The organism is Actinomadura roseirufa (assembly GCF_900659635.1).
Classification (GTDB): domain Bacteria; phylum Actinomycetota; class Actinomycetes; order Streptosporangiales; family Streptosporangiaceae; genus Spirillospora; species Spirillospora roseirufa.
Genome location: NZ_CAACVB010000036.1, coordinates 1 through 47,791, shown reverse-complemented (window position 1 = coordinate 47,791; position 47,791 = coordinate 1). Strand labels below are relative to the sequence as shown.

Annotated in this window: 48 protein-coding genes, 1 tRNA gene and 1 pseudogene; 23 read left to right on the top strand and 27 right to left on the bottom strand. The window is 72.4% G+C overall.

The window, feature by feature from the left end; genetic code table 11:
- The 4 genes from E1291_RS11125 to E1291_RS11110 form a co-directional block, all read right to left on the bottom strand.
- A partial coding sequence (locus E1291_RS11125) for a hypothetical protein (RefSeq protein WP_207400674.1) occupies positions 1-292 on the bottom strand: 292 nt, incomplete at its 3' end.
- A gap of 65 nt (positions 293-357) precedes the next feature.
- Positions 358-792 (bottom strand): SRPBCC family protein, encoded by a 435-nt coding sequence (locus tag E1291_RS11120; RefSeq protein ID WP_131737671.1) that lies wholly within the window; start codon positions 790-792, stop codon positions 358-360.
- A 63-nt stretch (positions 793-855) separates the two neighbouring features.
- Positions 856-1,623, bottom strand: coding sequence for a metallophosphoesterase family protein (locus tag E1291_RS11115; protein ID WP_131737670.1), 768 nt, complete (start codon positions 1,621-1,623; stop codon positions 856-858).
- A gap of 50 nt (positions 1,624-1,673) precedes the next feature.
- Complete coding sequence (locus E1291_RS11110) at positions 1,674-2,375, bottom strand: copper homeostasis protein CutC (protein WP_131737669.1); 702 nt, start codon at positions 2,373-2,375, stop codon at positions 1,674-1,676.
- A gap of 243 nt (positions 2,376-2,618) precedes the next feature.
- Here E1291_RS11110 and E1291_RS11105 point away from each other — a divergent pair, with 243 nt between their 5' ends.
- Positions 2,619-4,409: an AMP-dependent synthetase/ligase gene (locus E1291_RS11105; protein WP_131737668.1), complete on the top strand. Its 1,791-nt coding sequence runs from the start codon at positions 2,619-2,621 to the stop codon at positions 4,407-4,409.
- A 7-nt stretch (positions 4,410-4,416) separates the two neighbouring features.
- Here the strand turns inward: E1291_RS11105 and E1291_RS11100 are convergent, their stop codons facing one another.
- The 5 genes from E1291_RS11100 to E1291_RS11080 all read right to left on the bottom strand — a co-directional run bounded on the left by E1291_RS11100 (position 4,417) and on the right by E1291_RS11080 (position 8,773).
- Positions 4,417-5,076, bottom strand: a complete 660-nt coding sequence (locus E1291_RS11100) for an NAD(P)H-binding protein (protein ID WP_131737667.1) — start codon at positions 5,074-5,076, stop codon at positions 4,417-4,419.
- A 188-nt stretch (positions 5,077-5,264) separates the two neighbouring features.
- Complete coding sequence (locus E1291_RS11095) at positions 5,265-6,521, bottom strand: DUF1996 domain-containing protein (protein WP_131737666.1); 1,257 nt, start codon at positions 6,519-6,521, stop codon at positions 5,265-5,267.
- Between the two features lie 30 nt (positions 6,522-6,551).
- Entirely contained in the window at positions 6,552-6,725 is a 174-nt protein-coding gene (locus E1291_RS43860; protein ID WP_242614071.1) for a hypothetical protein, read from the bottom strand.
- A 44-nt stretch (positions 6,726-6,769) separates the two neighbouring features.
- Positions 6,770-7,420 (bottom strand): LysE family translocator, encoded by a 651-nt coding sequence (locus tag E1291_RS11085; protein ID WP_131737664.1) that lies wholly within the window; start codon positions 7,418-7,420, stop codon positions 6,770-6,772.
- A 93-nt stretch (positions 7,421-7,513) separates the two neighbouring features.
- Complete coding sequence (locus E1291_RS11080; RefSeq protein WP_131737663.1) at positions 7,514-8,773, bottom strand: MFS transporter; 1,260 nt, start codon at positions 8,771-8,773, stop codon at positions 7,514-7,516.
- Between the two features lie 135 nt (positions 8,774-8,908).
- Between E1291_RS11080 and E1291_RS11075 the strand changes: the two genes are divergently transcribed.
- Positions 8,909-9,385, top strand: a complete 477-nt coding sequence (locus E1291_RS11075; RefSeq protein ID WP_131737662.1) for a MarR family winged helix-turn-helix transcriptional regulator — start codon at positions 8,909-8,911, stop codon at positions 9,383-9,385.
- A gap of 34 nt (positions 9,386-9,419) precedes the next feature.
- On the opposite strand, the gene E1291_RS11070 is transcribed toward E1291_RS11075, so the two are convergent.
- Positions 9,420-11,099: an AMP-binding protein gene (locus tag E1291_RS11070; protein WP_131737661.1), complete on the bottom strand. Its 1,680-nt coding sequence runs from the start codon at positions 11,097-11,099 to the stop codon at positions 9,420-9,422.
- 135 nt (positions 11,100-11,234) lie between these two features.
- Positions 11,235-11,945, bottom strand: a complete 711-nt coding sequence (locus E1291_RS11065) for a DUF1444 domain-containing protein (protein ID WP_131737660.1) — start codon at positions 11,943-11,945, stop codon at positions 11,235-11,237.
- A gap of 168 nt (positions 11,946-12,113) precedes the next feature.
- Between E1291_RS11065 and E1291_RS11060 the strand changes: the two genes are divergently transcribed.
- From E1291_RS11060 to E1291_RS11045, 4 genes are read left to right on the top strand one after another with little or no spacing between them, the layout of a single operon-like run.
- Positions 12,114-12,761: an ABC transporter permease gene (locus E1291_RS11060; protein ID WP_131737659.1), complete on the top strand. Its 648-nt coding sequence runs from the start codon at positions 12,114-12,116 to the stop codon at positions 12,759-12,761.
- Positions 12,754-14,046 (top strand): ATP-binding cassette domain-containing protein, encoded by a 1,293-nt coding sequence (locus E1291_RS11055; protein ID WP_131737658.1) that lies wholly within the window; start codon positions 12,754-12,756, stop codon positions 14,044-14,046. Before E1291_RS11060 ends, E1291_RS11055 begins: the two co-directional genes overlap by 8 nt.
- A complete protein-coding gene (locus tag E1291_RS11050; RefSeq protein WP_242614070.1) occupies positions 14,043-14,852 on the top strand; it encodes an ABC transporter permease in 810 nt (269 codons plus the stop codon). The genes E1291_RS11055 and E1291_RS11050 overlap by 4 nt, the downstream gene beginning before the upstream one ends.
- Complete coding sequence (locus E1291_RS11045) at positions 14,852-15,841, top strand: glycine betaine ABC transporter substrate-binding protein (RefSeq protein ID WP_131737657.1); 990 nt, start codon at positions 14,852-14,854, stop codon at positions 15,839-15,841. The genes E1291_RS11050 and E1291_RS11045 overlap by 1 nt, the downstream gene beginning before the upstream one ends.
- On the opposite strand, the gene E1291_RS11040 is transcribed toward E1291_RS11045, so the two are convergent.
- The 3 genes from E1291_RS11040 to E1291_RS11030 are packed head-to-tail and all read right to left on the bottom strand — an operon-like array spanning position 15,834 to position 19,061.
- Positions 15,834-17,366 carry a cobyric acid synthase gene (locus E1291_RS11040; RefSeq protein ID WP_131737656.1) on the bottom strand — a complete coding sequence of 511 codons (1,533 nt, stop codon included), beginning with the start codon at positions 17,364-17,366 and terminating at the stop codon, positions 15,834-15,836. The genes E1291_RS11045 and E1291_RS11040 overlap by 8 nt on opposite strands.
- Complete coding sequence (locus E1291_RS11035) at positions 17,363-18,298, bottom strand: cobalamin biosynthesis protein (RefSeq protein ID WP_131737655.1); 936 nt, start codon at positions 18,296-18,298, stop codon at positions 17,363-17,365. The genes E1291_RS11040 and E1291_RS11035 overlap by 4 nt, the downstream gene beginning before the upstream one ends.
- Positions 18,282-19,061 carry a phosphotransferase gene (locus E1291_RS11030; protein ID WP_131737654.1) on the bottom strand — a complete coding sequence of 260 codons (780 nt, stop codon included), beginning with the start codon at positions 19,059-19,061 and terminating at the stop codon, positions 18,282-18,284. Before E1291_RS11030 ends, E1291_RS11035 begins: the two co-directional genes overlap by 17 nt.
- 127 nt (positions 19,062-19,188) lie before the next feature.
- On the opposite strand from E1291_RS11030, the gene E1291_RS11025 reads away from it, so the two are divergent.
- Positions 19,189-19,262: transfer RNA gene (locus E1291_RS11025), tRNA-Arg, on the top strand.
- 307 nt (positions 19,263-19,569) lie between these two features.
- A pseudogene (locus E1291_RS11020) lies at positions 19,570-20,746 on the top strand (IS3 family transposase).
- 13 nt (positions 20,747-20,759) lie between these two features.
- Here the strand turns inward: E1291_RS11020 and E1291_RS41915 are convergent.
- From E1291_RS41915 to E1291_RS11005, 4 genes are all read right to left on the bottom strand, one after another.
- Entirely contained in the window at positions 20,760-20,912 is a 153-nt protein-coding gene (locus E1291_RS41915) for a hypothetical protein (RefSeq protein WP_165495065.1), read from the bottom strand.
- 107 nt (positions 20,913-21,019) lie between these two features.
- Positions 21,020-21,823, bottom strand: a complete 804-nt coding sequence (locus E1291_RS11015) for a hypothetical protein (protein WP_131737653.1) — start codon at positions 21,821-21,823, stop codon at positions 21,020-21,022.
- A gap of 89 nt (positions 21,824-21,912) precedes the next feature.
- Positions 21,913-23,259, bottom strand: coding sequence for a NucA/NucB deoxyribonuclease domain-containing protein (locus tag E1291_RS11010; protein WP_165495064.1), 1,347 nt, complete (start codon positions 23,257-23,259; stop codon positions 21,913-21,915).
- Positions 23,260-23,267: 8 nt separating this feature from the next.
- On the bottom strand, positions 23,268-23,753 hold the full coding sequence (locus tag E1291_RS11005) for a peptidase inhibitor family I36 protein (protein WP_242614072.1): 486 nt from the start codon (positions 23,751-23,753) through the stop codon (positions 23,268-23,270).
- A gap of 517 nt (positions 23,754-24,270) precedes the next feature.
- Here E1291_RS11005 and E1291_RS11000 point away from each other — a divergent pair.
- The 8 genes from E1291_RS11000 to E1291_RS10965 all read left to right on the top strand — a co-directional run bounded on the left by E1291_RS11000 (position 24,271) and on the right by E1291_RS10965 (position 34,373).
- A protein-coding gene (locus E1291_RS11000) for an IS5 family transposase (RefSeq protein ID WP_131737675.1) occupies positions 24,271-25,085 on the top strand; the annotation gives its coding sequence in 2 pieces (ribosomal slippage) (positions 24,271-24,460 and positions 24,460-25,085; 816 coding nt in all).
- A gap of 113 nt (positions 25,086-25,198) precedes the next feature.
- Positions 25,199-26,410, top strand: coding sequence for a hypothetical protein (locus E1291_RS43200; RefSeq protein ID WP_207400673.1), 1,212 nt, complete (start codon positions 25,199-25,201; stop codon positions 26,408-26,410).
- Positions 26,407-27,396: a PrgI family protein gene (locus E1291_RS10990; RefSeq protein ID WP_131737650.1), complete on the top strand. Its 990-nt coding sequence runs from the start codon at positions 26,407-26,409 to the stop codon at positions 27,394-27,396. Before E1291_RS43200 ends, E1291_RS10990 begins: the two co-directional genes overlap by 4 nt.
- Positions 27,397-29,244 (top strand): VirB4 family type IV secretion system protein, encoded by a 1,848-nt coding sequence (locus E1291_RS10985; RefSeq protein ID WP_131737649.1) that lies wholly within the window; start codon positions 27,397-27,399, stop codon positions 29,242-29,244.
- Complete coding sequence (locus tag E1291_RS10980; protein WP_131737648.1) at positions 29,241-31,775, top strand: type IV secretory system conjugative DNA transfer family protein; 2,535 nt, start codon at positions 29,241-29,243, stop codon at positions 31,773-31,775. Before E1291_RS10985 ends, E1291_RS10980 begins: the two co-directional genes overlap by 4 nt.
- Positions 31,772-32,737: a replication-relaxation family protein gene (locus tag E1291_RS10975; RefSeq protein ID WP_131737647.1), complete on the top strand. Its 966-nt coding sequence runs from the start codon at positions 31,772-31,774 to the stop codon at positions 32,735-32,737. The genes E1291_RS10980 and E1291_RS10975 overlap by 4 nt, the downstream gene beginning before the upstream one ends.
- Positions 32,734-33,765 (top strand): C40 family peptidase, encoded by a 1,032-nt coding sequence (locus tag E1291_RS10970; RefSeq protein ID WP_131737646.1) that lies wholly within the window; start codon positions 32,734-32,736, stop codon positions 33,763-33,765. The genes E1291_RS10975 and E1291_RS10970 overlap by 4 nt, the downstream gene beginning before the upstream one ends.
- The gene (locus E1291_RS10965) at positions 33,762-34,373 is read left to right on the top strand and encodes a DUF2637 domain-containing protein (protein ID WP_131737645.1); all 612 of its coding nucleotides are present in this window, start codon (positions 33,762-33,764) and stop codon (positions 34,371-34,373) included. The genes E1291_RS10970 and E1291_RS10965 overlap by 4 nt, the downstream gene beginning before the upstream one ends.
- 150 nt (positions 34,374-34,523) lie before the next feature.
- Here the strand turns inward: E1291_RS10965 and E1291_RS10960 are convergent, their stop codons facing one another.
- The 7 genes from E1291_RS10960 to E1291_RS10930 all read right to left on the bottom strand — a co-directional run bounded on the left by E1291_RS10960 (position 34,524) and on the right by E1291_RS10930 (position 39,745).
- Positions 34,524-35,849 carry a sensor histidine kinase gene (locus E1291_RS10960; protein ID WP_207400672.1) on the bottom strand — a complete coding sequence of 442 codons (1,326 nt, stop codon included), beginning with the start codon at positions 35,847-35,849 and terminating at the stop codon, positions 34,524-34,526.
- Between the two features lie 20 nt (positions 35,850-35,869).
- A complete protein-coding gene (locus E1291_RS10955; protein ID WP_131737644.1) occupies positions 35,870-36,526 on the bottom strand; it encodes a response regulator transcription factor in 657 nt (218 codons plus the stop codon).
- Positions 36,527-36,536: 10 nt separating this feature from the next.
- Positions 36,537-37,322 (bottom strand): COG4705 family protein, encoded by a 786-nt coding sequence (locus E1291_RS10950; protein WP_131737643.1) that lies wholly within the window; start codon positions 37,320-37,322, stop codon positions 36,537-36,539.
- 68 nt (positions 37,323-37,390) lie between these two features.
- On the bottom strand, positions 37,391-37,543 hold the full coding sequence (locus tag E1291_RS10945; protein ID WP_131737642.1) for a helix-turn-helix domain-containing protein: 153 nt from the start codon (positions 37,541-37,543) through the stop codon (positions 37,391-37,393).
- Positions 37,544-37,560: 17 nt separating this feature from the next.
- On the bottom strand, positions 37,561-38,397 hold the full coding sequence (locus E1291_RS10940) for an undecaprenyl-diphosphate phosphatase (RefSeq protein ID WP_131737641.1): 837 nt from the start codon (positions 38,395-38,397) through the stop codon (positions 37,561-37,563).
- On the bottom strand, positions 38,394-39,110 hold the full coding sequence (locus E1291_RS10935; protein WP_131737640.1) for a phosphatase PAP2 family protein: 717 nt from the start codon (positions 39,108-39,110) through the stop codon (positions 38,394-38,396). Before E1291_RS10935 ends, E1291_RS10940 begins: the two co-directional genes overlap by 4 nt.
- Positions 39,107-39,745 carry a DedA family protein gene (locus E1291_RS10930; RefSeq protein ID WP_131737639.1) on the bottom strand — a complete coding sequence of 213 codons (639 nt, stop codon included), beginning with the start codon at positions 39,743-39,745 and terminating at the stop codon, positions 39,107-39,109. The genes E1291_RS10935 and E1291_RS10930 overlap by 4 nt, the downstream gene beginning before the upstream one ends.
- Positions 39,746-39,845: 100 nt before the next feature.
- On the opposite strand from E1291_RS10930, the gene E1291_RS10925 reads away from it, so the two are divergent.
- The 3 genes from E1291_RS10925 to E1291_RS10915 all read left to right on the top strand — a co-directional run bounded on the left by E1291_RS10925 (position 39,846) and on the right by E1291_RS10915 (position 42,262).
- Positions 39,846-40,223: a BlaI/MecI/CopY family transcriptional regulator gene (locus tag E1291_RS10925; protein ID WP_207400671.1), complete on the top strand. Its 378-nt coding sequence runs from the start codon at positions 39,846-39,848 to the stop codon at positions 40,221-40,223.
- 6 nt (positions 40,224-40,229) lie between these two features.
- Positions 40,230-41,153: a M56 family metallopeptidase gene (locus tag E1291_RS10920; RefSeq protein WP_131737638.1), complete on the top strand. Its 924-nt coding sequence runs from the start codon at positions 40,230-40,232 to the stop codon at positions 41,151-41,153.
- 527 nt (positions 41,154-41,680) lie between these two features.
- Positions 41,681-42,262, top strand: coding sequence for a DUF2817 domain-containing protein (locus tag E1291_RS10915; protein WP_165495062.1), 582 nt, complete (start codon positions 41,681-41,683; stop codon positions 42,260-42,262).
- 30 nt (positions 42,263-42,292) lie between these two features.
- On the opposite strand, the gene E1291_RS10910 is transcribed toward E1291_RS10915, so the two are convergent.
- Positions 42,293-43,141, bottom strand: coding sequence for a ZIP family metal transporter (locus E1291_RS10910; RefSeq protein ID WP_131737636.1), 849 nt, complete (start codon positions 43,139-43,141; stop codon positions 42,293-42,295).
- Between the two features lie 97 nt (positions 43,142-43,238).
- The gene (locus tag E1291_RS10905) at positions 43,239-44,609 is read right to left on the bottom strand and encodes a HAMP domain-containing sensor histidine kinase (protein WP_131737635.1); all 1,371 of its coding nucleotides are present in this window, start codon (positions 44,607-44,609) and stop codon (positions 43,239-43,241) included.
- A gap of 158 nt (positions 44,610-44,767) precedes the next feature.
- Between E1291_RS10905 and E1291_RS10900 the strand changes: the two genes are divergently transcribed.
- The 4 genes from E1291_RS10900 to E1291_RS10885 all read left to right on the top strand — a co-directional run.
- Positions 44,768-45,418, top strand: a complete 651-nt coding sequence (locus E1291_RS10900; RefSeq protein WP_207400670.1) for a hypothetical protein — start codon at positions 44,768-44,770, stop codon at positions 45,416-45,418.
- Positions 45,406-46,077 carry an ABC transporter ATP-binding protein gene (locus E1291_RS10895; protein ID WP_131737634.1) on the top strand — a complete coding sequence of 224 codons (672 nt, stop codon included), beginning with the start codon at positions 45,406-45,408 and terminating at the stop codon, positions 46,075-46,077. Before E1291_RS10900 ends, E1291_RS10895 begins: the two co-directional genes overlap by 13 nt.
- A complete protein-coding gene (locus E1291_RS10890; protein WP_131737633.1) occupies positions 46,074-46,829 on the top strand; it encodes an ABC transporter ATP-binding protein in 756 nt (251 codons plus the stop codon). The genes E1291_RS10895 and E1291_RS10890 overlap by 4 nt, the downstream gene beginning before the upstream one ends.
- On the top strand, positions 46,817-47,791 hold a 975-nt coding region (locus E1291_RS10885; protein ID WP_207400669.1), incomplete at its 3' end, for an ABC transporter permease. The genes E1291_RS10890 and E1291_RS10885, both read left to right, overlap by 13 nt.

Genomic DNA, 47,791 nt, shown 5'->3' with positions numbered 1-47,791 from the left:
GGACGTGCCGGCGCACGTCGCCGCCGGCCTCGCGGCCGATCGCGATCGCCCGGCAGACCGGGCAGTCGCGGCACTCGGGCGCGCCGGTGGCGATGCGCGGCGGCTCGGCGGTCGCGCGGCTCCACACGTCGGCGGCGTCGTCGGCGTCGTCGGGGTCGTGCGCGTCGTCCCGGGTCGTGCGGCGGGGCCCGGGAGCGTCACCGGGACCGCCGCCGGAGCCGCCGAGGCGGCGGCGCAGCGTGTCGAAGAGCTTGGCCGCCTCGTCGAGGAGGTCGCCTGGCTGCTCGGTCATACCCACATCTTCCATTTTGTCGTCGGCGACACACGGTATCGCCCTCGCGACCTGCGGAGAACAGGTCAGCGCTCGACGTGCCGCTTGAGGCCGCGCAGAGCGGTGTCGATGATCCGCTTCTCGCCCTTGCGCCGGACCATCCCGATCATGGGGACGCGGACGTCGACCGCCAGCTCGTAGGTGACCTCGGTGACCCCGCCCTCCTCGGCCAGCCGGTACGAGCCGTGCAGGCCGGTGACGACCGTGCCCTTGTCCACCAGCTCCCACGCCACGCGGTCGTCGCCGTCCCAGGTGTAGGCCAGGCCGACGGTGTCGCTGAACGGGCCGCCGTCGAAGGTGAGCCGGGCGCGCCGGGCCCGGCCGTCCTCACCCGCCTCCTGGACGGTGAACGCGCGGACGCCGCCGGCCCAGTCCGGGTAGCGCTCCAGGTCGGCGATCACCGCCATGACCTCGGACTTCCCGGCCTTGACGGCGATGGACGAGCTCGTGCGGTCCGCCATCTGCGTGTCCCTCCGGATCGGCGGCACCCGTGCGGGGGAAGGTGCCTCTCTGAGCAGTATCGTTCACACGGACAGGACGTACGGAACCCCGCTGGCGCGGAAATGACCGACATTCACGCATTCGGTGCGCCCGATGCGGATCCGCCGGGCGAGCGGCTGGTGGACATGGCCGAAGAGCACGTACTTCGGCTGCGTCCGGAGAATCGCCTCCAGGACGGCCTCGCTGCCCCGCTCGAACCGGCGGGCCACGGTGTCGTAGAGCAGTTCGGGGACGGCGGGCGGGATGTGGCAGCACAGCACGTCCACCGCGCCGAGCGCCTCGACCTTGGCCGCGTAGTCCTCCTCGTCCAGCTCGTAGGGGGTGCGGTACTCGGTGCGCAGCCCGCCGCCGACGAAGCCGAACGTCAGCCCGCCCAGCTCGGCGGTCTGCCCGTCCAGCACCCGGTGGCCGGGACGCAGGTGCGGGCCCCACATGCGCGGGACGTCCACGTTGCCGTAGGTGAGGAGGGCGGGCGACGGCATCGCGGCGAACAGCTCCGCGTACTGCCGGTCGACGGCCCGCTCGATGTGCGGCCACGCGCCGCCGTCCAGGCCCGCCCAGAGGCCCTGGGAGAACTGGCGGGCCTCCTCGAAGCGCTTGCGCGTGCGCAGCGCGATGAACCGGTCGGCGTTCTCCTGGCCGAACAGGTCCGCGAAGATCCCCTGCGCGTGGTCGGAGTAGTCGATGAACAGGATCAGGTCGCCCAGGCAGACGAACACGTCCGCGCCGTCCGCCGCGTGCCGGAGCGCCTCCGCGCGGCCATGGACGTCGCTCACCACGTGGATCCTCATGAACCGACTCTAATGGGGCGTGCCCGGCGGCCGTGGACGCGCCCGGCGGCTCAGCCGCGGTCGGCGGCGGCCGACACCAGCGACCGCCACTCGTGCACCAGCGCGGCGTCGACGGGGGCGTCCCAGGCGCCGTCCGGGCGCACGGCCGTGCCCACGTGGAAGGCGGTCACGCCGGCCGCCGCGAGCACCGCGACGTGCTTGCGGCGCAGTCCCCCGCCCGCCATGATCATGTTCGCCGAGTCGGGGTCCTCGGTGGCCCGCCGGACGAGCACGTCCACGCCAGCGTCGACGCCCCGCGCCGAGCCCGCGGTGAGAACCGTGTCGAGCCCGCCGCCGAGACGGCGGACGACGTCCCACGCCTGCACCGGGTCGATGGCGTGGTCCAGCGCGCGGTGGAAGGTCCACGGCAGCGGCGCGGCGACGGCGGCGAGCTTGCCGGTGGCGGCGGCGTCGATCTGGCCGAAGGAGTCGAGGAAGCCGAGCACGAAGCCGTCCACGCCCGCCCCGGCGAGCCGGGACGCGGCGTGCCGGAGCCGGTCGAGCTCGGCGGCGGTGGTGCGGAAGCCCGCGTTGGCCCGCAGCATCACCCGCATCGGCAGCGAGGTGGCCTTGCGCATCGCGTCGACCACGTCGGGGTCGGGCGTGAGGCCGTCGGCGCCCATGTCGGCGACCACCTCGATCCGGTCGGCGCCGCCCTCCTCGGCGGCCCGCGCGTCGGCGGCGGTCAGCGCGATCACCTCGAGCAGCGACATGGCGTCCCCCGAATCACGTCCGTGGCGGCCGGAGTGCGGCCAGACCAAGCGTAGGCGACGGGGCGGCCGGCGCCAGGGGCACCGTGCGGTCTTTGCCGTGCCGTTAACCGCCGCGTCCTGCGAAACTGGGCGCTGCGGACGTTCGCCGCACCGCCGGCCGGTTTCCTACTCGTGGGTATCATCGGCTGCGGACATACCCCCGGCGACGTCCCAGCCGTCCGAGAGCAACCGAGGGAGTGGCCCGTGCGCGAGTTCAGCGTCCCCGCGATGGTGGAGGTCCCCGACTCCGCCAACCTGACCGACGCGCCGTTCACCCGGGCCGCCGAGCGACCCGGCGCGATCGTCCTGCGCCGGTGGACCGGCGGGGCGTGGAGCGCCGTCACCGCCGCCGGCTTCGCCGCCGAGGTCGCGGGCGTCGCCAAGGGCCTGGCCGCCGCCGGGATCGAGCCCGGCGACCGGGTCGCCCTGATGTCGCGCACCCGCTACGAGTGGACCCTCCTGGACTACGCGATCTGGACGGCGGGCGCCGTCGCGGTCCCCGTCTACGAGACCTCCTCCGACGAGCAGATCGAGTGGATCCTCGGCGACTCCGGCGCCCGGGCCGTGTTCGCCGAGACCGCCGCGCACCTGGCCTCGATCGAGCGGGTCCGCGGCGCGCTGCCCGGCCTCGCGCGCGTCTGGGGAATCGACGCGGGCGGCGTCGCCGAGGTCACCGCGCTCGGCGCGGACCTCAGCGACGACGTGGTCGCCGAGCGCCGCCGCTCACGCGGCGCCGCCGACGTCGCCACGCTCGTCTACACCTCCGGTACCACCGGGCGCCCCAAGGGCTGCGAGATCACCCATGGCAACCTGGTGCTGACGGCCCGCAACGCCGTGCAGGGCGCGATATCCGAGATCACGGTGGACGGCAGTTCCACACTGCTGTTCCTGCCGCTCGCGCACGTGTTCGCCAGGCTGATCGAGGTCGCCTGCGTCGAGGGCGGCATCGTGCTCGGGCACGGCGACGTGCCGAACCTGCTGCCCGACCTCGCGACGTTCCGGCCGACCTTCCTGCTGGCCGTCCCCCGCGTCTTCGAGAAGGTCTACAACGGCGCCGAGCGGAAGGCCGCCGCCGAGGGCAAGGGCCGGATCTTCGCGGCGGCGGCCGACACGGCCGTCGCCTACAGCCGGGCCCTGCAGGACGGCCGGCCCGGCATCGGCCTCAGGCTCCGCCACCGCGTCTTCGACGCGCTCGTCTACCGCAAGCTGCGCGCCGCCGTCGGCGGGCGGGTGCGGTTCGCGGTGTCGGGCGGCGCCGCGCTCGGCGAGCGCCTCGGCCACTTCTTCCGCGGCGCCGGCATCACGATCCTGGAGGGCTACGGCCTCACCGAGACCACCGCCCCCGCGACCGTCAACCGTCCCACCGCGATCAAGATCGGCACGGTGGGCCGGCCGATCCCGGGCGTGGACCTCCGCATCGCCGAGGACGGCGAGGTCCTCGTCCGCGGGATCAACGTCCTGCGCGGCTACTGGAACGACGAGGCCGCCACCGAGGCGGCCCTGAACGACGGCTGGTTCCACACCGGCGACCTCGGCTCACTGGACGAGGAGGGCTTCCTGCGGATCACCGGCCGCAAGAAGGAGATCCTCGTCACCGCGGCGGGCAAGAACGTGGCGCCCGCCCCGCTGGAGGACCGGATCCGCGCGCACCCGCTGATCAGCCAGTGCCTCGTCGTCGGCGACGGGCGCAAGTTCATCGGCGCCCTCATCACGCTGGACGAGGAGGCGCTCGGCCCCTGGAAGACCCGGCACGGCAGGCCCGCCGCGATGACGGTGGACGAGCTGCGCCGCGACCCCGGCCTGCTCGCCGAGATCGAGGCCGCGGTCGCGGACGCCAACCGGTCGGTCAGCCACGCCGAGGCCGTCAAGAGGCACACCGTGCTCGGCGTCGACTTCACCGAGGCGGCCGGCCACATGACGCCGAGCCTGAAGGTCAAGCGCACCGTGGTGATGAAGGACTTCGCCGGCGAGATCGACGCGCTGTACGCGTCCTGACCGGGGCTCAGCCCAGCGCCGCCACGGCGTGCTCGATCGGGACGTCGCCGTTGAGGAGGTCGAGCGTCCGGTGGCGCACGCCGGGCGCGGCGAGCAGCTCCGCGACGACCGCCGCGACGTCGTCGCGCGTCACCGGCCCGCTCCCGATCGGCGGCTCGGCCAGCGCGACCCGGCCGGTGCCGGGGTCGTCGGTGAGCCGGCCGGGGCGCAGGATCAGCCAGTCCAGGCCGCCGCGGGCGCGCAGGTCGTCCTCCGCCTCGCCCTTGGCCTTGATGTAGGCGGCCCAGACGTCGTCGCGCCCCGGGCGCGGCGGGTCGCCGGCGCCCATGGCGGAGATCTGCACGAAGTCCCGGACGCCCGCGCGCTCCGCGGCGTCCGCGAGCAGCACCGAGGCGGCCCGGTCGACGGTGTCCTTGCGCGCGGCGCCGCTGCCGGGGCCGGCCCCGGCGGCGAACACGACCGCGTCCGCGCCGGTCACCGCGTCGGCGACCTCCTCCACCCGCGCCGTCTCCAGGTCGCACACGACGGGCCCGGCCCCCGCCGCGCGGACGTCGCCGGCGTGCGCCGGGTTGCGGATGATGCCGAGCACGGTGTCCCCCCGCGCGGCCAGCAGCCGGGACAGCCGCAACGCGATCTGCCCGTGCCCGCCCGCGATCACAACGTTCATGCCGCGATCCTACGGACCCGGGAGGGCCGGTAGCGGGCGCGGCCGGTGCGGCGCGCCGGGGAACGGGGGCGGCGGCGCGCACCGGCCGCGCGTCCGAGCCGCGGACCGGTCTGCGCCGGTCCGGGCGGGTCGGGCTGGTCGGGCTGGTCAGGCGGACGGGCTGGTCGGGCGCATGCGGGGCTGGAGGATCAGCAGGCGCGTCCTCCGTTGATGCACGCCACGGCGCGCCGCATCAGGCCGTCCGGCATGACGTTGATGAAGTCGCCGTGGTCGGTGACCGGGTCGTGCCCCTGCTCGGGGAAGGTGTCCAGCGCGAACGCCAGCGGCCGGGCGGGCACGTCGTAGGTCAGCGTCATGCGCAGCTGCGGGACCGGCCTGGTCCCCTGCGGGCAGGCGCCGGAGCGCGGGTCGGGGAACACGATGTGGTCGCGGTGGTTCGCGCTGTCGGTGTTCTGCCCGTCCCAGCAGCTCGGGAAGTCCAGCACCCGCGTCACTTCGCCGCCGCGCGGGCAGAGCGGGTACCGGTCGGTGAACGCGCGGTCCGCGAACCCGGTGCACGTCCACCGCGCCCGCGCGCTGGCCGTCCCGTTCGTCCCGGCCTTCGCGTCGCCGGTGACGGCCCGCAGGAAGCGCGGCATCGCGGTCACCGCGGCGCGCGCGTTGCCGCGGAACTCCAGCCGCGCGGACGCGGGGGTCACGATCGAGCCGACGTTGCCGTCCCGGCGGCTCCGCTCCGCCGCCGCGGACCCGTCCCGCCCGGCGCGCAGCCGCACCACCGGCCAGTAATAGGTCGACCGGTCGCCGTTCGCGCACGTCGTCCCGGCCGCCGCGAGGCCGTCGTCGGTGGAGAACCCGTCGGTCGACTCGTTGCCGACGTAGTCGTGGACGTGGTGCGCGCCGTTGGTCACGCCGGGGGCCACGATGACGTTGTCGGGGTTGCTGTGCCGCAGCCCGGCGTTCCGCCCGCAGTTCGAGGTGAACGTCCCCCGGGAGCCGCCGCGGCCTGGCCTCGCCCGCGGCACCGCCGGGGCTTGGCGGACGTCGGCGAACTGGACGCGGTCGGGGCCCGGCTTGACGGCCTGCTGCTGGGGCTGGTCCGGCCGCTGGGGCTGGTCCTGGGTGCGCCGCTCGTTCGGGTTCTGGCCCTCGCCGTCCCGCCCGCCGTCTCGCCCGCCGTCCTGGCCCCGGTTCTGCCCGTCCCCGCCCGGATCGTCACGGCCGCCTCCCGGCGCGCCGTCCCGCCCGCCGTCCTGCGCGCCCCCGGGGAGGTCACCGGAGGCGCCGCCCGGGACGTCGCCTCCCTCCGGCGGATCGGTGGGCGCGACGGCGGCCGATCCGCCGCCGGCCCGCGGGCCGGCGGCCCCGGCCTGGGCCGCCTCCGCCGCCGACGCGACGAGGACGAGCGCGGGGACCATGACGGCGAACGCCTTCTTCGTTCTTCTCATGGGAGCTCCTCGATAAGGGGTGAATGCCGATCAGTGCAGGGCCGACCGGGTGACCAGGCCCGTGCTCTCCAGCAGGGACATGTGGGTGTTGACGAATTTCATGGCCCGTTCGGAGAACGCGCGGATCTCGGTGTTCTGGGTCTGCGCGCGGACCTTGGCGATGACGCTGAAGACCTGGCCGTGGGCGGCGCGCAGCCGCAGCACGAAGGTCCGGTCGTAGGCGGCGCCGAACGCGCCCGACAGTTCCCTCAGCCAGCTCTTCTGGCTGCCGTTGGGACCCCCATGCCGATCATCATCAGGCCGCCGGTGCCGCCGACCGCGGCCAGCCGGCGCGGCGAGCGCGCGAACCACGTCCGGGCGGCGTCGGCGGCCAGACCCCAGACGCTGTCGAGCAACAGGGCGATGGCGACGAAGATGAGGCCGAACAGCAGCATCTGCAGCGGGACGTGGCCGCGGTCACGGTCGACGAACTGCGGCAGGACGGCGGCGAAGAACACCGTGGTCTTGGGGTTGGTGACGCCGACCACGAACCCCTGCCACAGGTCGCGGCCCAGCCGGCCGCGCGGCGCGCCGTCCACCGCGACGGGCCCGCCGACCGCCGCTCCGAGCGAGCCGCGATGCCGGAACGCCCGCACGCCGAGGTGGATCAGGTACGCCGCGCCGGCCAGCTTCAGGGCGATGAACACCGGCTGGGACCGCGCGACGACCGAGCCGACCCCGAACGCGACCGCCGCGGTCAGGGCCAGCGCGCCGAGCTCGATGCCGGCGACGCTGGCCAGTGCCGTGCGCCGGCCGTGGGCGAGCGCCCGCCCGACCACGAAGAGCACGGAGGGGCCGGGGATCAGGATGATGGCCAGGGCCATCGCGGAGAAGGCGAGCGTCTGCTGCGTTGAGATCATGATCTGACGGTACGTACCGGACGTCGCGCGGCCCACCCGTTTTCTCCCTGGTCAGCACCGTCTGGTCAGCACCGTCTGGTCAGCACGGTCCGCTCAGCACCCAGTGCCGACCGCGCCGCGCGCCTCGGCCGCCACCGCCGCGCCGCCGGCCGGCACGGGATCGGCCGGCACGGGATCGGCCTGCACGGCGTCGGCCTGCACGGGGGACGGGCCGGTCCGGCGCTCCAGCGCCCCGGCGGCCGCGGCGGCGCCCAGCCCGGCGACGCCGAGCAGCGCGGCCACCCACAGGACGGAGGTGTAGCCGAGGCCCGCGCCGATGGCGAGCCCGGCCAGGGCGGGCCCGACGGCGTTGCCCAGGTTGAACGCCGCGACGTTCGCGGCCGACGCCATCGTCTGCGCACCGGCGGCCTTGTCCAGCACCCACGTCTGCAACGGCGGGATGGTGGCCGCGGAGACGATGCCGAAGACCGTCAGTGCCACCACCACGGCGGCCTTGTCGTGCACGGCGGCGAGCAGCACCACGGCCAGCACGGTGAGCAGGGCGAGCCCGGCGAAGAGGCTGGGCAGCAGGGCGCGGTCGGCGAAGCGGCCGCCGAGCGGCCCGCCCACGAGCATCCCCAGGCCGAGCAGGGTCATCACGACCGGGACGGCGCCCTCGCCGAAGCCGGTGATCTCGGTGAGCAGCGGCGCGACGTAGGTCACGATGGCGAGGACCGGCGCCCAGCCGAGCGCGGTCATCGCGAGCGCGAGCCAGATCCGCCCGCCGCGGAAGACCGCCAGCTCGCGGCGCAGCCCCGCCTCGGGCCGTGGCCCGCGCGGGACGAGCAGCGCGATGCCGGCGAACGCGGCCAGCCCGATCGCGGCGACCGCCCAGAACGCGGCCCGCCAGCCGAACTGCTGGCCGAGGAAGGTACCGAACGGGACGCCGAGGACGTTGGCGAGGCTGAGCCCGCTGAACAGCAGCGCGATGGCGCTGGCGCGCTTCTCGGGCCGGACGAGCTCGGCGGCGACCACCGACGCCACGCCCACGTAGGCGCCGTGCGCGAAGGACGCCACGATCCGCCCGGCCATGAGCGCGCCGAACGAGGGCGCGAGGGCCGACAGCAGGTGCGCCACGACGAACAGCGCCATCGTGCCGACCAGCATGGTCTTGCGGGGCAGCCGGGCGCCGAGGGCGGTGACGAGCGGCGCGCCCACCACCACCCCGGCGGCGTAGCCGGACACCAGGAGCCCGGCCGTGGGGATCGAGGTGTGGAAGTCGGCGGCCAGATCGGGGAGGAGCCCGGCGATGACGAACTCGGTCGTCCCGATGCCGAAGGCTCCCAGCGCCAGCGCGAGCAGCGCGAGGGGCATGACGTTCTCCTCGGGTAGAGTTGGACGGCGCCCGCAATAGAGAGCGTCAGCATTATTTGCAAACGCCTGATACTTGCGGACGCCTGCTATGTCACCACGCAAGGACTTGGGAAGCAACGTGAGGAGGCGTGAGCCGTGTCACGCTCCGACGAGGTCGAGGCGCGGGCCGAGGGCTGGCGCACACTGGCGGCGCTCCAGGCCCGCATCGAGGACGAGATCGAGCGCGCGCTGCAGGAGCGGCACGGCCTGAGCGTCAACGAGTTCTGCCTGCTGCACTACCTGGCCGAGCCCGGCGGGCGGCACACGCGGATGCAGCAGCTCGCGGCCCGGCTCGTCCTCAGCCAGAGCGCGACGACCCGGCTCGTGTCGCGGCTGGAGAAGCGCGGCCTGGTCACCCGTGTTCTCTCGGAGGAGGACCGGCGCGGCATCTACGCCGAGGCGACCGAGGCGGGGCGGGCCCTGGAGGCCGCCGCCACGCCCACCCACAACGCCGCCCTGGACGAGGCCATGACCAAGGCCGCCGCCGTCCCCGAGCTCACCCCGCTCGTCCAGGCCCTGGCGAGCCTCACGAACCTCAAGGTCGAGCCGCGGGACACGGCCGCCGCGGGCTGAGCCCCGGCGAGCCGCGGCCGGCGGCGGGCGCGGGTCAGCCGAGGGAGCTGCGGCGGATCTTGCCCGTCGATGTGCGGGGCAGCTCGTCCAGGAACGTCACCGAGCGCGGCACCTTGTGCGGGGGCAGCCGCCGCGCGGCCAGGTCGAGCAGCTCGCGTTCCAGCGCGGCCGTCGCCGCGAGTCCCGCCTCGGTCACCACGAAGGCGCGCAGCGCCCGCCGGGACGCCGCGGGGCCGCCGGTGGCGACCACGGCGACCTCCACCACCCCCGGGTGCTGCCCCAGGACGCGCTCGACCTCCAGCGGCTGGACCTGCTCCCCCGACACCCGCACCCGGTCGTGGATGCGGCCATGGTGGTGGACGAACCCGGCCGCGTCCACGTGTACGAGGTCCCCGGTGCGCAGCCAGCCGTCCGCTGCGAGGACCTCGGCGGTCTTCTCCGGCCGGCCGAGGTACCCCGCCATGATGGACGGACCCCGCACGTACAGCGCGCCCGTCTCGCCCGGCGCCGCCGCCCCGGCCCCCGTCCGGATCTCGATCTCGTACGGCGCGAGGACGACGCCCAGCGCGCCCCTCCTGCGCCGCCCCACGGTGTTGGAGACGAACGTGTGCCCGGCCTCCGTGCTGCCCAGCCCGTCCAGGACCGGGCAGCCGAGGATCTCCTCGGCCCGGTCGGCGAGCGTCGGCAGCAGCGGCTCCCCCGCCGAGACGGCCGCGCGCAGGGAGGCGAACGCGACCCGCACCGCGTTCCGGTCCGGCGCGCTCACCAGGCGGGCGTACCAGGTCGGCACGGTGAACAGCAGGGACGGCCTGTGCGCGCGCGCCTGCTCCACCGCTCCCCGCACGCTCGGCTGGTCCGGCCACAGGACGGCGGCGCTCCCGCTCAGCATGGGGAACAGGACCGTGGCGCCGAGCCCGAAGGGGTAGCACGCCTTGGACAAGGAGAACGTCAGGTCTCCCGGGGTCAGCTCCAGCGCGCCCAACGCCATCGCGTGGTAGTACGCGTAGGCGTCGCCGTGCCGGTGGACGGCCCCTTTCGGCCTGCCCGTCGTGCCCGACGTGTACTGGACGTAGGCGGACGCGTCGGGCGGCACCGGGACCCGCTCGGGGATCGTGGCGGGCTCGGCGGCCAAGTCGTCCTCGGTGAGCACGCGGGCGGGACCCGACCGCGCGGAGGCGGACCGCATGGAGATGGGCCTCATGGGGACGGGCCGCGTCGAGATGGGCCGCATGGAGGCGGACCGAGCCGAGGACGCGGGCCGCATGGAGGCCGGCCCACGAGAGGCCGGGCCTATGGACGCCGGGCCCGGGAACGCGGGGCCGGAGGACGCGGGGCGGGACGCTCGCGTCGAATCGAGCAGGGAGGCGAACCGGGGCGCCAGCGCCCTGGTGCACACGGCCACCGCCGGGCCCGCGTCGTCGACCAGGTAGGCGTGCTCCGGCTCGGCCTGCTCCGGGCCCGCGAGGACGGCCACGGCGCCCAGCCGCAGCGTCCCGAGGAACGCCGACACGAACGCGAGCGAGTCGGGCAGCGCGATGAGGACCCGGTCCCCGGTCCGCACCCCCACCGCGTGCAGGACTCCCGCCGCGCGCGCGCCGGAGTCGTGGACCTCCCCATGGGAGACGACGGCATCGCCCGAGTAGTACAGCGGCCGGTCACGCCATCCGAGTTCCTGAGCGCGAGCGGCCAGGGCGACCGCGAGATTGCCTTCCATCAGGGAAGCTCCTCTGCCGAGGCGACATGTGGAGACTACGCCCGGTACGCAGGCAATCACGAGGAGTTCGCGGCATTCGGTCCGGGAGCGGCCATGATCCGGCCCTCGGCGCGGATCCGGACGGCCCCGCGGCGGTCAGCCGTCCAGGACCTCCCAGCCACCGCTCCGGCGTACCAGCAACCGGTGCGTGAGCAGGCTTCCGGCGGGGACGTCCCAGGCCGGGTCGGCGCCGTCGCCGCGGTCCTCCGCCCACACCTGCGCGACCGCCCAGCGCAGCTTGTCGACCCCGTCGGGGTGGCCGGTGCCGGACGCGACGAACACGTCCCGCGCGGGCGCGGCCACGACCAGGTCGCCCTCCACGTCCTGCGCGAGCTTCTCCAGGAACCCCTCGTCCAGCAGCAGGCCCGCCTCCAGGCCACCCCGGCGCGGCGCCCCGCCGCCCGCGGCGGCCTGACCGCTCACCGGCCCGGCCACCGCCCCGGCCACGGCGCCGGCCATCGCGCCCGGGCCGCCGTCGCCGAGCGTCACCGTCACCGCCCGCACGTCCGGGTACCAGCTGAGGGCGAGGTCGGGCCGCCGGTTCCGCAGGTTGAGCACGGCGAGCCGGCGCAGGTCCGCGGGCGCCACGCCCAGCTCGGCGCAGTGCCGCCGGGCCACGTGCTCGTAGCGGCGGCCGAACGCCGCCGCCTCGTCCGCGAGCTCCAGCGCGTAGCCGACGTACAGGTCGCCGGCGAACGGGTCGCGGACCGGATCCTCCCCCGGCGGCAGCGGGAACTCCAGCTGGACCTCGGCCGGCACCCGGGCCTTCATCAGCGGGACGACGAGACTGGACCGCGGCTCGGTCACGTGCTGCTCCTCCTGGTGCCTTCAGCGCCCTCGGCGGACGGCGGCCGCGCGCCGGCCGCCTACGAGTGGATCACCCTATCGCCGTCGCGGGACGCGCGCCGGTTCCCTGACCTGTGCATGTGTCGGCCATGGCGCTCCGGGGGTAATGATCTCCCTTGGAGGGTGACCGTGAGCTTCTGGGAGTATCTGGGCGACCGCCGGGAGCTGCTGGTCTTCGAGACCTGGCAGCACGCGAGCATGGTGTTCCAGACCGTCCTGGCCGCGCTGGTCATCGGCGTCGCGGCGGGGATCGCCGTCCATCGCAGCGAGCGGCTCGCCACGCTCGCCACGGGCGCCGCCGGGGTGGCGTTCACAGTGCCCTCGCTGGCCCTGCTGGGCCTGCTCATCACCCCGCTCGGGCTGGGCGTCGCGCCGAGCGTGACGGCCCTGACGCTGTACTCGCTGCTGCCGATCGTGCGGAACACGGTCGTCGGGCTGACCGGCGTCGACCGCACGCTGGTGGAGGCGGCGCGCGGCATCGGCATGACGCGCGCCGCCGTCCTGCTGCGGATCGAGCTGCCGCTGGCCTGGCCGGTGATCCTCACCGGTGTGCGGGTCGCCACGCAGCTCGCGATGGGCGTCGGCGCCATCGCCGCCTACGTGTCCGGTCCCGGGCTCGGCGAGCAGATCTTCTCCGGGCTGGCCCGGCTCGGCGGCGCCAACGCCCTCAACATGACGCTGGCCGGGACGCTCGGCATCGTGCTGCTGGCCCTGCTGTTCGACGGCTGCTTCGTCGTCGTCGGCCGCCTGACGACCCCGAGGGGCATCCGTGACTGACACCGCGCCCGAAACGCCGCCCGGCCCCGCGCCCGCTCCCCCGCCGGACTCCGCGCGGTCATCCGGGGCCGCGGACGGCGAGGACCGCCGCGGCATCCGGCTGATCGAGGTGACCAAGCGCTACCCCGGGCAGCGCGCGCCCGCCGTGGACCGCGTGTCGCTGACGATCCCCGGCGGCGAGATCGTGGTGCTGCTCGGCCCGTCCGGCAGCGGCAAGACCACGCTGATGCGGCTGATCAACCGGCTGATCGAGCCGACGTCCGGCACGATCGTCGTGGCCGGCCGGGACGCGCTCGGCCTGGACCCGACCGAGCTGCGCCGCCACATCGGCTACGTCATCCAGAACGCCGGGCTGTTCCCGCACATGACCGTCGCCGCGAACATCGGCCTCGTCCCGCGGATGCTGAAGTGGGACCGGCGCCGCACGGCCGCCCGCGTCGACGAGCTGCTGGAGCTGGTCGACCTGGACCCGGGCGCGTTCCGCGGCCGCTACCCGCGCGAGCTGTCCGGCGGCCAGCAGCAGCGCGTCGGCGTCGCCCGCGCGCTCGCCGCCGACCCGCCCGCGCTGCTGATGGACGAGCCGTTCGGCGCCGTCGACCCGATCACCCGCGAGCACCTCCAGGACTCCCTGCTGAGGCTCCAGGAGGAACTCCGCAAGACGATCGTGTTCGTCACCCACGACATCGACGAGGCGCTCAAGCTCGGCGACCGGATCGCGATCCTCGGCGAGGGCTCGCGGATCGCGCAGTACGGGACGCCGCAGGAGATCCTGCTCGACCCCGCCGACGCCTACGTCGAGCGGTTCGCCGGCGGCGGCCGGGCGACGCGGCCGCTGCGCTTCTGCCGGGTCGGGGACGTGCCGCTGCGAGCCGTCCCCGAGGCGGCGCCCGGCGACGACGCGGCGGCCGTGCGGGAGCGGATCGGCGCCGCCGGGACGGGCTTCGCGGTCGTCCTGGACGAGGCGCGCCGCCCGCTGCGCTGGCTGTTCTCGGAGGACCTCGCCGGCGTCTCCGGGCCGGTCGGCGAGCGCGGCTCTCCGTCCGCCGAGCCCCTCCGGACCCGCGACACGCTGCAACAGGCCCTCGAACGGCTGATCCAGATCGACCGCGAGTGCGTCCCGGTCGTCGGAGCTCGCGGCGCCTACCAGGGCACCGTCACCCTCGCCACCCTGCAGAAGGCGCTCCGGGAGATGAGGGAACGCGCGAGGACCCGGCGGCCGGACACCGCCCGGACAGTGGACACCGCCCGCACAGTGGACACCGCTGCGGGGACGGAGGAGACGTGAGCGCCCCGGCCGCGCCGCGCCCCGCCCCCGCCGCGCCCGGCGCCGGGCCGCCAGGGGAACCGGCGGGCGCCCCGCGCGCGCCCGTCGGCCGCTCCTGGCGCGCCTTCGCCGCACCGGCCGGCGTCCTGGTCGCGGGCGCCGCGTGGATGCTCTACGTGGAGAACTCCGGCCTCGACGCGATCGAGCGGCGCAGCCTCGCCCCGCACTACGTGTGGGAGAAGACCTGGGAGCACGTCCAGCTCACCGCCGTGTCCACCCTGGCAGTCCTGGCCGTCGCGCTCCCGCTCGGGATCCTGCTCAGCCGCGCCTGGGCCCGTCCCGGCACGCCCATCGTGCTGGCGGTGGCCGACATCGGCCAGTCCGCCCCGACGATCGGGGTGGTGGTGCTGCTCGCGGTCGCCTTCGGCATCGGGTTCTGGACGACCGTCGTCGCGCTCGTGGCGTACGGGGTGCTGCCCGCCCTCCGCAACACCATGGTCGGCCTCCAGCAGGTCGACCCCGCGCTGACCGACGCCGGGCGGGGCATCGGGATGTCCCCCGCCGCCGTGCTCGCCCGCGTCGAACTGCCGCTCGCCTCACCCGTCATCCTCGCCGGGATCCGCACCACGCTGGTCCTGATGGTCGGCACCGCGAGCATCGCCTCGTTCGTCAGCAGCGGCGGCCTCGGCGACCTCATCACCACCGGCGTGACCACGCAGCGCACTCCCGTCCTGCTGACCGGCTGCGTCCTCATCGCGCTGCTCGCCCTGCTGGTCGACTGGCTGGGCGGGACGGCCGCCCGCCTCCTCGCGCCGAAGGGACTGTGATGGCCGCCCCCCGCCGGGCGCTCGCCCTGCTGCTGTGCCCCGTGCTCCTGTGCCTCCTGCCGCTCGCAAGCGGCTGCGGACTGAAGCCCGCCTCGGCGTTCATCCCCAGGGTCGAGCCCGCCGGCATCCGGCCCGTCCCCGGCCTGAAGGGCACGAAGATCCGGGTGACCTCCAAGGAGTTCACCGAGCAGCTGATCCTCGGCAAGATCGCGGTGCTGGCGCTCACGGCCGCGGGCGCGAAGGTCGCCGACCACACCAACGCGCAGGGCAGCGTCACCTTCCGCAAGTCCATCACCGGCGGCGACAACGACCTCGGCTGGGAGTACACCGGCACCGGCTGGATCACCTATCTGGGCCGCACGGACCCGATCGCCGACCCGCGCGCCCAGTTCGACGCCGTCCGCGACCTGGACCTGCGTGAGAACCACATCGTGTGGCTCGCGCCGCCCGCGCCGTTCAACAACACCTACGCGCTGGCCGTGACGGCGGCCGCGCAACGGCGGTACGGGCTCCGCGACCTCGCCGACATCGCGAAACTCCCGTCCGGGCAGCGGACGTTCTGCGTCGCGCCCGAGTTCTTCGCGCGCAACGACGGGTTCCGGGGCATGCTGCGGGCCTACGGCCTCTCCTACGGCTCGACCGTGCCCGCCGGGAACGTCCGGCAGATGTCCGAGGGCGTCATCTACCAGGCGCTCGGCAAGGGCCGGTGCACGTTCGGCGAGGTCACCACCACCGACGGGCGCCTCCAGGCACTCGACCTGCGCCCGCTGTCGGACGGCCGGACCTTCTTCCCCAACTACAACCCCGCGATCACCGTCCGGGAGCCGGTCCTGCGCAGGCACCCCGAGCTGACCGCCCTGTTCGCCGAGATCAGCCCGCGACTGACCACCAACGTCATGCGCGAGCTGAACGCCAAGGTCGACGTGAAGGGCGGCGACCCCGCCCTCGTGGCCCGCGACTGGCTGCGCTCCCAGGGCCTCGTCAAGTAGCGGTGAGCGGCATCACCGGGTCGTCCGCGACGGCGCGCGGACCTCCCGGCGGGACGACCGGCAGCCCGTCCGGTGCCCCCTGCTCGATCAGCCGCCACACGGCGCCGGTGTCCAGGTGCTCCTCCACGAGGTCGCCGAGCGCGTCCAGCGTGGCCTCGCGCAGCGCCGCGAACGACACGTCGGGCGCGGGCGTGAAGTCCCGCCCGGCCACCCGCGCGACGTCCCGGAGGAACGCCCGCCGGAACCCGTCGTTCTCCAGGGCGCCGTGCCAGGTCGTCCCCCACACCGCCCCTTCCCGGCACCCGTCGAGGAACGGGTCCCCGCCCTCGACGGTCACGACGCCGTGATGGATCTCGTAGGCGCGCACGTCCTCACCGTAGGCGCGCCCCTCAGGCCGCCCCAGCGTCTTCCCCTTTGCGAACACGACCCGCGTGGGCAGCAGCCCCAGGCCGCCGACCCGCCCGGCGCCGGACTCCACCTCGTCCACGATCTCCTGGGCGAGCATCTGGTACCCGCCGCAGATCCCGAGCACAGGACGGCCCTCCCGCGCCCGCCGCAGCACCTCCGCGTCCATCCCGCGCTCCCGCAGCCAGGCCAGGTCGCTCACGGTCGCCCGCGACCCGGGCAGCACCACCAGATCGGCCTCCGCCAGATCCCCCGCGCTCGCCGCGTACCGGACGGCGACGCCCGGCTCACAGGCCAGCGCGTCCAAATCGGTGAAGTTGGACATGCGCGGGAACCGCACGACCGCGACCCGAAGCGTCTCCCGCCCGTAGGCGGCCCCCGCGTCCGGACGCGGCGCGTCCAGCGCGAGCGAGTCCTCCGAATCCAGGTACAGCCCCGGCTTCCAGGGCAGCACCCCCAGCGTGGGCCGCCCGGTGAGCGCCCTCAACTGCCGAAGGCCCGGTTCCAGCAACTCCACCGCGCCGCGGAACTTGTTGATCACGAACCCGGCGATCAGCGCCTGGTCCCCCGGCTCCAGCAGCGCGACCGTCCCGTAGAGCGAGGCGAAGACGCCACCGCGGTCGATGTCCCCGACCACCACCACGGGCAGGTCAGCCGCCCGCGCCAGACCCATGTTCACGATGTCCCCGGCCCGCAGATTGATCTCCGCCGGGCTGCCCGCCCCCTCGCAGACCACCACGTCGAACTCGGACCGGAGCCCGGCCAGGCTCTCCCGCACGACCTCCCGCAGCCGCTCCTTGTGCGCCCCGTACTCCAGCGCGTCGACCTCCGCCACCGGACGCCCCAGCACCACGACCTGGCTGCGCCGGTCGCTCCCGGGCTTGAGCAGCACCGGGTTCATCGCCGCCCGCGGCACCACCCCCGCCGCCTGGGCCTGCATGTACTGCGCCCGCCCGATCTCCGCGCCGTCCTCGGTCACCATCGAGTTCAGCGACATGTTCTGCGCCTTGAACGGCGCGACCCGCACCCCCTGCCGGGCGAGCCACCGGCACAGCCCCGCGGTCACCACGCTCTTGCCCGCGTCCGACGTCGTCCCCGCGACCAGCAGCGCCCCGCTCATCGCCGCCCCCGCGCCGCGGCCGCCGCCGCGACGGCCGCCGTGCCCGCCGCCAGGACCGCCGCCGCGAACGTCACCCGCGCCGACAGCCGCACCGCCCGCCGCACGTCCCCGACCCGCGGCGCCCGCCCGTCCCCCATCTCCGGACGCCGCTCGACCAGCCCGCCGTAGGAGTTCGTCCCACCCAGCCTGACCCCGAGCGCGCCCGCGAACGCCGCCTCGCACCGCCCGGCGTTGGGGCTCGGATGCTTCCCGCCGTCCCGGCGCAGCACCCGCCAGGACTCCCCGCTCCCCGAGCACAGCACCGTCAGCAGGCCCGTCACCCGCGCCGGAACCCAGTTCGCCGCGTCGTCCAGCCGCGCCGCGGCCCAACCGAACCGGACATACCGCGCACTCCGGTACCCCACCATCGCGTCGAGCGTGTTCACGGCCCGGTAGACGAACAACCCCGGTACCCCCGCCACGGCGCCCCACACCAGCGGAGCGATCGCCGCGTCCGACGTGTTCTCCGCCAGCGACTCCACCGTCGCCCGAGCAAGCTCGTCCGCCCCAAGGCCCCGAGGGTCCCGGGCGCACAGGTGAGACAACCTCCCGCGCGCCCCCTCCAGGTCTCCACTCTCCAGGGCCCGCGCCATGAACTGCCCCTCACGCCCCAAGGACGTCCCACCCAGGACGGCCCACGTAGCCCCGGCGGTCACCAAAGCACGTGACACCCGTCCCCGCCCGAGCGACCCCAAGGCGAGACCAAGAGCCCCGGCGCCCCCCACCAGGACACCGGCGAACAGGGCCCCGCGTGCCCGCGAATCCCCGTATGTCCGCTTTTCTAGCCACATGGCCGCTCGACCGAATCCGGCCACCGGATGCCCGCGCCTCGGATCGCCCAGCAGCGCGTCGAGCACCACCCCGAGGATCAGTCCCTCAGGAGAGACGCGCATCGAGTTCATCCCAGTTCCGCTCCAGCCAGTCCTGGGCCCGCAGGATCCGCGGCCCGGCACCACCATGCCAGATCCGCGCCCAGCCGCCCCCGCGCCCGGCCCGCGCCTCCATCGCCCGATACGACCGCTCGAACCGCAGCCGCGCCCCCGGCAGCACCTCCCGGCGCATGTCACGATCCAGCCCGTACGCGTCACAGAAGACCCGCAGCCGCCGCCCCACGTCCGCCCGGTACAGCAGCGCGTCCCGGTCGGCGGGGTCGGCGATCGGCCCCCAGTGCCGCAACGCCGTCACCACGTCGTACAACCGCGTCGTCGGCCGCGCCAGATCGAAGTCGATCAGGGCCACCACCACGCCGTCCCGGAACACCACGTTCTCCGGCGTCACGTCACAATGCCCGATGATCTCCGGCGCCCCGTCCAGGTTCGACGCCTCCCGGTCCCACGGCTCGTCCGCCGGAACCCCGAACGACTCCACCGCCTCGTGGTAGCGCCGCAGCAGCCGCGCGACGCCCGCGAGCGCCTCCTCCGTCACCGCGTACCCCGGCAGCGGCCGGTGCGCGGTCTGCCCCGGCACCCAGCTGAGGATCTCCCGCCCCCGCCCGTCCACCCCGAGCACCCGCGGCGCCCCGTCGAACCCGACCCGCTCCAGATGCCGGAGAAGCCCGTGCACCGCCGGGCTGTGCGCCCCCACCGGCCTGCGCACCGTGTCCCCGACCCGCACCACGCCCTCCGTCACGTCCCCGCCGGAGAGCGGCACCTCCATGTTCACCACCACAGCACACCAAGATATGACCCCCTGGCCACCACCGCGCTCACGAGCCGCCGATTAGATGTGGAGCCTGGCGGGCCTCCCCCTTACACTGTGTCCCGGCGCCCCGCCGGGCCGCCGAGCGCCCGTAGCTCAGCTGGACAGAGCATCGGTCTTCTAAACCGACGGTCGCGGGTTCGAATCCTGCCGGGCGCGCCCCACCTGACCTGCGCAAACGCGCACTTACACAGCAAGATCCATGTCCAATATGTCCCCGCGTTAGCTCCATGTTCGCTCGGTAGTCGCCACCGTGTCGGCAGCCCCTTCGACCGGCCCCCGATCGTGTCCCCCGGAATCATGCGCCTGAAGACCGCCAGCCATGACGCCGTCTGGCCCCTGCACCGCACCGTCGACAGGTCTGAGCTTCCCCCCACGGCACGGACACCTTGATGTTGCCCCCGATTGACGGGCACGGTTGTTGAGAGAGGTAGGGTTCGGCGATCTTGCGAAGGAGATCGTTCTGGTGCCCAAGCCTTACCCGCCGGAGTTTCGTCGGCGTGCGCTGGATCTGCTGGAGTCGGGATGATCGGTGCGGGAGGTGGCCGCGTCGCTGGGCATCGCGGAGTCCTGCCTGCACCGCTGGAAGCGGCGGGACCTGATCGAGCGTGGCTTGAAGCCGCTCAGCCCCGCACAGGCCGAGTCCGCTGCTTTGTCTCAGGCTCGAGCGCGGATCGCCGAGTTGGAGAACGAGGTCAAGATCTGGCGCAAGGCCGCCGCGGCGATCGAGCAGGTGGTGCCCCCCAAAGCCCGCTTCGCCCTGGTGGCCGAGCCGGCCGTTGAGGGCGTCCCGGTCAAGCAGGCATGTCTGACCCTCGGAGTGTCCCGGTCCGGCTTCTACGACGCCCGCATCCGTCCTCCGTCGGCCCGCGCCATCCGCCAGGCGTGGCTGACCGATCAGATCACGGCCATCCATCAGGCATCGCGACAGACCTACGGATCACCCCGAGTGGGCGCCGAGCTCGTCCAGGGGCAAGGCGTGATCGTGTCCCGCAAGACGGTGGCGGTGCTGATGCGGCGGGCCGGCCCGGCGGGGCTGCCGCTGCGGCGCAGAGCCAAGCGGGTCCCCGCATCGGCGACGGTCACCGACCTGGTGAAACGTGGCTTCCACCGCGACGGACCGAACCAGCTGTGGGTCACCGACATCACCGAGCATCCCACTCGCGAGGGCAAGCTCTACTGCTGCGTGGTCCTGGACACCTACTCCCGCCGTGTGGTCGGCCGGGCCATCGATTCGCGGCAACGGGCCGACCCGGCCACCTCCGCGCTCGGCATGGCGATCGACTCCCGCGGCACCGCCGGACAAATCCCCAACCGGGGTCATCCACGCAGATCACGGCACCCAGTTCACCTCATGGACCTTCACCAAACGCGCACGCCGAGCCGGGCTGCCGCCCTCCCTGGGCACCGTCGGCGACCCCTACGACAACGCCGTGGCCGAGTCATTCTGGGCACGCATGCAGACCGAGCTGCTCGACCGGCAACGCCGGCGAACCCGCGTCGAACTCGCCAACGCGATCTTCGAATACATCGAAGGGTTCTACAACCGCCGCCGACGCCACTCCGCCCTGGACTACATGAGCCCGATACAGTTCGAAACCACCCACCCGCCGAACCTGATCTCCTCACCACCAAGTCCGTGAAACCGGGGCAACATCAGTGTCCGTGCAACGGGGGGAAGCTCAGTCCCTGCACCACCAGCGTGAGGACGATGACCACAGCGGTGACGACCACGATGAGTTCGCGGTCGAGGAACGCGGCGCCCGCGTCGGTGTATGTCGGCACCGACAGGGCTGCCGCCAGTGACACCGCGGCGTGATCAAGAATCAGCTTCCGTCTCCGGGGCCCCTTACGGGTGTGTCTCCGGACGCGCACGAGGGCTACAGGCGGCTCGACGGCGGTGAGTTGCCGTCCGGTCATTGGCTCCGTTCCGCTGTCGTGACGTGTTCAGGCCAGATCTGTACGAGGTGGTTCTCCATGGCGGCGTTCGTGGTGACGGTGAGCCGTACCCGGTAGATGACGTGCGGCCAGAAGTGGTTGGTCAGTGTCGCCACCTGTTCGTGCCATCCGCCGGGGACTACGCACATGAGTTCCGGGTGGGGGTGGCTGAGCCATTGCTGGCTGGTTTCGGCGACCGTTCCACCGGTGGGCGGTTCGGGCGCGGTTGGAAGGATGTGAAGGTCGAGGTCGACTTCTCGCGCCTGCGTCATGATGAGGAGGGCCGCTCCGTCGAAGGTGCCGCCGATTTGTGTCGTGCGGGGGTCGTCGTGGGCCGGCATGGTGTCGATGGCGACGTGTTTCCCGCGCCATGTGGGTTGGCGCAGCACGTAGCCGCTGGCGCCGCCAAGGCCGAAATGAAGTTCCGCGTGCTGTGGTGGTCCGGCATCGTGCGCCGGTAGCTGTATCTGGTCAAAGATGCTATCGAGAGTGCGCAGGCATGCGTCGGTTTCTTCGGCTTCTTCGGGGTCACCCGAGAGGGCGAGCGCAGTCCGGTCGAGTTCGGCGACGACGACGTCCCATTGCCTCGCGGTGAGCGTTATGTGGACCTGTGGCAGGGTCGCGTCGTGCCAGCCGATGGATTCCCGGATGGCCAGGCAGTCGGCCACGATGCCACGCGGGTCGCCCCGCTGGGGTTCGGTGGAGATCCCGGAATCCATGGACTGGGCGATGGTGTTGGCCTGCGCACCAGTGAGCGCTACGGGCGGGAGTGTGGGGAGCATGGTGATCCTCAGCGGGTCGGGGGTGCGAGACGCGGCCAGGGTACCCACTCCGAAGGAGCGGGTACCCTGGCGTCGATATCCCTAGTGGGCTAGTACAGGTCGCACTGCTTCACCGTCGGGATCTTCTCCTTGGGTGGAGCGTTGGTCACCCACACCCAGTATGGATCGCCCTGGATGTGCTTTCCGCCCTCGTCAAGCGACGGCAGGATCCGGTTCGGCTTGTAGAGGACGTTCTCCAGAGCGTTGCCGTGTGCGGAGTTCTGCGGCCCGGGCAGGAAGGCGCACGAACGACGCAGGCTCGTGGTGCCCCCCTCCTCGCTGGAGGCGTAGGGGTACTCGTCGCACGACAGGCCGAGCGAGGACGCCTTCTGCTGGAAGGCGGGGGTGCACACCTTCCTGCGATTCGCATCGATCTTATTCGGGTCGATCCGGTGCAGCGGGTTGCCGTAGTTGATGTGGCCGTAGTGCTTGAGGTTGTCGCGCACTTCAATGGCATACAAGTTGTGCTTGACCACCTCCCGGTAATCCCCATATTTCGTGTCCGCGTTCGCGTAGTCGATGGAAAAGATCGCGGCGGCCGCGTTACCCATGTAGAACACGCAGCCGTGACCGCCGATGTAGGTCTCCTTGTCGCAGCGGACGTTGAACGGGTCGTCCACCGGATGCGCGGCGCCGTCGCCCGGCCATGCGTGATCGGTGTTGAGGGTCAGGATGATGGTCGGGTTGGTGTATCTGATGCTGCCCTCGCCAGGGATCGATGTCGGCAGCTCGTAGTAGGTGTAGGTGTTCGGGAAGATTCTTTTCTTCACGGGGGTGGGCTTCTCGCATTGGTTCTGCGGGCAATCCAGGGAGGCCACGAACCACGGTGCCGCCTCGAACAGCTCAGCGGACATGCTGGTGACGGTCACGCCGGCCTGCATCAGCCAGGTGGGGTTCTTCGCGCTCAGTGTCGCCCACACGTCCCAGCGGAAGATGCCAGCGACCGCGCCGGTGTCCTCGTTGAGGATCCGCCCCGTGTCCTCGTAACAGGCGTGGAAGCGGTCGTAGTTGGTCTGACCCGGCTTCTTGGAGCACAGGGCTTGGGGCGGGGTCGGGTCGGCGGCGTTGCGCTTGATCTTCGACCGCGCCGGCGCCTTGGGAGCCCTGGCCGGGTCGATCCGCTCGATGCACCACCGCGTCGGCCCGTTGCGCCGGACCCTTTTTCTGTGCCCCGCGCGCGACGTGTTGCACTTGTGCTGTTTGGGCGCCGCACGCTGCCGTTCCAGAAAGCCCTTCACCGCCGCAGGGTCATTGGGGTCGCGGCGGAACTCCGTCCCTTCGGTGGATGATCCCGCCGGTGAACCGTCCGCATCCGGGCTCGGCGTGAATGCGGTCAACGAGATCGACAGAACGCTTGCCGCCGCAGCGACCAGCAAGGGAAAGCGACGCCGTTTCATCGGCGACCTCATCCGCAGATCGTTTCGAACGCGTCGGCCTTGTTGTCGGCGGCGGTTCCGACGTTAACCGACTCCGCCCCCGGGTTCTCGGTCCACAGGGTCGTCGGCGGCTGCGTGGCCTGGTCATATACCACCACGGTGTGCTTGGTGCGGTTCTGCCAGGAGGAGGTCTTGTTCCCGAACCCGTAGTCGGTGAGGAACTGCCACAGGCCGGTCTTGCCGCAGTCCCGGAAGGTGAGTTTCCTTCCGGTGAAGTCTTTGCCGTCGTAGAAGCAGTAGGCGCCGGTCGCGCACGGGTCGGCGGCGGCCATGTCGGCGGGGATGGTCAGGGTCACCCTGCCGTCCCGGTAGCTGACCTCGTTGGCGCCGGTTTGGGCTCCGCCGGGGAACTTGGCGAGCTGATCGTCGATCTGAACCTGAACGCCTGGCTGAACGGGAGTTGGCGGGACTTCCTGACCTTGCGCTGGGAGGGCGCTTACCACCATTCCGGCCATCGCCACGAACCCACATGCGGCTGTCCTGATTCTCATTCCTAGCCCTCTCGGGTGGGGGAGTTGGAATGCGGGGTTGAGGGAAACTTAAGAGCTCATCCCGTGAAGATCAAGAGGTTTGCAGAGCATGGGAGTAAAGTATCTTTTACTTGGCCGTCATTGGACAAATTCAACATGCTCCGACCGTATATCCGCAGCTAGAAGGCGAGGAAAGTTTCTTTCATCACACCCGAACGATACATGCCGAGACTAATCTTCTTAACAGTTGAAGTGATCGCAATCACATTTCACCATTACTCGCGCTTTCAAGTGGGTCCCGAGAGGAGACGCCTTTCAGGGCCCGCCGCCGGGGGGTGTCCCTATGGGATTCGTCAAGCCGCTCGGGTGGCGGGCGTGCGTGTGGGTTGGTAGGGCTGTTTATCGCGGAGCACGGCGTCGATGACGTCTGAGTGCGTGTTTGAGAAGTTGATCTAGGTCGGTGTGGCTGCGTGATGTCGTGTGCTGGTTCGTGCAGGGTGGCGTGGTGGCTCGGACGTCGCGTTACCCCTCGGACCTGACCGATCAGGAGTGGGCGCTGGTGGAGCCGCTGCTGCCACCGGCCGGCAGCGGTGGCCGCCCCGAGAAGCACTCGCGGCGCGAGATCGTGGACGCGGTGCTGTACGTGGTGCGCACCGGCTGCCCGTGGCGGCAGCTGCCCGCCGACTTCCCGCCTGGCAGACGGTGTACTGGTACTTCGTGCGGTGGGAGAAGCAGCGGGTCACGCTGCGGATGCTCGATGTGCTGCGGCAGCAGGTCCGCCAAGGCGAGGGCCGTGACGCCGACCCCAGCGCGGGCATCATCGACTCCCAGAGCGTCAAGGCCGCCGACACCGTCGGCCGGGGCACCCGCGGGTACGACGCGGGCAAGAAGGTGGCCGGACGCAAGCGCTTCATCGTCACCGACACCCTCGGCCTGCTCATCACCGTGACCGTGTGCGCAGCGAGCGTCCAGGACCGCGACGGCGCCAAGGGCGCGCTGCTGGGGTTGTATCTGGCCTCGCCCACCTGCCGGTTCGTGTTCGCCGACGCCGGATTCTCCGGACGCCTGGTCGACTGGGCCACCCAGACCCTGCACACCACGATCGACATCGTCCGCAAACCCACAGACCAGAAGGGGTTCGCCGTGCTGCCCCGCAGGTGGGTGGTCGAACGGACGCCAGCCTGGCTCACCGCACACCGGCGGCTGGCCCGCGACTACGAACGCCACCCCGCCACCAGCGAAGCCATGATCCGATGGGCCGCCATCGGCCTGATGACCCGCCGCCTGGCACGTGGCGGGCGACCCGCGGTCCGCTAAGGCCCATGCCCCCTCACATACCAATAACAAGATCCTTCTCAAACACGCACTTAGATGGCGTCTTAGCCCTGGTCGGTCCACATGAGATCAAATCCCGGGAAGTTGGGGCAGCAGTGTGCCAGCAGCACTCGGGCGCCGCCCCGATCGCTGTCATCACCGCCGCCGGGGTGTGGCTCATGGCCGGGCACGGCCTGCCGGGAACCGAGCTGACGCCCGGGCAGCTGGTGGGACGGCTGGTGGCGGCGTTCGTGGCCTCCAACTGCAGCCTCACCGTGATCGGGTACGCGATCACCTTCGCCAACGGCCTGTCGGGGGCGTTCTTGACCACCGGGTCGGGCGCGATCGATCCGCGCGTGGTCGCCGACACGATCGCCGGGTCGATCACGATGAACACGGTCTACCAGCAGCAGTTCCTGGCGTTCGTCGCGCTGGGGGTGATCGTGCTGGCGTTGTGCGTGGGGTTCATCTACGTGGTGCGGATCGCGATCACGATGGTGCTGATCGCGGCGGCGCCGCTGGCGTTGATGTTCCACGCGCTGCCGGTCACCGACGGGCTGGCGCGGCTGTGGTGGCGCGGCATCACCGGGATCCTGGCGATCCAGGTGTGCCAGTCACTGGTGCTGACGACCACGTTCCGATTGCTGTTCACCAAAACCCGCGACTCCGGCGACTCGTTCCTGGGGATCCCCTCACGCAGCGAAGTCACCGATCTGCTGCTGGCGTTGTGTCTTCTGTGGGTGATGGTCCGCATCCCCTCCTGGGTCGCACGGACCATCTGGCGTGCCGCGACACCGCAGTCCGCCGGACGGATGCTGCGCGGCCTCATCCTCTACCGCGGCCTGGGCGCCCTGATGGGCGGCCGCCGCGCCATCCCGGCCCCACGGCGATACCCCCGTCCCACGCCCCCACCACCCCCTCCTCCTCCGGTTCCGCCTCACCCCGTGCCCCCGCCGCCGCCAGCGCCCACCCCCACGCCGCCGCCACCGCAGCCGGTCCCGCCCTCGGGCGAGGGGCCTGAGGGCGACACCGACACGAGTCGAGGAGGCCGTCCGATGCAGCTGGCGCTGCCGATCCCCATCCCGCCCAAAGCCGCCGGTAAGCGGCCTGTGCAGCTGGCCCTGCCAATCCCGGTCACCCGCGTCCCCAAAACACCGTCCTCTCCCCCACGCTCGGCCGGGTCTACCGCAGCCACGGGACCAGCCCCTCGGACGCCGGCCGCACGGCGGGGACGGCAGTTGATGTTGCCCGGCATGCCGCGGCGGCCGGTCCCGCACCGGCAGCTGACCTTGTGGATCGAGCCGCCCAAGAGGAGGAGGAGAGCATGACCGGGCGCGACGAGCCACCGATGAGTGTGAAGATCCCGGCCGACATCGACCGGCCCGACAAGATCCTCTACGGGCTCACCGCCCGGCAGGTGGCAATCGTGGCCTGCACCGGCGGGGTGGTTTTGTGGGGGTGGCTGACCTTCCAGACGCTGCTGCCGCTGCCGGTGCTGGTCGGACTGGGGTTGCCGGTGGTGGCGGCCGGGTGCGTGCTGGCGGTCGCCCGCCACGACGGGATGAGCCTGGACCGCTTCGCCGCCGCAGCGCTGGCCTTTGTGCGGGCACCCCGGGAACAGGTGAGCACCGGCGAGCCGGTGCAGGCGCCGCCGGGCTGGTGCCGGATGCGTGGCCGCCTTCCCGCGCCGTTGCGGCTGCCGGTGCACGCCGTCCGCGCGGACGGGGTGATGGAGCTGGCCGCAGGCGGCACGGCCGTGCTGGTCCGTGCCGGGACGGTGCCGTTCGGGTTGCGGACCCCGGGCGAGCAGGCCGGGTTGGTCGCGATGTTCGGGCGGTGGCTGAACTCGCTGGACACCGGCGTGCAGATCCTCGTCCAAGCCCGTCCCATCGACCTGTCCGGGCTGGCTGATCATCTCACCGGCCACGCGGCGGCATTGCCCGACCCTGCCTTGCGGCAGGCCGCCCGCGATCACGCCGCGTTCCTGGCCGGGTTGGGTGAGCGGCATGAGCTGCTGAACCGCCAGGTCCTCATCGTGATCGGCGACACCACCGCCCACTCGGCGGCGACCTCCGCGCTACGACCGGCCCGGCCGCAAAGGGGCACGAGGGTTTCCCGGGACGCGGGTGCCGCGGTGGCGTTGCGTCGTGCCGCTGAAGCCGTCGCAGCGCTCACCGCGCTCGGCGTGGCAGCCGAGGTGCTGGACGCCGACGCCTGCACCGCCGTCCTGGCGGCCTCCTTGTCCCCAGGCGATCCCCGCCCCGTGGACAACGCCGGCCTAGGGGCGCCGATCACCGCACGACAGGAGCCGTGAATGCGTCCCCACCTGCACACCCTCGCCCGTCTCCTCCCGTCCCGCGAACAGGCTCCGCTGCAGCCGCACGCCGAGGGCGCTTCGGAGGTCTTGGGGCCGTCGGCGGTGCGGGTCAACCCTCGATCGGTGGAGTTGCCGGGCGGGGTGTGCGCGTCGTTCGGGGTGGCCGGCTACCCCCGCGAGGTCGGCGCCGGGTGGCTGGAACCCCTGCTGACCTTCCCCGGCCGAGTGGACGTGGCCCTGCACATCGAACCGATCCCGCCGCTGATCGCCGCACAGCGACTACGACGGCAACTCGCCCGGCTGGAATCGGCCTCACACGCCGACGCGCAACGCGGCCGGCTCGCCGACTTCGGTGCCGAGGCCGCCGCCGACGACGCCGCCGAACTCGCCGCGTCCCTGGCGCGCGGTCATGGGCGGCTGTTTCGCGTCGGGCTCTACCTGACCGTCCACGCCACCACCCACGACGAACTGGACGCGCAGGTGCAGCGGGTGCGGACGGTGGCGGCGTCACTGCTGCTGGACGCCCAGCCGACCACCTTCCGCGCCCTGCAAGGCTGGACCACCACCCTCCCCCTGGGCGCCGACACCATCAAAGTCCGCAGGGTGTTCGACACCGCCGCGCTGGCCGCTGCGTTCCCGTTCACCTCACCCGACCTGCAACCCGACCTGGGCGACACCCCCGTGCTGTACGGGCTGAACGCCTACTCGGCGGGCGTGGTGGCCTGGGACCGGTTCGCCCAGGACAACTACAACTCCGTCACCCTGGCCCGCTCCGGGGCCGGCAAGTCCTACCTCACCAAACTCGAAACCCTCCGCCTGCTCTACCAAGGCGTGCACGTCGCCGTCGTCGACCCCGAAGACGAATACCAACGGCTCTGCCGAGCCGTCGGCGGCACCCACCTCGGCCTCGGCGCACCGGGCGTGCACCTCAACCCCTTCGACCTTCCCACCGGCCAAGGCGAGGACACCGTGATCCGGCGCGCGTTGTTCGCCCAGACACTCGTCTCGACGATGCTGGACGAACCGCTCACCCCACCGGCACGCGCGGTCCTGGACCGCGCGGTCATGGCCGCCTACGCCGCACGCGGCATCACCTGCGACCCCCGCACGTGGGCGCGTCCCGCGCCGCTGCTGGCCGACGTGGCCGCCCAGCTCGATCAGGCCGGCGAGTCCGGCACCCCGCAGGCCGACCAGGCACTGGAACTATCGGCGCGGCTCGCGCCGTACGTGACCGGGTCGTTTCGCGGGCTCTTCGCCGCGGGCACCAGCACCCGCCCCGGCGGGCATCTGGTGGTGTTCTCGCTGCGGGACCTACCCGAGGAGACCCGCACCGTCGGGATGCTGCTGGCCCTGGACGCCATCTGGCGCACCCTGACCGACCCGGCCGACCGGCGCCGCCGCCTGGTGGTCGTCGACGAGGCGTGGACACTGATGTGCCGAGACGAGGGCGCCCGGTTCCTGTACCGGCTGGCCAAGTCCGCCCGCAAGCACTGGGCCGGTCTGGCCGTGGTCACCCAGGACGCCGCCGACCTGCTGTCCAGCGACCTGGGACGGGCCGTCATCGCCAACTCCGCCACCCAGATCCTGCTCCGCCAAGCACCCCAAACCGCCGGCGACATCGCCCGCGCGTTCGACCTCACCGACGGCGAGAAGGCGTTCCTGCTCACCGCCGACCGCGGTCAAGGGCTGCTGTGCGGAACGGCCGGCAGCTCACAGCGAGCAGCCTTCACCGCCCTGGCCAGCCCCCACGAGCACCTGCTCACCACCACCGACCCCGCCGAACTCACCCGCCTCGGCGCCACCGGCACACCCGCCAGCCCATCCAAGGAGACCGATCCTCGATGAGCACCGGCACCATCGCGCATCAGCTCACCAACTTTGCCGCCGACCTGCCGCACGGTCCCCACATGATCCTGAGCGACCTCACCTGCTACGGCCCCGCAGCTTTGGCAGGCGTACTCGGTACCGCAGCGGCGGTGATGGCGGCGCGGCGAGCGGTGTGGGCGTGGCGTAACGCCCGCCTGGCCCCTGGTGCGCGGGTGATCGAGATCGCGGTGCCACCCCAGGTGGAGGCCGACAGCGCCGCCGCGTGGTGGGCGCACCTGGTCGGGCTCACCCTCCCGGCCTATAAACGCGCCTGGTACGGGCAGCCGCATCTGGCGTTCGAGTACCTCGCCGACCATGACGGTGTCCGCTTCCAGGTCTGGGTCCCTGGGGTCATCCCGCCGGGCCTGGTGGAGAAGACCATCCGGTCGGCGTGGCCGGGTGCCACCCTCACCACCCGCGCCGCCACCTCGCCTCTGCCGGAGGAGGCACACGTGGCCGGCGGGCGGTTGGTCCCGGGCCGGCCCGACCACTATCCGCTGGCCACCGAGCACGGCAGTGACCCGTTGCGCGCGCTGCTGGGCGCCGCGTCCGGCCTCGCCGACGGCGAGCACCTGGCCGTGCAGATCCTGGCCCGCCCCATGACCGGACGGCGGCTGCGTCGCGCCTACCGCGTGGCAGCGGCCCTGCGCGGCGGCCGTTCCACCGCACCCCAGAGCCTGCTGTTCGACCTGGTGACACCGGGAATGTCCGGGCGCGCCGACGCCAGCGGAATCGCCCGGCAGTTCCCCGAGCGGGCCGACCAGGTCCGCGCCATCCTCGCCAAAGCCGCCCGGCCACGCTTGGAAGCCCAGATCCGCTACGCGGTGGCCACCCGAAACCACGACCAAGCCGCCGCAGGCTGGCTACGCGCCCAGGCCCACGAGACGGCCTCGACGTTCGCGCTGTTCACCTCCGCCCACCAGCATCTGCGCCGCCGACGCCTGCGCCACCCCGGCGCCGAGCTCGTGGCCCGGCGGCTGGACCGCGGGTTCCTGCTCTCGGTTCCCGAACTGGCCGCACTCGCCCATCTGCCCTACGACCTGGCCGCGCCCGGCGTCACCCGCGCCGGCGCCCGCCCGATCGCGCCCTCGCCCGCCGTGCCGATCGGCGGACCCGGAGTGCGGGTGCTGGGCGACTCCGAAGCCGGGGCGGCCCGCCCGGTCGGGCTCACCGTCGCCGGCGCGCGCCAGCACCTGCACGTCCTCGGGCAGACCGGCGTCGGCAAGTCGACCTTCCTGGCGGGCCTCATCGTGTCCGACGCCACCGCCGGACGTGGTGCGCTGGTCATCGACCCCAAAGGCGACCTGGTCGCCGACGTGCTGGACCGGCTCCCCGAACGCGCCATCGGCCGCACCGTGGTGTTCGATCCCGCCGACCGCCACCGACCTCCCTGCCTCAACGTCCTGGCCGGCCCGGATCCGGCGTTCGCGGCCGAGTCGATCGTCACCACCTTCCGCCGCTGTTTCTCCTCTTCCTGGGGACCTCGCTTGGACGACCTGCTCCGCTCGGCCTGCCTGACCCTCACCCGTGTCAACGGCGCCCGCGCCACGCTCGGCGACATCCCGCGGCTTCTGACCGACACGCCCTACCGGGCCCGCGTCACCGCCCGGCTTGCCGACGAGCTGCTGTGCGGCTTCTGGGACTCCTACAACGAACTCACCCCCGCCGCACGCGCCACGGTGATCGGCCCGGTGATGAACAAACTTCGTGCCGTCCTGCTGCGGCCGTTCGTCCGCGACACCCTGTCCGGCGGCGCCTCCACCGTCGACTTGGGCGCCATGCTCGGCAGCGGCGGCCTGATCCTGGCCCGGCTCCCCAAAGGCGTGCTCGGCGAGGACGCCGTCCGGCTGTTCGGGTCACTGCTGCTGGCCCACACCTGGCAGGCCATCACCCCACGCGCCACCCTGGCCGAGCACGACCGCCGCGACGCCGCCGCCTACATCGACGAGGCCCACAACTTCCTCAACCTGCCCGGCTCCATCTCCGACATCCTCGCCGAAGCCCGCGCCTACCGATTCAGCCTCACCCTGGCCCACCAGCACCTGTCCCAACTCCCCAAAGACCTCCGCGAAGCCGTCTCCGCCGACGCCCGCAACAAGATCTACTTCGCCGCCTCCCCCGAAGACGCCACCGACCTGGCCCGCCACACCGCCCCCCTGCTGTCCCCGCACGACCTGTCCCACCTGGGCGCCTACCAAGCCGCCGCCCGCATCATGGACGGCAACGCCCCCGCCCCACCGTTCACCCTCCGCACCCGCCCACTGCCCGCCGCCATTCCCGGGCGTGCCCAAGCAGTCCGACGGGCCTCCCGCGAGCACTACGCCGCCACCCGGGGCAAACGCAGGTCGAGCGCGGTCGAGCACGCTCCCGCGCGACACGCCCTCACGGCGGCCACTTCAACCTCCCCGACCGACACGAGCAACACCACCGACCAGGCTGGCCGGCCCGACGCCGCTGTGGAGGGCGCGGACCGGGCTGCCGCAGCGGCCGACAGTGAGGACCTGCGATGACCCGCACACCCAGAAACACCGCCCTGCGCCTCCGCGGACCACAGAGCCGCCCGCCGCGGGTGACACCGGAACTGATCGCCGACCTGGCCTACCGCCTCACCCACCGCGACCGGGACATCCTCACCCTGATCTGGGAGCACCGCGTACTGACCACCGGCCAGCTCACCGCCATCTTCTTCCCCAGCCCCGAACGCGCCCGGCAACGCCTCAACCGGCTCTACCGCCTGCACGCCCTGCTGAGATTCCGGCCCTGGACACCCACGGGATCCGTGCCCTGGCACTGGGTCCTCGGCCCCGCCGGCGCACACGTCCTCGCCGCCCAGCACGGCCAGAGCCCGAATGCTTTCGGCTATCGCCAGGACGCCGTCACCGGCATCGCCGTATCACCTCGCCTCGGCCATCAAACCGGCGTCAACGACTTCTTCGCCCAGCTGCACGCCCACGCCCGCCACCGCAACGACGGCACTCGCCTGGACCCGTGGTGGTCCGAACACCGCTGCGCCAGCCTGTGGGGCGACCTCGCCCGCCCCGACGCCTACGGCCGCTGGACCGAGTTCAGCTCGACAGCACCCGCCACCCGCGCAGGCGCAGCCGCAAGATCGGCGACGCTGGACTTCTTCCTCGAACACGACACCGGCACCGGCACCCTAGCCCGCGTCGCCGGCAAACTCGGCGGATACGCCGACCTCGCCGAAGCCACCGGCACCACCACACCCGTGCTGTTCTGGCTGCCCAGCCCCACCCGAGAGGCCAACCTCCGCAAACTGCTGGGCGACACCCTCGAGGTCCCGGTCGCCACCGCCGTTCACACCCCCACCACCTCGCCCGACGGTCCCGCCGGCCCCATCTGGCAACCCGCCCCGGCCGCCGGTCCCCGCCACCGCCTCGCCGAACTGGCCCACCTGTGGAGCACCACCCCACGACCCGAACCCGACATGCCGCACCGGCCTCGGACACGATGATGCCGCTGGTCATTGCAGTGGTGATCGCGGTCCTGACACTCATGGCGGTGCTGATCGCCGTGCTCGGCGCCGTCCTGTCCGGCTCCGGCATTCCCAGCGCCGCCTGCCCGCCGCCCCCCGCCACCGGCACCCCTCGCGCCGGAGGCGGTGCCGCTGACATCCCGCCCACCTACCTGCGCCTCTACCTCGACGCAGGAACCAAATACCAGATCGGCTGGAACGTCCTGGCAGCCGTCGGAGAGATCGAGTCCGACCACGGACGCGGCACCGCTCCGGGAATCAGATCGGGCACCAACCTCGCCGGGGCGGCAGGCCCCATGCAGTTCATGCCGGGCACATGGGCCGCGTTCGGCGTCGACGGCGACCACGACGGCCGAAAAGAAATCTACAACCCCGCTGACGCCATCCCTGCCGCCGCCCGCTACCTGCGCCATAACGGCGCACCGGCGCGACTGCGCAGCGCCCTGCTCCACTACAACCGCTCTTCCAACTACGTCGACCGCGTCACGCGCCAAGCCAGGGCTTACACGACGACCGGCCCTCGGCCCGAACCGGTCGCGCCCAGCACCGGATCCTGTGCCGCACCTGGCTCAGTCCCAGCCGTCCCGCCCGCCGGGCCGGCCGCCGCCCGCGCCATCGCCTACGCCCACGCTCAGCTCGGCAAACCCTACGCCTGGGGCGCCGCCGGACCGAGCGCCTTCGACTGCTCCGGCCTCACCCACGCCGCCTACCACGCCGCCGGAATCACCATCCCCCGCGTGTCAGGCGCGCAATGGCGGCATGGCCCCCGCATCCCCCATGACCGTGAACAGCCGGGCGATCTGGTGTTCTTCAACTCCGGGCCCGGCACCTCCACCAACAACCCCGGCCATGTCGGCCTGGTCATCGGCGGCGGAAAGATGATCGCCGCACCCCACACGGGCACCGTCGTCCAGATCCAGTCCTACCGCCACCGCGCCGTGCTCGGCTTCACCCGCCCCACCGCACACCAGCAAACTCACAACGCGCCGCAAGGACCCGACCGATGACCGAACACCTCATCAAGATCACCACAGCGGTCGCAGTGATCACGGTCGCCGCCGTCGCCGCGATCATCTCCTACGCACACGCACTCGACCTCGTCCGCACCCACGGCGAACCCGGCACCACCGCGCGGCTGGTCCCCTTCACCGTGGACGGCCTCATCTGGGCGGCGTCCATGGTCATCCTGGACGCCAGCCGCCGCAACCATCCCGTACCGGCACTGGCCAAATGGAACCTGGCAGCGGGCATCTGCGCCACCATCGGCGCCAACGTGGCGCACGGCGCCGCCCACGGCCCCATCGGGGCCCTGATCAGCGCTTGCCCCGCCCTGGCCCTGGTCGGCTCCTTCGAATTGCTGATGACCCTCACCCGCCACAGGTCAACCCGTCCGCCAACCGAGCCCGAACTCCACCACACCAGGTTGGAGCAGCCCAACCCGGACCGCACCAGGATGGAACAGACTCCCGAACAGGCCGTCCTGGCCGAATATCGCGCCAGCCTGAACGGGCCGGGCCGTCCTGTCTCCCAGCGCCATCTGGCCGCGAACTACGGCATCGACCGTCGTAAGGTCAAAAAGATCATCACTGGTACTGCGGGCTCCGCCACGTCCTGACCCAATTCTCGCGACGGGGCAGGGAAGGTGATGGGTGCCCTTCACCGGAAGATGTCTTCGGACGGTGACCAGTCAAACCTTCGCGGGTCACCGCACCCCGTGGGTCGCTGTCCAGCACTTCACCTGGCTCACCGGTGGCGGGCGGTGGGGTCAGCCGGGTGGGAGGGTGACTACGAAGGCCGCCTTTCCCCCGAGTGTCAGGTCGCCGCCCGCGGATCTGGCGAGTCTGCGGGCCAGTGCGAGGCCGAGGCCCGCGCCCTGGTGGCCGTCGGCGGGCTCGGCCCTGAAGCCGGGTTCGAACACCCGGTCACGTGCGGATTCGGGGACACCGGCGCCATCGTCATGGACCACGATGCGGACGCCGGGCTCCAGGCGGACGACGACCGTGGTGGCGGCGTGGCGGCGCGCGTTGTCCAGCAGCGGCGCCAGGATCCGTTCCACGATCTCCGGCGGGGCCCCCGCGGTCAATTCTCCGGCCGGCGTCTCCACGTCCAGGCCGGGTGCGGTGGCGGGCCATCGCGCGGCCAGGTCCGCCACCAGGGCCGGCAGCGCGCACCGGCCGGGCAGCCGGGTGTCGCGGTTCCTCGCCTCGGCCAGGAGCGTCTGGCAGATCCGTTCCATCTCCTCGGCGGCGTTTCTGATCACATCGAGCGCGGCTCGCTGCTCTCCGGCGGGACGGGGCCGCTGGGAGAGCCAGTCGGTCTCGGCGACGATCCTGGACAAGGGCGTCCGCAACTCGTGGGACAGCTCGGCGCTCCACTGCCGCTCGTGGCGCAGGACGACCGACAGCCGGCCCAGCAGTTCGTCCAGACCGGCCGCGAGGGCCGACAGCTCGGCGGGGCGGCGGCCGGTGCCGAACCGGCGGCCGAGATCGTGCCCGCTCCAGTCGGCGGCCTGCCCGGTCATCTCGGCGACCGGACGCAGCGCGCGGCCGACCACGGCGCGCGTCACCGCGTAGACGCCCAGGAGCAGCAGCAGCGCCAGGACGATCGATCCGATGAGCGCCGAGGTCAGCGTCCGGTGGTAGGCGCGCAGGCCGGCCGCCGTGACGATCGTCCCGGCCCGGTGCCCGCCGGCGGCGACCGGCCGGGCGTACAGCCGGACGTCGCCGATGGTGGTGAACCCCGGCTCCGCGCCGGCGAGCGCGTCGGCCTCGCGCTGCAGCCAGATCCGCCCGGCCGGCCGTTCCACGGCGCGGGTGCCCTGGTAGATCCAGATGCCGGTGTCCAGGGCGCTGTCGTCGGCGGGTTCGGCAATCCGCAGCGCGCCGCCGGGCATGACCTGCACGGTGGAGGCCGCCGCTTCCGCGCGGGTCCGCAGCAGGCCGTCGGCGTCGGCGCGCAGCCGGCCGTCCAGCACCACGTTGAACAGCACGGTCAGCAGCAGCGCCCACGCCGCCGTGGTGACCAGCGCCAGGAGCGCCAGCCGCCCGCGCAGCGTGCCCGGTCGCATGCCGAGCAGCGCTCTCGCCCTCACCCCCGCCCTCGCGATCGGCGTCATGCGAACCGGTAGCCCACACCGCGGACGGTCGTGATGCCGTGGTGGGCGTCCAGGTCGCGTATCTTGCGGCGCAGCCGGGTCAGGTACTGGTCGAGGGTGTTGTCGGCGACGTGGGCGCCGTCGGGCCAGGCCGCGCTGAGCAGGGCGTGCCGCCGGACGACCGCGCCGGGCTCGGCCATGAGACGGGCGAGCAGGCGGAACTCGGTCGGTGTGAGGGGCACCGAGCGGCCCTGGTGTTCCAGGGCGTGGCGGGTCGGGTCGAGCGTGAACGCGCCCGCCGTCGCGTGGGGCGGGCCGGTCCGGCGCAGCGCGGCGCGCAGCCGTGCGGCCAGTTCCGCGAGGTGGATCGGCTTGGCCAGGTAGTCGTCTCCGCCGGAGGAGAAGCCCGACAGGCGGTCGACCAGGGCGTCGTGCGCGGTGAGGAAGAGGACCGGGACGTCCACGCCGCGTGCCCGCAGGGCCTGGCAGACGTCGCGGCCGTCGGAGTCCGGCAACGTGACGTCCAGGACGACGGCGTCGGTCCCGGCGGCGCGCAGGGCTCCGGCGCCGTCGGCGGCGGTGGACACCGCGAAGCCCTCCTCCCGCAGGCCGCGGGCGAGGGCTGCGCGCAACTGGTGATCGTCTTCCACGATCAGCACGCGATGAGCGGTCACCGGCCCAGTATCACGCCTGCTCGACCGGGGTCCGGTCGCGCCGCGACAGCGTCAGGTAGACGACCAGCGCGCAGATCATGACCAGGAACAGCGCGCTGGTGGCCGTGGTGCCGAGACCGAGCCCGCCGTCCTCGCGGGCCTGGGAGAGGTAGTCGCCGATCGACGCGCCCAGCGGCCGGGTCAGGATGTAGGCGATCCAGAACGCCGTGATCGCGTTCAGGCCGAGCACGTAACGGGCGCCCGCCACGACCGCGATCAGCGCGCCGAACAGCACCACCGACAGCGGGTACCCCAGGTCCAGCCGCTCGGCGACCAGGTCGCCCGCCGCGGTGCCGAGCGCGAAGGTGAACAGGACGGCCGCCCAGTAGAAGGTCTCACGGCGGACGGTGAGGATGGTGTGGATGGACAAGGTCCGCTCGGCCGCGTACCAGGCCGCGAACGTCGCCGCGAGGACGACGGCGAAGACCGCCGTGGTGACCTCCAGCGCCACGCCGAGGCCGTCGGTCAGCTCGTCGGTGATGAGGGTGCCGACGATGCTGATCAGCACGACCGTCACCCAGTAGACACCGGCCGCGTACGCCGGGAGCCGGAACTGCCACACCAGCGCCGCGACCAGCAGGACGCCCATCACCAAGGCCGTCCGGGTGAGGCCGAGGCCGACGGTGTCGTTGAGGTAGTCGGCGGCCGTCTCGCCCACGGTGGTGCACAGTACCTTGATGATCCAGAAGTAGACCGTGACCTCTGGGACCTTGTTCGCCTTCAGGCGCTTCAGCGCCACATGCCGCGTCGTGGTCATGGAGCGAGGCTGGCATCGGTCACCTGAAAACGACCTGAACACGTCCCCGGCGCGGACGCCGATGCCCATCAGATGATGTCGATGCCGGTCAGATGGTACGGCACCGTTGTTCCCAGTCGGTATCCCCACCCGGGGACCGTCACCAGGTGCTCGGCCGCGCCCAGCGCGCCGAGCTTGGTGCGCAGCCGGCCGGCCATCTCCTGACGCTCGCTTGCACCCACGCCGACGGTGGCGGCGGTCAGGAGGAGATGGTGCCACGCGTGAGGAGGCCGAGGAGCGCGGCGGCGATGGCGAGGCGGTAGATGACGAAGGCGTTGAAGGTGTGGCGGGCGACATAGCGCAACAGCCAGGCGATGGAGGCGTAGGCGACGATGAACGACACCAGGGTGCCCACCAGCAGCGGGCCGGTGGCGGTTCCGGTGCCGAGGGCGTCTTTGAGTTCGTAGAGGCCGGCGCCGGTGAGGGCGGGGATGCCGAGGAAGAACGACAGGCGGGTGGCGGCGACGCGGTCCAGGCCGCGCAGCAGGCCGGTGGACATGGTGGCGCCGGAGCGGGAGAAGCCGGGGAACAGCAGGGCGAGGATTTGAGAGGAACCCACCAGCAGGGCATCGGTGAGGGTGGCGTCGTTCTCGCCGCGCTTGTGGCGGCCGTACCGGTCGGCGGCCCACATGAAGCCGCTGCCGACGATCAGTGATCCGGCGACCACCCACAAAGAGGCCAGCGGCCCGTCGATGAGCGGTTTGGCTGCCAGGCCGACCAGGACGACGGGGATGGTGGCGTATATGACCCACCAGGCGAACTTGTAGTCGTGGCTGTGGCGCTGCTCCTTGTTCGTGACGCCGCGCAGCCAGGCTCCCGCGATGCGGAGGATGTCGGAGAAGAAGTAGACCAGGACGGCGGCGATCGCGCCGACCTGGATGACCGCGGTGAACCCGACCACGGCGTCGTCGTCGACGGGGATGTTCATCAGCCCTTCCACAATCTTGAGATGCCCGGTGGAGGAGACGGGCAGGAACTCGGTCAGCCCCTCGACGACGCCTAGGACGACGGCTTGGCCGATGGTGATAGCGGTCATGCGGGCCTGTTTTCTGGACGGCCGCCAGGGCGGCGGTGGCGGTAAGGGAGGAGCAGGGCGAGCCAGGCACTGCCGAGGGCGTAGCCGCCCAGGACGTCGGTGAGCCAATGGACGCCCAGGTAGAGACGGGAGCAGCCGACCAGCAGCACGATGACCAGCGCACCCGCGGACACTGACCAGCGGACCCTGTGGCTGTATCTCGTCGTGACCAGGACGGCCGCCATGCCCCAGGTGGCGATGGCCTGGGTGGCGTGCCCGGACGGGTAGGCATAGCCGCCCGCATGGGTCAAGGACAGCGACATCGGTGGCCGTGGTCGGGCCAGCACGTTCTTGAACACCTGGGACAGCAGCACCGCCCCACCCAGCCCCGCTCCCATCAGTACCGCTGAACCGCGATCGCCATGAGCCCGCAGCAGGAACACAGCGACGGCGATCACCAACGGAACCAGGACTGCGGTCGACCCGAGCCAGGTGACCGTCCGCATCGCACCGTTCATCCAGGCGGTCCTGTGACCGGCCAGGAAAGCGAGCAGCGGCTCGTCAACGCGGAGAACGCGGTCGTCGCAGGCCGCGTCTGCGGCGAGCACGGCGAAGGCCCCGCTCGATACCACCGTGCCCAGCCCTGGAGCCCACCGGCGTCCCTGCCGGGCCGGCACGAGCGCCGCGCCCATCGCCGCCCCGGCGACCGCCCAGATCGCAACGTCCGGCGTCACGAAGGGCCTCCAGCCCGGCGACGGCGGTCCCGGCGCAATTCGAGCAGCACCGGAACGGCCGACACGACCACGATCACAGCGATGATCGGCAACAGGTAGGCATCCACCCCGGGAATCGTCGAGCCGAGCACGTACCCGGCCACGGTCACCCCGACCGCCCACACCAACCCTCCGGCAACCTGCCAGAGGGTGAACACCCCTGTCGGAACCCCCAGTGCACCGGCCATCGGGTTGAGGACCGTACGCACCACTGGGATAAAACGGGCCAGCACGATCGCCTTGCCGTGCCCGTAGGAGCGCAGGAGCTCCTCCGCTCGCGCCGCGCCGCGCAGCAGGTGCTCGTTGCCGGAGCGCGCCAGCAGCGGCCGGCCGCCCCGCCGCCCGATCCAGAACCCGGTCTGCGCGCCGGCCAGCGCGCCCGTCACCGCCGCCAGCAGCACCAGCGGCAACGACAGATGGACCTTCCCTGTCGCCGAGGTCGTGCAGAGCAGGCCGGCGGTGAACAGCAACGAATCACCGGGCAGGAAGAACCCGATCAAAAGGCCGGTCTCAGCGAACAGGACCAGGAACACCCCGAACGCGCCGAGACTCGACAGCAGGGACATCGCATCCAACGGGTTGAGCGCCGCCGCCATGGCTCCTCGTTCTCTGGAATCGCTCGATCGAATACAGTGACATCTACACGATGTAAAAGTTCTACACGATGTAGATGCTCGGAGACGACCGGAGGTTCGCTTGGACGAGGGCACGGGCGCGCGACGCCCGGCCGGCGCGCTGGAAGCCGAACTGCTGGCCGTGCTCCAGAGCGCCGACACGGCGCTGACTCCCGGTGACGTGGCCGAGAAGATGGGTGGCGAACTGAGCTATTCGACGGTCGTCACCGTCCTGTCCCGCATGCACGCCAAGGGCACTCTGAACCGCGAACGGGCGGGCCGCGCCTACGCCTACAGGCCCGTCCTGGACGCGGCCGGGATGGCGGCCCGCCGGATGCGGCAGGTCCTGGAGAACGAGCACGACCGCGACGCGGTCCTCACCAGGTTCGTCGACGAACTGTCGCCGCAGGACGAGGCCCTGTTCCGCCGCCTTCTGTCCTCCGATGACGGACGGGAGTGAGCAGGCATGCATCTGGCCGTCTATCTGCCGCTGCTGTCGCCGCTGGCCGCCGCGCTATCAGCCCGCCGGCTGGCCGCCAGGCTCGATCCCCGGCTGGCCACCTGGCTCCTCACCGCAGCCGCGCTGATCCTCGCCGCGGCCAGCACCATCGCGCTCGGTCTGCTCACCACCGCGGGACTCGTCCGCATCCCCCTGGTCACGGAAGCCGGCAAGCTGTCGCACACCGCTTTGGTCAGCACGGACCCGACCTCCCAGTTCGTATCCCTGGCCGCCGGACTTCTCCTCACCGCGGTAGGGCTCGCCACTGCCCGCGCGTTCTGGCGCCGCGGCCGCGCCCTGCTCGCCGCCGCCCGCCAAGCCCGCCGCCTCCCCGGCAACGACGACCTCGTGATCCTCGACGACCCCGCGGCCGACGCCTTCACCCTCCCCGGACTCCCCGGCCGCATCGTCATCTCCACCCGCATGCTCAATGGCCTCACCGAACCCGAACGCGTCGCGCTCATCGCCCACGAACGCGCTCACCTGCGCCACCAACACCACTGGTTCACCACCGCCACCCACCTCGCCGCAACCCTGAACCCCCTCCTGAAGCCCGTCAGCCGAGCCGTCTCGTACACCGTCGAGCGCTGGGCCGACGAATACGCCGCCCGTACCAGCGGTGACCGCCGCCTGGTCGCCCGCACCGTCGCCAAGGCCGCCCTCCTCAAAGCCGACAGCCCCCCTAGAGCCGCTACCGCACTTGGCATCGCCGGCGCCGAACTCGCCGCCGGCGGTCCGCTGCCGCGCCGCGTGGCCGCGCTGATGGCCGCTCCCCCACGCCGCCGGTTCCTCCTCATCGCCGCCATCGCCGCGCTGCTCCTCCTCACCGGCCTGTGCACCATCGATGCCACCAACGACCTCGAAGATCTCCTCGAAGCAGCCGGCGCCTGACCCGGGAACCCGCCACTGGGGGTTGGAGGTGCCATCGCCCTCGAAGCCATTGGCCCCGCCTTGTGGCGTCGCTGCGACGGAACGCCATGCCAACGTCAGGAGGAAGGGCTATAGCCGTCATGGTGTGATCGGCGCGGAGCGACCGATCGACCTACGTACTCCAAGATCGTGGTGGGTGTCAGCACGTCATCGGGATGCCGCATGAACAGCTCCAGCAGCGTGGGCCGTTCTTTGGCGCCCCGGCGGACTAGCACCGAGATATTACTTTAAGTGTTCATGTATTGCTATCTGTGATTGGGGTATCTTTCGGTCACTCCCCCAGAACCAGTCGAACAGCGCAGGTCGGGGGGGGGACGGTGGGCCAGCGGCCGATGTTCTGGTGCGGTCCTGGGGCTTTGCTCGCCACCGTCGTGATCTTTGTGGCGGCGTGTGGCGCCTCGGGGGAGGCCGGAGGCTCCTCAGCGCGGCGTGGGGTCCGCCGCGCGGTGCCGCTCGGCCGGTCGGTTCAAGGCCGTCCGATCTCCGCGGTGGAACTGGGGGACTCGCGTGCGGCACGGCGGGTGCTCGTGGTCGGCTGCGTGCACGGCGATGAGCCCGCCGGGGTGGCAGTGGCCGACGCGATCGCCACCGGGCCCGGACCGGCGCACGCCGATCTGTGGGTGGTCTCCGCGCTCAACCCTGACGGGATGGCGGCCCGGACGCGAGGCAACGCCCACGGCGTGGACCTCAACCGCAACTTCCCGGCCGGCTGGCGTCCGATGGGCGCGCCCGGCTCCATCCACTATTCCGGCACAGGGCCGCTCTCGGAACCGGAATCAGGGCTGGCGGCCTCCCTCGTCCGGCGGATCCGGCCGACCGTCGCCCTCTGGTTCCACCAGCACATGGCCGTGGTCGACGGCTCGGAGGGCCCCAGGGACGTCGAGCGGCGCTTCGCCCGCGAGGTCGGGCTCCCACTGCGGGCCCTGACCGACCATCCGGGGAGCGCGACGGGGTGGGAGAACACCGTCGTGCGCGACAGCGCGTTCGTGGTCGAGCTCCCCGCCGGTCGGCTCGGGGTGCGGGCCGTCCGCCGGTACGCCGCTGCCGTCCGCCACATCACCGGGCCCTGAAGCTATGTACCGCCCGCGGCGCCTTGACGCTCAGGCCCCGGCGTAGGTGATGACGGCGTCGGTCGAGAAGCCCAGGATCAGCCCGCCGAGCACACCCCAGGTGGTGATCGTTTTAAGGGCGGCCCGCCTGGCGACGGCGAGCAGCTCGATCACCACGTACAGGATGGAGCCGGCCGCGAGCGCGAGGAAGGCGACGCCGAGGGTGTCGCTGACCAGGCTCTGGCCGATCAGGGTGCCCGCCAGGGTCGGCCCGCCGCCGATCACGCCTAGCAGCCCGAGCCGCCCCCAGCCGACACGCCGGCCCGCGGCGGCGAGCGGGGCGACGATACCGAAGCCCTCGGTCGCGTTGTGGGCGCCGAACCCGACGACCAGCAGCGCGGCCAGGCTCAGCTCGCCGGACGCGGCGGCGTTGCCGATGGCCAGGCCCTCGGCGAAGTTGTGCAGGCCGATCCCGGTGGCGATGAGCAGGGCCAGCCGTTGCGCGGCGCCGTCGTGTGCCGTCCGGGCACCGGTCGCCGTGGGCATGGCCGTGCCCAGGCCGTCCGCCAGCGCGACTCTGGACACGGGCGCGGGACGGGCGCGGCCGGCGATCCAGCGGTCGAAGTGCACCAGCCCGGCCAGGCTCACGGCGAGGCCGGCGGCGAGGACCGCACCGTATGCAGCGGCCGTCCCGGCGCGGTGCTCGCCGAGTGCTGCGTCGATCGGCTCCCAGGCATGGGACAGGACGTCGACCATGAGGAACACCAGGATGCCGATCGCGATGGCGCTGAGCAGGGCCCGCATCCGCGGACGAGGATCGCGCAGCCGCCCGACGGGCAACCCCAGAAAGATCGTGAAGCCCGCGATGGCTCCGAGCAGTGCGATTTTCTCGCCCGACATGTCCGTCCCCAACGTTCCGGCCGATGAGCTTAGCTGAGGCTAACCTCACTTCGCCGGTTCGTCTACACGCTGTAAAAGTTCGCGGGAGTGCGGGTCGTCACAGGGTCCGGTCGGCGGCAGGGAGGAGGAGTGTGAAGACGGCTGGGCGGTCGCTGCTGAGGATCAGGCGGCCTCCCTCGGCTTCCGCCAGGGATCTGGCCAGGGCGAGGCCGATGCCGTGGCCCGCGCCGGACGGGCCGTCTCGCCGGGATCCCGTGGGATGGGCACCGCTTGGGCCACTGCGGCGGGCGAAGATGTCTGGGGCATCGTCGGGGATGCCCGGCCCCTGATCGGTGACGTCGATGGCCAGGCCATCGCCCACGTCGGCTGTTTGGACGCTGACCTCGCCGCGGCCGTGTTGCAGGGCGTTGCCCAGTAGGACGTCCATGATCTGTGAAAGCGCGGCGGGTGAGGCGCTCACTTGGGGCAGTGGTTCCCGGATGTCCAGGACGAGGCGGCGTCCCTGGGCGGCCAGGGGGCCGTGCCAGCGGTCCCGGATCTGCCCGAGCAGCGCCGGGACGTCCACGGGTCGGTGCGCGGGCCCGCTGTCGCGGGCGAGGTCGAGCAGTTCGTCGATGATGATCTGGAGGCGCTCGCCTCGTTCCAGCGCGGTGTTGATCGCGGCGGGCAGGTCCGCGCCGGGGCGTTCGAGCGCGGATTCCAAACCGAGCAGCAGGCCGGTGAGCGGGGTCCGCAGTTGGTGGGAGACGTCCGCGCTGAAGGCTCTCTCGCGTTCCAGGATCGTGCCGAGGCGGCGGGCGGTGGCTTCCAGGGCGAGACCGGCCGCGTCTGCTTCCTGGACGCCGGAGCGTGATGCGCGGAGGCCGAAGTTGCCGTCGCCGAGTTGCTGCGCGGCGGCCGTCAGTCTTTCCAGTGGCCGGGCCAGTCGCCGGGCGAGGTAGCGGGCGAGCAGGGTGGCGCAGGCGATGACCGCGAGGGCGAGGCCGGCCATGGCCAGCAGTGCCTTCTCGATGCGGTCGCCGGTGGGGTCGTAGGGTCCGCTGACCCGCACGATCGAGGCGACCCCCTCGTCGGAGGGGACGGGTGCGGCGACGGCGAGCCGGCCGTGCTCGACGCCGTCGTGCACGCGTCCGTCGCGACCCCGTACCGCCAGCGGGGACCTGGCAAGCCCGTCCCCGGTGAGGCGCGTGCCGTCAACGCGGTAGACACCGACGGTCAGCCGGGCGGGCAGTCCGGCCGGCCGTTTGATGGGGCGGGGATGCCGGTTGAGGTCGTCGGGGACGACGGCGGCGATGCGGGTGGCGTCGCGTTCGAGCCGGGTGACCGTCTCATTGTGGTAGAGCCGCTGCACCGCGACGGCGAGAGGCAGCGCGAACAGCACGATCGCCAGGATCGTGACGCCGACGATGGCGATGAGGACGAGCCGGCGCAGTGGCCTTCCCCCGGGTGGAGCTGCCTGGGATCCCACACTGGCCAGCTTGCCACCCTCGAGGTATCGGGTGCTCTAACCGGGGTGTTCGCCCGGCGAGGTAAGAGGATTCTTCTTCGGTTCTTGCCTGCCGCTAACCCGGGCTATTCGGGCGCTGACCTGAGGCTTTTTAGCGTGGAATGCAAAGGAAGCCGGAAATGATCCGGTACGGGGAGGAGCAGGCGATGCGGATGAAGGCCATGGTGGCCGCCGGTGCGATCGTGGCGGTCGCCGCCGCCGGGTGCGGGGGCGGCGCCAAGACGCACTCCGGTGGATCATCGCACACCTCCGGCGGGCGACCGTCAGGTCAGGGGGCCGGGGCCACGCCGGTTCCGACGGAGTCCAACCCGCCGGGCGATATCCCCGACAACACGGCCTACGTGGCGTTCCGGCCGTCCACTGGGCTGTACGAGGTGAAGGTTCCGGAGGGGTGGGCGCGGACCGTCGTGCCCACCGGGACCAGCTTCACCGACAAGCTCAATACCGTCCGGGCCGAGGTCGTCCCCGCCGTGTCCGCACCGACGGCGCAAAGCGCCCGCACCACTGAGGCGGCGAAGATCGGCGCGGCGAAGATGGCCGTGGTGAAGGCCGACACGGTGCGGCGGACGGGCGGAACGGCGATCCGGCTGGTGTACCGGTTCGACAGCGCGCCGAACCCGGTGACCGGCAAGGTCGTCCGGAATGAGGCCGAGCGGTACGAGTTCTTCAAATCCGGTCACGAGGCCGTGCTGACGCTGTCGGGGCCGGTGGGCGCCGACAACGTCGACCCGTGGAAGACGATCTCCGACTCGTTCCGGTGGCTGAAGTGAGCGAGGCGGTGCTGCAAGTGGAGGAGCTCTACCGCTTCTACCGTGCCGGGGAGGAGGAGACGCTGGCCCTGCGCGGTGTCTCGCTGGCCGTGGAGGCGGGCGAGTTCGTCGCGGTGACCGGGCCGTCGGGATCCGGGAAGTCCACCCTGCTGGCCTGCCTGGCCGGCCTGGACGAGCCGGACGGCGGCGCGGTCCGCATCGCCGGCACCAGGATCAGCCACCGCCCGCAGGCCGAGCGCACCTCGCTGCGCGCCCGCCTGGTCGGGGTCCTGTTCCAGTCCGGGAACCTGCTGGGGCATCTCACCGTCGCCGCCAACATCGATCTGGCGCAGCGGCTGGCGGGCCGCCGCGACGCCGGCCGCCGCGACGCGCTGCTGCACGGTCTGGCGTTGACCGGCCGGGGCCGGGCGCGGCCCGCGCAGTTGTCGGGTGGAGAGGCCGCTCGCGCGGGCCTGGCCGTCGCGCTGGCCAACCGGCCGGCGGTACTGCTGGCCGACGAGCCGACCGGCGAGTTGGACCGGCGCACCGAGCACCGCGTCCTGGGTCTCCTGCGCGAGCAGGCCGGGCACGGCGTGGCGGTGGTCGTGGCCTCGCACAGCCCCGCAGTGGCGGCCGCGGCCGACCGCACCATCACCCTTGAGGACGGACGGCGGACATGACCGGCTCCCAGACGCCCGGACACGACACCTCTGGCCATGACGTGGCCGGACGGCACGTGACCGAACACCAGGCGACCACAGACCAGGACCTTGCCCGGCTGACCGGCGTCGCCCGCACCTATGGGCGCGGGTCCGCCGCAGTCGTCGCGGTGCACGAGGTGACCTGCGTGATCCGCCGCAGCGACCGCATCGCCGTCACCGGCGCGTCCGGATCGGGGAAGTCGACGCTGCTGCACCTGCTCAGCGGTCTGGACGAGCCGACCGCCGGGCAGATCCTCTGGCCCGGGCTCGGCGGCCGTCCGTTCGGGCGGCCCGGCGTCGCCGGCATGGTCTTCCAGGGCCCGAGCCTGCTGGCGCCGCTGGACGTCCTGGACAACACCGCGCTTCCGCTCACCCTGGCCGGTGCCGACGAGGACGAGGCGCTGCGCCGGGCCGCGGACGCGCTCAGCACCGTGGGCTTGGCGGACCTGGCCGCGCGGCTGCCCGAGGAGCTGTCGGGCGGCCAGGCACAGCGGGTCGCGGTGGCCCGCGTGCTCGCCGCCCGGCCACGCCTGATCATCGCCGATGAGCCCACCGCACAGCTCGGCTCGGCGCACGCCGCCCAGGTCGTCGACCTGCTGCTGACGGCGGCCGACGACCTGAACGCCGGACTGATCATCGCCACCCACGACCCTCACATGGCCGCCCGGCTGCCCACCTGCTGGCGGATGGCCGACGGTGCACTCCTGGAGGCAGCACCATGCTCGTCCTGATATGGCTGCGCGGGCTGCTGGCACGCCGCCCCGCCCGGCTGGTGATGACCGCCGTCGCGATCGCCGTCGCGGTGGGCCTGCTCGCCTCGCTCGGCACCTTCCTGACCTCCGCCAAATCCACCATGACGCAGCGGTCGGCCGCACGCGTCGCAGTGGACTGGCAGGTCGAGTTGCAGCCCGGCGCGGCCGTACCGGACCTGCGGACGCTCGCCCCCGGCGTCAAGGCCGCGCTGCCCGTCGGGTTCGCCGCCACGACCGGCCTGCAGTCGCGCTCGCAGGGCCAAGTCCTCGACACCGGGCCCGGCCAGGTCCTCGGACTGCCCCCCGGCTACGCCCACGCCTTCCCCGGTGAACTTCGCACCCTCACCGGACGACCCGACGGGGTGCTCCTCGCCCAGCAGACCGCCGCGAACCTGCACGCCGCGCCCGGCTCCACCGTCACCGTCCACCGCGCCGGGCTGCCCGACGCCGCCGTCCGAGTCGACGGCATCGTCGACCTGCCCGCGGCGGACTCGCTGTTCCAGAAGATCGGCGCGCCCACCGGCGCCCAGCCGCAGGCCCCGCCCGACAACGTCGTCCTGCTGCCCACCGCGACCTGGCACCGGCTGTTCGACAACGCGCCCCGCACCGGCGCCCGCACCCAGGTACACGTGCGGCTGAACCACGCCCTGCCCGCCGACCCCGCCGCCGCCTACGTCCGCGACACCGGCGCCGCCCGCAACCTGGAAGCGCGGCTGGCCGGAACCGGCCTGGTCGGCGACAACCTCGGCGCCGCGCTCGGCTCGGCCCGCGAGGACGCCGCCTACGCCCAGGTCCTGTTCCTGTTCCTCGGCGTGCCCGGCGCAGCGCTCGCCGCCATGCTCACCGCGCTCGTCGCCGCCTCCGGCGCGCCGCGGCGCCGAGCCGAGCAGGCCCTGCTGCGCACCCGCGGCGCCTCCCGCCGCACCCTGCTGGGCCTGGCC

Bases quoted from the DNA above. Each gene is read 5' to 3' on its own strand.
- E1291_RS11120 (WP_131737671.1), bottom strand. From the start codon at position 792: ATGGCGGACCGCACGAGCTCGTCCATCGCCGTCAAGGCCGGGAAGTCC.
- E1291_RS11115 (WP_131737670.1), bottom strand. From the start codon at position 1,623: ATGAGGATCCACGTGGTGAGCGACGTCCATGGCCGCGCGGAGGCGCTC.
- E1291_RS11110 (WP_131737669.1), bottom strand. From the start codon at position 2,375: ATGTCGCTGCTCGAGGTGATCGCGCTGACCGCCGCCGACGCGCGGGCC.
- E1291_RS11100 (WP_131737667.1), bottom strand. From the start codon at position 5,076: ATGAACGTTGTGATCGCGGGCGGGCACGGGCAGATCGCGTTGCGGCTG.
- E1291_RS11095 (WP_131737666.1), bottom strand. From the start codon at position 6,521: ATGAGAAGAACGAAGAAGGCGTTCGCCGTCATGGTCCCCGCGCTCGTC.
- E1291_RS11085 (WP_131737664.1), bottom strand. From the start codon at position 7,420: ATGATCTCAACGCAGCAGACGCTCGCCTTCTCCGCGATGGCCCTGGCC.
- E1291_RS11080 (WP_131737663.1), bottom strand. From the start codon at position 8,773: ATGCCCCTCGCGCTGCTCGCGCTGGCGCTGGGAGCCTTCGGCATCGGG.
- E1291_RS11070 (WP_131737661.1), bottom strand. From the start codon at position 11,099: ATGGAAGGCAATCTCGCGGTCGCCCTGGCCGCTCGCGCTCAGGAACTC.
- E1291_RS11045 (WP_131737657.1), top strand. From the start codon at position 14,852: ATGGCCGCCCCCCGCCGGGCGCTCGCCCTGCTGCTGTGCCCCGTGCTC.
- E1291_RS11040 (WP_131737656.1), bottom strand. From the start codon at position 17,366: ATGAGCGGGGCGCTGCTGGTCGCGGGGACGACGTCGGACGCGGGCAAG.
- E1291_RS11035 (WP_131737655.1), bottom strand. From the start codon at position 18,298: ATGCGCGTCTCTCCTGAGGGACTGATCCTCGGGGTGGTGCTCGACGCG.
- E1291_RS11030 (WP_131737654.1), bottom strand. From the start codon at position 19,061: ATGGAGGTGCCGCTCTCCGGCGGGGACGTGACGGAGGGCGTGGTGCGG.
- E1291_RS11015 (WP_131737653.1), bottom strand. From the start codon at position 21,823: ATGCTCCCCACACTCCCGCCCGTAGCGCTCACTGGTGCGCAGGCCAAC.
- E1291_RS11010 (WP_165495064.1), bottom strand. From the start codon at position 23,259: ATGAAACGGCGTCGCTTTCCCTTGCTGGTCGCTGCGGCGGCAAGCGTT.
- E1291_RS11005 (WP_242614072.1), bottom strand. From the start codon at position 23,753: ATGGCCGGAATGGTGGTAAGCGCCCTCCCAGCGCAAGGTCAGGAAGTC.
- E1291_RS10990 (WP_131737650.1), top strand. From the start codon at position 26,407: ATGACCGGGCGCGACGAGCCACCGATGAGTGTGAAGATCCCGGCCGAC.
- E1291_RS10985 (WP_131737649.1), top strand. From the start codon at position 27,397: ATGCGTCCCCACCTGCACACCCTCGCCCGTCTCCTCCCGTCCCGCGAA.
- E1291_RS10980 (WP_131737648.1), top strand. From the start codon at position 29,241: ATGAGCACCGGCACCATCGCGCATCAGCTCACCAACTTTGCCGCCGAC.
- E1291_RS10975 (WP_131737647.1), top strand. From the start codon at position 31,772: ATGACCCGCACACCCAGAAACACCGCCCTGCGCCTCCGCGGACCACAG.
- E1291_RS10970 (WP_131737646.1), top strand. From the start codon at position 32,734: ATGATGCCGCTGGTCATTGCAGTGGTGATCGCGGTCCTGACACTCATG.
- E1291_RS10965 (WP_131737645.1), top strand. From the start codon at position 33,762: ATGACCGAACACCTCATCAAGATCACCACAGCGGTCGCAGTGATCACG.
- E1291_RS10950 (WP_131737643.1), bottom strand. From the start codon at position 37,322: ATGACCACGACGCGGCATGTGGCGCTGAAGCGCCTGAAGGCGAACAAG.
- E1291_RS10940 (WP_131737641.1), bottom strand. From the start codon at position 38,397: ATGACCGCTATCACCATCGGCCAAGCCGTCGTCCTAGGCGTCGTCGAG.
- E1291_RS10930 (WP_131737639.1), bottom strand. From the start codon at position 39,745: ATGGCGGCGGCGCTCAACCCGTTGGATGCGATGTCCCTGCTGTCGAGT.
- E1291_RS10920 (WP_131737638.1), top strand. From the start codon at position 40,230: ATGCATCTGGCCGTCTATCTGCCGCTGCTGTCGCCGCTGGCCGCCGCG.
- E1291_RS10910 (WP_131737636.1), bottom strand. From the start codon at position 43,141: ATGTCGGGCGAGAAAATCGCACTGCTCGGAGCCATCGCGGGCTTCACG.
- E1291_RS10900 (WP_207400670.1), top strand. From the start codon at position 44,768: ATGATCCGGTACGGGGAGGAGCAGGCGATGCGGATGAAGGCCATGGTG.
- E1291_RS10890 (WP_131737633.1), top strand. From the start codon at position 46,074: ATGACCGGCTCCCAGACGCCCGGACACGACACCTCTGGCCATGACGTG.